Source organism: Epibacterium sp. MM17-32 (assembly GCF_022348205.1).
GTDB lineage: Bacteria > Pseudomonadota > Alphaproteobacteria > Rhodobacterales > Rhodobacteraceae > Epibacterium.
This window is the reverse complement of record NZ_JAKRFC010000001.1, coordinates 340092-394819: the sequence shown is the minus strand read 5'-3', so window position 1 is coordinate 394819 and position 54728 is coordinate 340092. Positions and strand designations below refer to the sequence as shown.

The window sequence follows — 54728 nt, the reverse complement described above, 5'->3', positions numbered from 1 at the left end:
ACACGCGGGGCAGCAGCGCGGAATGAGCGTCAGCTGGAACAGCGATACTCCACCGGACACGATGACACTGTCCGGGCGCGATTGGGTGCGTGCCTTGCGTCGCGGCGTGCCGCTGGCGGTGCTGATCTTTGGCGGGCTGGTGCTGATGCTGTTGATCCGGCTGGTCGAACGCCCGCTGTGCGGCCTGCATCGGCCAGTCAGCCCCGCAATCACGATGTTTGTCTGCCGCAACGCCTTTCGCATCCTCGGTCTGTCCTTCAAGGCGACAGGCGCCCCGATGTCGCAGCCCGGGATCGTGGTGGCAAACCATACCTCCTGGCTCGACATATTTGCACTCAACGCCACCAAGCGGATCTATTTCGTGTCGAAATCCGAGGTCGCCGCATGGCCCGGGATCGGCTGGCTGGCACGGGCCACCGGCACAGTGTTCATTGAGCGCGACCGGTCACAGGCCAGCGCGCAGAAAACCCTTTTTGCCAAGCGGCTGAAAGCCGGGCACAAGCTGCTGTTCTTCCCGGAAGGGACCTCCACCGACGGCTTGCAGGTGCTGCCCTTCAAGACCACGCTGTTTGCCTCTCTGTTTGACGCGGATCTGCGGGATCGGCTCCATGTGCAGCCGGTTTCGGTGGTCTTTCACGCCCCCGATGGCGCTGATCCGCGTTACTACGGCTGGTGGGGGGATATGGATTTTGGCCCGCATGTGTTGAAAGTTCTCGCCACGCGCGCCCCCGGGCGGGTGGAACTGCGTTATCACAGCCCGCTGGCGGTGCGCGACTTTGCGGATCGCAAGTCGCTGGCCCGGGCCTGTTGCGACATCGTGCGGGCCGGACATCAGGCCCTGCGCAAGGATGTGCTGGAACAGCCTTGATGCCGCGCTTTTGCGCTTGCGCTGCTGGCCAAGCTGGCTTATACGCGCGCCATCGAACCCGCAGGCGGGGTTTGGCCTGTACAGGGGAGACATCCCTGACAGACCGCCGGTTGGAGGCATCCGCTTCTGAACCCCCGCCGAGGATTAAACCGGAAAGGATAGAATAGCATGGCTCTTCCCGAGTTCTCCATGCGTCAGCTGCTGGAAGCTGGCGTTCACTTTGGTCACCAGACTCAGCGCTGGAACCCGCGCATGTCGCCCTTCATCTACGGCGCGCGCAACGGCATCCACATCATGGACCTCACCCAGACCGTTCCGATGCTGGATCAGGCGCTGAACGCGATCCGTGAAACCGTTGCCAAGGGTGGCCGCGTTCTCTTCGTCGGCACCAAGCGTCAGGCCGCAGCGCCGATCGCCGAAGCCGCAGAGAAATCCGCGCAGTACTACATGAACCACCGCTGGCTCGGCGGCACGCTGACCAACTGGAAAACCGTGTCCCAGTCGATCAACCGTCTGAAAGAGATCGACGAGCGCATGGCAGCCGGCGCCGAAGGCCTGACCAAGAAAGAGCGCCTGGGCATGGAACGCGACCAGCAGAAGCTGCAAGCCTCGCTCGGCGGCATCCGCGACATGGGCGGCATCCCGGATCTTCTCTTCGTCATCGACGTGAAGAAAGAAGCCCTGGCGATCGCCGAAGCCAACAAGCTGGGCATCCCGGTTGTGGCCATCGTCGACACCAACTGCTCCCCGGAAGGTGTGGACTACATCATCCCCGGCAACGATGACGCGGCGCGTGCGATCTCGCTCTACTGCGATCTCGTATCCCGTGCGGCGCTGGACGGCATGTCCGCTCAGCTTGGCGCGGCCGGTGTTGACCTTGGTGCACTGGAAGAAGCACCGGTCGAAGAAGCCGTCGCGGAAGAGGCCGCCGAGGCCTGATCCGACAGCCTGTCATCGATTTGACATGCGGGGCAGGGTAGACCTGCCCCAAACCGCATTTGACTTGAGGAGAGCCTAAGATGGCAATCACTGCAGCAATGGTGAAAGAACTGCGCGAATCCACCGGCGCAGGCATGATGGACGCGAAAAAAGCACTGGTCGAGAACGACGGCGACATGGAAGCTGCCGTTGACTGGCTGCGCACCAAGGGCCTCGCCAAAGCGGCCAAGAAATCCGGCCGTACCGCCGCAGAAGGCCTGGTGGCCGTGGTCGTCGACGGCGGCAAAGGTGTTGCTGTCGAGGTGAACTCCGAAACCGACTTCGTCGCGAAAAACGGCGAGTTCCAGGAGATGGTCGCCGGCATCGCCAAGGCAGCCCTCTCGGTGGACACCGTCGAAGCGCTGGCCGAAGCCGATCTGGGCGGCAAATCCATTGCCAACACCCTGACCGACAAGATCGCCACCATCGGCGAGAACATGACCCTGCGTCGCATGGCGAAGCTGGAAGGTGAAACCGTCGTGTCCTATGTGCACAACGCAGCCACCGACGGCATGGGCAAAATCGGCGTTCTGGTCGCACTGACCGGCGGCGACGAAGCCATCGGCAAGCAGGTTGCGATGCACATCGCAGCCGTGAACCCGGCGGCCCTGTCCGAGGCGGACATGGACCCGGCCATCGTCGAGAAAGAGCGTCAGGTTCAGATCGACATCGCCCGCGAATCCGGCAAGCCGGAGCAGGTCATCGAAAAGATGATCGACGGTCGCATGAAGAAATTCGTCGCCGAATCCACCCTGCTGAACCAGCAGTTCGTGGTGAACCCGGACCTGACCGTGGAAGCCGCAGCCAAGGAAGCGGGCGCCACCATCACCGGCTTCATCCGCGTTGAGGTTGGCGAAGGCATCGAAGTCGAAAAAGAAGACTTCGCAGCCGAAGTGGCCAAAGCCGCTCAGGGCTAAGCCCGGCTCCACTGCCAAGATCTTGCCCCCGGTGCCTCTGCGCGCCGGGGGTTTTTCGTTTTGGGCGTTCATCAGAAGCCCAAGCCACGGGCAGAGCGGCACGCAACAATGCCCGCTAAGCGCGGGGGCCGTCCTGGTGACGTGTGATGTTTGATGTTTGATGTGTGGAATATCTCCGGTCGTTGGCATGGAACAATACACACCAACGACCGGACAGGTCGGAGAGCCCTGTAATTTCAAGGATCGTTTCCCGTAGTTCCCAGGCTAAGCCACCACTCACGGAACGCCTAGATTATGTCGTTTTAACGCATAAGGCGAAAGTCTTGATTTCCTTACCTCTTCGCGTGTGTACTTCAGGGAAGGATCAACAAAACGTCGTAAAAATGTTGCCTCTGGCAGATCGGTTCCGGATCGGGTGACGGGGCGAATCCTCAGGTCACGACGGCATACATCTGATTGTGCAGCGCCGCCTTCAGCACCGCCTGCGCCGTGGTCTCCACGCAGAGGGATTCGCGCGCCAGCCGCAGGTGTTTTTCGATGGTTGCGGGTGTCAGCCCCATCAGGATCGCGATGTCCTGCGTGGTCTTGCCATCGCCCACCCATTGCAGAACCTCGCGCTGCCGTTTGGTCAGCCCCCGATTGGGCGCATGATAGGGCAGGGTGAGGATTTTCAGATGCGCAACATTGTTCATCAGCAGGATGTCCTGCCCATGCGCCTCCCAGATTTCATCAACCGCATCCTGGGTCAGATCCCGCCGCGCGGTCAGGGCGATCGCGCCTTTGAACCGCTGCGTGGCCGAGTTGAAACTGATGGTATAGCCGGCCTTCACGCCCATCCGCTGATTGAAGTCGTAAACGGCCTGGGTTTTGGGATCCAGTTGCCCGGCACGCGCCATGTCATGGGCGCGGCGCCAGCTGGCAAAGCCCTCGTTGGTGAGCGCCCAGTCCAGCATTGGCGCATCGGCATAGAGCCCCTCGGCAAGGAACCCGTTGAGATACTCCGGGCTGTGATTGCTCAGGATCACAAAATCGTCCGGATCGCCGAGCGACGTCGCGGTCTTGAACAGGGTATAGCCGTAGATCAGCCGGTCAAACCCGTAGCGGCCCATCTGGTTGACATGGGCATGCCACAGCTCCTCCATGGTCTTGAACTGGGTCAGACGGTGGAGATAGTTGCTCAGCGTCATGACACTTCCCGGCTGGCATGGTGCTGCAGCAAGGCGTCGATCGCCATCAGATAGCCAAAGGCGCCAAAGCCGCAGATCTGCCCCAGCGCCGCGCGCCCGATGTAGGAGGTATGGCGAAACGTCTCGCGCGCATGAATGTTGGACAGGTGAACTTCGACCGTGGGCACCTCGACAGAGTAGATGGCATCCATCAGCGCGATCGAACTGTGGGTATAGGCCCCGGCGTTCAGAACGATGCCGTCATATTTGCCCTTGGCCGCATGGATCTGGTCGAGCAGGTCCCCTTCGTGATTCGACTGGTAGCAGGCGACCTCCAGACCGGCTTGTTCCCCATGCTGGCGACAGGCATCTTCGACCATCGCCAACGTCTGTGACCCGTAGACCTCCGGCTGCCGGGTGCCCAGCAGGTTCAGGTTCGGGCCATTGAGGATCAATACGCTCTTCATCATCTGTCCTTTCTAGATCACGCCGGGGCGCTTGCCTGATCCGGAAGACAGGCCTGGCGTTCCGGCGGTGCGACACCACACATAGCCTGAGTTTTTCGGGGCGTCGCGGTGAAAAACCAGTCTCTTACCCCAGTCATGCGCGCATTGTCGGTGAGGTCAAGATCAGTGCGCTACGTGAAAAACAAATGCAGACCAAACATCTACCCGAGGCGGAGGCCGGCCTCGGCGCTGGTCAGGGCAGGGCGTTGGCCTCCGCCACAGCCTGCATCCCGGGTGAAACAGCTACAATTGCGCACGTATTGCCTGAGGCTGGTAATAGATTGGCAAACCTCCCGTCAGAGACTCGCACCCGTGAACCGCGGGTGACGTGCGCCTGTGGTCCTGAGACATCACTGGGGGTGAATATGGCACAAGAGGAATGGCTCAACCGGCGGCCGCATGGGGATGGCGTGTTGGAGTTGCAACTGGGCCATGCGCCTGAGAACCGGCTGACGGTCGCGTTCCTGCGCGACTTTCAGACCGAGATCATGGCCCTGTCCCGGGATGACAGCGTTCGCGCGCTGCTGCTGACAAGCCCGTTCAAGGATTTCTGCACCGGTTTGCCGCTTGACGACGCAGCAGGCGCAGAGCGTCCAGACGCGGAACTGAACGCCGCCTTTCTGGCGCTCTACGCAAGTCCAAAGCCGGTGGTGACGGCCTGTGCCGGGCTCTGTTCCGGTGCCGGCATGTTCTTTGTTCTGGCCAGCGACGTCCGGGTCGCCCACGCACGGGCCGGGTTCGAACTGTCGCAGGTCCAGCAGGGCCAGGGGTATCCGGCGGCGCTTATGGAAATTGCCCGCGCATCTCTGGACACCAATACCCAGCGGCGTCTGATGCTGACCGGGCAACGCCTGGGTCCGATCGCCGCGCGCAATGCGCAGATCATCGAAATCATCGCCGATGATCTGGAGGATCTGCACGGCTATGCCCTGAAAGAGGCGCGCAAATGTGCAAGCTTGCCTCCGGCCACATACGCCGAGATCAAGCGCGACCTGCGCCGGGACACCATCGCCGGGATCGAAACGCGTCTGGACGAGAGCATGTCGACACCGGACACAGAAAAACGTCTGGCGGGCTAGGGGCCAGACCCAGCTGCGGAGGCGGCCGTGTCAGAAGGCACCCGCCAGCGCAACGGCACGTCAGGATTACTGCCGCATGCCAACATCGGTACATTTTCAGGAAAGGGATAAGTGGCGCACCTGATAGGATTCGAACCTATGGCCTCTGCCTTCGGAGGGCAGCGCTCTATCCAGCTGAGCTACAGGTGCGTCTGTCTGCGCGATATACGCGGCTGCTGTACCCTCTGCAATGGAAAAAACACCCGATCCGGCAATTCCTTGTGCTGAATTGGTGCGCGGCATGGGGGCGGTGGAACCAGCGTTAGAAACGCGAATGGGCGCGCTGTGGCAGAACAGCGCGCAAACCAGATCGGGGACAGGCGACAGGCGTGTGTTAGCCGCGCCAGGTGCGGACGACGCCGCAGTCCATGTGAACGAAGTTCGAGCCGTAGTAGCGACCCACACCGCCAGCCTTGCAAGCCTGTGCGGCCTGCGCCATCTGCCCAACCGACCGCGACGCGAGACGCAGATCTGCGGCCTGGCCCTTCATGTGCAAGGAGTTCTTGGCAACACCACGCGAGCGGCTGCGCAGCATCGCGTTGGTCTGCGGGCTGCGGTAACCGGACAACAACAGGTAGGGCTCGTTCACCTCCAGGAGGTTGTGCGAGGCCGCCATGATGTCGATGGTGCGCAGATCCATGGACTTGACCTGATCGGTCCGCCAATCGCGCATGAAGTGGTTGATCTCCTTGACCGCATCTTTGATGTATTTGCCATCAATCCAGTAGACCATGTCGAGGCGTTCGCCTGTGCGACCGGAATACATGCGGATGCGGCGGATATCGCCACCTCCGCGGAGGAAGCCTGCTGCCTGGGAGTAGGTGGGGGCGGATGCGACAGTGGTTGCCGCAAATGCCTTCAAGAGTGCTCGACGGGTAAACCCGGTATTTTTTTCTGCCATTGTGATGAGCGTTGTCCCATACGCTTTTGTTTTCACACTGCCCGATATTTGTCGGGAATTTACGCGTTTTGATACGCACAGGCTGTATGGCACAGCGAGAATCGCCTGCCAAGACGGGATTGATCTGTGGCCGGAAAGCACCGGATTTTCGGCAAAATCCCGCGCAGAAGGGGAGGGGCGGGGCGTTTTTCCCCCTCCTGCCGGGGAACAAAACGCCGCTATTGCGGTTTACGGGCACCATTGCGGCCTCAACCACACGGCTGATGCAAATGTGAATGGACTTGCAAGGGGGTCGTTTACCTACAGTCGGTTAGGGTCTATCTGAAACCCTTGCGTTATATCTTGGAGTGTATTGAGAATGTCGCGGCCTTGCGCACCAAAACTTTCGTCCTTTCTCAAAGCGGGGCTGATGGCCTCCGCGTTGGCCGTGTCGCCCCTTTGGGCCAGTGTCTCCCAGGCCTCCACTGCCGGCTTTCGACAGGCGGTTGCGGAAATGGCGTGGGAAGATGCCGATGTCTCCGCGTTCTACCGCGAGAACGGCTTTGAACCGATCTGGACCGCCGACACAGAGGACGCCCGGGCCCGGCGTCAGGCCTTGATGCAGGCGCTTGACGAGGCCGCGCAGCACGGGCTGCCCGATATGGCGCCGCGCGTGGTCGAGTTGACCGAACAGATGCGCGCCGTGCGCTCCACCCGCGATCTGGGCGCTGTCGAAGTTGCGCTGAGCCGCGCGCTTGTGGACTATGCCACCGACCTGCAGACCGGCCTGATCGATACGCCGTCCCGCATTGACGACGGCATCGTGCGCAAGAAACACAAGATCGACATGACGGCGCTCCTGCGGGGCATCTCCGAACAGCGGCCGCATGCCTTCCTGCAAAGCCTGGTGCCCGCTTCGGCGCAATACCGGGCGCTGCTGCGCGAGAAACTGCGCCTCGAAGCGCTGCTGGCCGCGGGCGGCTGGGGCGCGTCGGTTCCGGTCCGCAAGATGGAGCCGGGCGACACCGGGGCAGGTGTTGTGGCGCTCCGGGACCGGCTTGTGTCTATGGGATACATGGATCCGACCGCCAGCGCCGCCTATGACTTTGATCTGGAGGACGCCGTGCGCCGGTTCCAGGCCGAGCACGGGCTTGAAGTGGACGGCATCGCCGGCGAGGGCACGCTGAAGGAGCTGAATCGTCCAGTCAGCGATCGGATCAAATCGGTGATGGTCGCGATGGAGCGCGAACGCTGGCTGACGCCGGAGCGTGGCGACCGCCACATCCTCGTGAACCAGACGGATTTCACCGCCAAGATCATCGACAATGGCGAGGTAACCTTTGTCACCCGCTCGGTGATTGGCCGCAACAGCTACGACCGCCGCTCGCCGGAGTTTTCCGACGAGATGGAACATATGGTCATCAATCCGAGCTGGTATGTGCCACGTTCGATCGTGACCAAGGAATATCTGCCAAAGCTGAAGAACAACCCGAACGCCCATAGCTATATCGAAATCACCGACAGCCGGGGCCGGGTGGTGAACCGCAACAATGTGGATTTCACCCAGTTCACCGCGCGCAGCTTTCCCTTTGCCATGCGTCAACCGCCCAGCAGCCGCAACGCGCTGGGGCTGGTGAAGTTCATGTTCCCCAACAAGTACAACATCTACCTGCATGACACTCCGCAAAAGAGCCTGTTTGGGCGCGAGGTGCGCGCCTTTTCGCACGGCTGCATCCGGCTGCAGAAACCTTTCGAATTCGCCTACGCGCTGCTGGCGCGGCAAACCTCTGATCCGAAACAGTATTTCCACAGCATTCTGAACAGTGGCCGCGAAACCAAGGTAGAGCTTGAGCAGAACGTGCCGGTGCATATCATCTATCGCACCGCCTTTGTCTCCGAGGAGGGGCGCGCCGAGTTCCGCCGCGACGTCTACGGGCGTGACGCAAAGATCTGGTCGGCACTGGAACAGGCAGGGGTGGCACTCCCCGGCGTTCAAGGCTAAGTCTCGGGCCAAGGATCCGGTTCAGGAGGGATGGCCCGATGTTCACCATTCGTGAAATTGCCAATGCACTTGGCGCTGAGGCGGCTGGTGCACTCGATCTGACGGTCACCCATGCGGCAGAGCCGCAGGACGCCAAACCGGATGCGCTCGCCATGGCCATGGCGCCGAAATATGCCGATGCGCTGGCGCTCGGCAGTGCTCGTGCTGCGCTGCTCTGGGACGGGGCAGACTGGCAGGGCATGGGGCTGGAGGCGGCGATCTTTGCCACCCGCCCGCGCCTGGCGATGGGTGGCGTGACGCGAATGCTCGACCCGGGTCAGGGAGAACAGCCCGGTATCCACCCCTCCGCCGTGATTGATCCGACAGCGCAGATCGGCGCCGATGTCAGCATCGGTCCGCTCTGCGTGGTGGGGCCGAATGCACGGATCGGCGAAGGATCGCTGATTGGCGCGCATTGCTTCATCGGGGCCGATGTGACCATCGGCGCGCAGGCGCATCTGCGGGAAATGGTGTCGATCGGGGCGCGTGTGACCATCGGTGATCGGTTCCGCGCCCAGCCCGGCGCCCGGATCGCGTCGGATGGGTTTTCCTATGTCACCCCAGAGACCTCCGGCGTCGAAAACGCCCGCAAAACACTGGGAGACCAGGGCGAGACCGATGCGCAATCCTGGGTCCGCATACATTCGCTGGGCGCCGTAAGGATCGGAAATGACGTGGAAATCGGCGCCAACTGCACCATCGACAACGGCACCATCCGCGACACCGTGATCGGCAATGGCACCAAGCTCGACAACCAGGTACACATTGGCCACAACTGCCGCATCGGCAATGATTGCCTGCTGTGCGGCCAGACCGGGCTGTCGGGATCTGTCGACATCGGCAACAATGTGGTGCTTGGTGGCCAATGCGGAGTTGCCGACAATCTTTTTGTCGGCGACCGGGTCATCGCCGGGGGCGGCACCAAGATCCTGTCCAATGTCCCCGCGGGCCGCGTGATGATGGGATACCCGGCGGTCAAGATGGACACGCACACCGAAATCTATAAGGCACAACGCCGCCTGCCGCGGCTGATGCGCGAACTGGATGCGCTGAAAAAGGCTGTTTTCAAATAGCAAAGCAGTCAGTAAACCTCTGCCAAACTTATCTTCCGCAGGAGCCCCTTCATGAGCACGCAGGACAAGGTCATTGCAATCATCGCGGAACAGGCGGTGCTGGACCCCTCGGATGTCACTCTCGACAGCACGCTGGAAGATCTCGGGATCGACAGCCTTGGCCTGGTTGAGAGCATCTTTGCGATCGAAGAGGAATTCGACATCACGATCCCCTTCAACGCCAATGAACCTGAACAGAGCGATTTCGATATTTCAAATGTTGCTGCCATCGTGACCGGCATCGACAAGCTGATCGCCGAAAAGGGCTGATCGCGCCGGACGTGGCGGGACAAGAGGATTTGCGATGAAACGCGTTGTGATTACCGGCGCTGGAACCATTAATGCGCTGGGGCATTCCGTCGCCGAGACCCTGACCTCGATGCGCGAGGGGCGTTGTGGCATCGGCGAACTGGAGTTTCGCGACGTAGATCGTCTGGCCATCAAGATCGGCGGCCAAGTCCGTGATTTCGAAGCAGAAGGCCGGTTCAACCGCCAGCAGATGGTGCTCTATGACCGGTTCACCCAATTCACATTGGTGGCGGCGGGCCAGGCCATCCGGCAATCGGGACTCGAGTTTACCGGCGACCTCGCCGCGCGCTCCGGTGTGGTGCTTGGCACGGCGGGCGGCGGCGTTTCGACCTGGGACGACAACTATCGGTCGGTCTACGAGGACGGCAAGAACCGCGTGCATCCCTTTGTGGTTCCCAAACTCATGAACAACGCGGCCGCGAGCCACGTGTCGATGGAGTATAACCTGAAGGGGCCGAGCTTTACGGTCTCCACCGCCTGCGCCTCCTCCAATCATGCCATGGCCCAGGCGTTCCAGATGGTGCGCAGCGGCATGAGCCCGGCGATGATCACCGGCGGGTCCGAATCCATGCTGTGCTTTGGCGGCGTCAAAGCCTGGGAAGGGTTGCGGGTCATGTCCAAGGATGCCTGCCGCCCCTTCAGCGCCAATCGCAACGGCATGGTCCAGGGCGAAGGTGCCGGGATCTTTGTGTTCGAGGAATATGAACACGCCCGCGCCCGCGGGGCGGAGATCCTCTGCGAAATCGCCGGCTATGCCATGAGTTCCGATGCCGCCGACATTGTCATGCCCAGCAAGCAGGGCGCGGCGCGTGCGATTTCCGGTGCGCTGCGGGATGCACGGATCAACGCCGATGAGGTCGGCTATATCAACGCCCATGGCACCGGCACAGCCGCCAATGACAAGACCGAATGCGCCGCCGTTGCGGACGTGTTTGGGCCGCATGCCGATAACCTTATGATTTCGTCGACAAAATCAATGCATGGGCATCTGATTGGCGGCACCGGCGCGGTGGAGCTTCTGGCCTGCATCATGGCGTTGCGGGATGGCGTGGTTGCGCCGACCATCGGTTACGAGGAGCCGGATCCCGAATGCGCCCTGGACGTGGTTCCAAATGAGGCGCGCGAGGCCAAGGTTGACGTGGCGTTGTCGAACGCCTTTGCCTTTGGCGGGCTGAACGCGGTGCTTGCGCTGAAACGCGTCTGAGCCATCAGAACACGCCAAAGAAAAACGCCCGCCTGATGCGTCAGGCGGGCGTTTTCACATTCAGACTATGCGCGGTTATTGCTTGACCACGTCCACGGCGTTGAAGCCGGCGGTGAAGCCGTTCAGCGACATCGGTACCGACACCGTGGTATCCGGCGAGGGCGCCGGGCGCAGGCTGAAGATCGCCTCGTTGCCCTGTTTGAACGCGTTGATGTCTGCTTCGGTCAGGCCGATCTGCGCCACGCAGCCGGCGGAATTGCAGAACGAGAAGTTGTAGCGCTTGCCGGGGGCGCCATCGACCGAGACCGTCAGGCCGGCCGGCAGCAGCGTTTCCAGCGGCGCAATCACCGTGGCACCTGCAACCGCGAGACCGCCACCGGATTGATCGATGCGGAACAGCGAAACCTCGGCCACCGGGCCGCCTTCCTCATCCAGCAGCACCTGGAGCAGCGAGCAGGGGTCTTCGCCGGAGTCGGTGCGCACGCAGGCGAGGTCCCAATCTCCGAATTTCTCTTTCGAATAGCGCTGCCCCACCCGAAGCGCCGCATCCGCGGGCGTGCCCAGATCCAGCAGCTGGTCTGCAGTGGCTGCGGGTGCCTCTGCATCTTGCTCTGCGGTGTCCGCAGTCTGATCGGCTGTGTCCTGATCCGTCGTCTCTTGCGCTGCCAGCGGCGAGGCCGCGAGGAGAAGTGCAAGAGAGACCGAGCTGAGGGATTTCAACATGAATGCCTCTTCTGTTTGAAACTGTCTTCGCCATGTAACATGACCACCTGCATGTGTCAGGGGAATAACGCCTGTTTCGCTTGCAAATACCTGAAATCCGCCGATGTTCGCGCGCGCCGTGGGGCGAGCGGGGCAACGAGGCGCACCAAAACGCGACAGAACGACGAAAAAGGGGGCCGAAGCCCCCTTTTACGTACACATCTCCCCGTCGGACTGGCCGACTTAGTTATTAATCAGAACGTTACGAGCGAAATCCTCATCGGTCAACATGCAATGAGAAAAAAATCGCGTATCTTCGCCAGCGCGCCATTTTGCGCTTGTATTGCGAAAGCCCTGTGACAGGGGCGGCGATTTCAGGAAGATCAACTGGGGGCCCGCCAATAGCACCGATCGGGGGAACTGGCTGTCGCGATGCGCCCCGCAAAAAAATGGCCGTGCACTAAGGCACGGCCAGTCTGACAGGGAGGAAATGTCCGTCAGTTCAACCGCATTCGAACCAACGGGCAAGTTCACGCTGGCACATAAAGGTTAACATTGTATTTTTGTTCCATAACCGGCTTTAGGAGTTCTGACCGAATGCCAGAGGAATTGTTTATTGGAGGGGGTGGTGCAGACTATGGCGACGCGCAGCACCTGCAACTTCGTTACGCCAATCGGCACGGGTTGATCGCCGGGGCCACCGGCACCGGGAAAACCGTTACGCTTCAAATTCTTGCAGAGAGTTTCTCGAACCAGGGCGTGCCTGTCATCCTGGCCGATGTCAAAGGCGACCTGTCGGGACTGACCAAAGCCGGCAGCGCATCGGCAGAGCTGCACGACGCGTTTGTTAAAAGAGCGCAAAAAATTGGATTTACCGCGTTTGACTATCACGACGTGCCCGTGACCTTTTGGGATCTGTTCGGGCAGCAGGGTCATCCGGTGCGCACGACGATCGCCGAAATGGGTCCGCTGCTGCTGGGGCGACTGCTGGAACTGAGCGACGCGCAGGAGGGAATCCTGAATATCGCCTTTCGCCTCGCCGATGAACAGGGGCTGCCGCTTCTGGATCTGAAGGATCTGCAAGCCCTGCTGGTCTGGGTCGGGGAAAACCGGGACGCGCTGTCGCTGCGCTATGGCAATGTCTCCACCGCCTCGATCGGCGCCATCCAGCGGCGGTTGCTTGTGCTGGAAAATCAGGGCGGCGCCGACATGTTTGGCGAACCGGCGCTGGACCTGCGCGACCTGATGCGCCGGGACGACACCGGGCGCGGGATGGTCAATATCCTCGCCGCTGACAAGCTGATGGCGGCGCCGAAGCTCTATGCCACCTTCCTGCTGTGGCTGCTGAGCGAATTATTTGAAACCCTGCCGGAGGTGGGCGATCCCGACAAACCGGAGCTGGTGTTTTTCTTCGACGAAGCACATCTGTTGTTTGAAGACGCGCCCAAGGCGCTGGTCGACAAGGTGGAGCAGGTGGCGCGGCTGATCCGCTCCAAGGGGGTTGGGGTCTATTTCGTGACCCAGTCGCCGGATGACATTCCCGAAGATATCCTCGGGCAGCTCGGCAACCGAATTCAGCATGCGTTGCGGGCTTTTACCGCGCGCGACCGCAAGAAGCTGAAACTGGCCGCCGAGACCTATCGCGAGAACCCGCGGTTCTCGACCGAGGATGCCATCCGCGATGTTGGCGTTGGCGAGGCGGTTACCTCGCTGCTGGAGAAAAAGGCGGTGCCGGGAATCGTCGAGCGCACGCTGATCCGCCCGCCCTCCAGCCAGTTGGGGCCAATCACACCGGCGGAACGGGCAGAGGTTCTGCGCCACTCCCCCATGTCGGGGAAATATGACGCCCCGGTTGATCGAAACTCGGCCTATGAAATTCTGATGGCGCGCGCCAGTACCGCTGCAACAGAGGCCGCCGATGCAGAAGACCAGGCCGAGCACGCGCCCGATCCGATGGTGCGGGAATTCAATGCAGCGCGGCGCTACAGCGGCAGCCGGGTGGGGCGGTCCTCTGCCCGCCGGATCGGGGGCGCCGACACGATCGCCTCTGCCATGTCGGAGGCGGTCATCAAGGAGTTGAAGGGCACAACCGGCCGCCGCATCGTGCGCGGCATTCTGGGAGGATTGTTCAAGGGGCGCTGAGACACTGCCATCCCCGAAGAAAAACGCCGCCCCGATGAGGCGGCGTTTTTTTTTACTTTTCAGGGATCAAGCCGCGTGGGCTAAACCTCAGCACCAGGAGCAGAACCAGCCCCATGGTAAACAGACGCATATGCGCCGCACTTTCCAGCAGATGCGCGCGCAGGCCGCTGTCCTCCGCCATGCCCGCGGTGACAACTTCGATCAGCAGCACGCCGAGGGGTTCGACCTTGATCCAGAGGAACCAGACCAGCAGCCCGCCCAGCACCGCGCCGAAATTGTTGCCGGAGCCGCCCACGATCACCATCACCCAGATCAGGAAGGTAAATCGCAGCGGGTTGTAGGTCCCGGGGGTCAGCTGACTGTCGAGCGTGGTCATCATCGCACCGGCCACACCGCAAATGGCAGAGCCGAGGATGAAGATCTGCAAATGACGCCGGGTGACATGTTTGCCCATGGCGTTTGCGGCCGTCTCATTGTCGCGGATCGCGCGCATCATCCGGCCCCACGGGCTCTTGAGCGCCATCTGCGCCATCCACAACAGCACCAGCAGTACAACGGTGAACAGCAGCGCATAGCCCAGCTTGACGTAGAGCGTGGAGGCGGTGGTGGCGTCAAAGCCCCAGGACGCCGCCCGTTCGACAAAGGCGGGATCGTTTTGCAGATCGACCTCATAAGGCAGCGGCCGGGGCAGGCCGACCACGTTCTTGACGCCGCGCGACAGCCAATCCTCGTTCTTGAGCACCGCAAGGATGATCTCGGCAATGCCGAGGGTGGCGATCGCCAGATAGTCAGAGCGCAACCCGAGCGCGGTCTTGCCGATCACCCAGGCCGCGCCCGCAGCCAGGAGACCGCCAACCGGCCAGGCCAGAAGCACCGGCAGTCCGAGGCCACCGATATTGCCCTCCAGCGCGGGGTTGATGTCCTCGATCGCCTCGACACCCGGATCAAGCATGGCGCGGTAGATGACAAATCCCAGGATGAGAATGGCCAGCATCGCCAACGTCCGCACCCGCCCGGCCGGCAGTTTCTGATAGGCGACGATGGTGGCGGCAATGGTCGCCGCACCGAGGATCAACGCGATCACGATCCGCTGACCGCCAGCCTCCCAGGCCCCCGGCGTTGCCGGCATCGAGGTCAGCACCACGGCCAGACCACCAAGCGCGGTGAAGCCCATGATGCCGACGTTGAACAGCCCGGCAAACCCCCATTGCAGGTTTACACCAAGCGCCATGATCGCCGAGATCAGACCCATGTTGAGAATGGTCAGCGACGAATTCCACGACCCCGAGAACACGCCTGCGGCGGTGGTGGTTCCTTCGAGCACCAGCAACACGCCCACGGCAACAAACAGAAGCGTATGTTTCATCGTATCGTTCATACCGCTTTCCCCTTGAAGATGCCGGTGGGTTTGAACAGGAGCACGATCACCAGGATCGCGAAGGACACCGCAAATTTGTAGTCGGTGCTCAGCAGCTGCGCGAGCCCGTCAGGCTCCAGGCTTTCCGGCAGGACATAGCCCGCAACCTTTTTCCAGGCGTAGGTGATCATCACCTCGCTCATGGCGATGACAAAACCGCCGGCGATCGCGCCCAGCGGATTGCCAAGCCCCCCGACGATCGCAGCCGCAAAGATGGGCAGCAACAGCTGGAAATAGGTGAACGGTTTGAATGACTTATCAAGACCATAAAGCGTACCGGCAATGGTGGCCAGCGCTGCCACGATCAGCCAGGTGATCATCACAACACGCTCCGGGTTGATGCCGGACAACAGCGCCAGATCCTCATTGTCGGAATAGGCGCGCATGGATTTGCCGGTGCGGGTCTTGTTCAGGAACCAGAACAACAGCGCCACAACGATGATCGCGGTCACCAGGGTGATCCCCTGCGAGGTCTTGATCGCCAGTCCTTCGTCGAGGCCGGTCATCTGCTTGAAGGTGCGGGCCTTGATGATGAAACGCTCACCATCCGAGAACCGCTGATCGCCGGGGCCGATGATGAAACGCACCAGGCCGTTCATCATGAACATCACGCCCAGCGAGACCATCACGAAGACCACAGGTTTTGCCTTCTGCTGGCGATAGAAGCGGAACACGGCACGGTCGGTGCCGACCACAAGCGCCATGGTGATGGCGATGCCAAAGGGCAGGGCCAGCAAGGCCGTCGGCAGCGGACCTGCTGAGATCCCCATCGACTGGAACCACCAGGTAAAGAGGATCGTCACCATGGTGCCAAAGGCCATGGTATCGCCATGGGCAAAGTTCGAAAACCGCAGGATGCCGTAGATCAGCGTCACGCCAAGCGCGCCAAGCGCCAGCTGGCTGCCATAGGCGATGCCGGGAACAAGCACGAAGTTTGAAAGCGCCACGAAGGCGTTGAGGAAATCCATCTCTTAGCCTCCCAGAAACGATTGGCGCACTTCGTCGTCGGCAAGCAGCTCCTTGCCGGTGCCGGTATGTGCATTGCGGCCCTGAACCAGGACATAGCCTTTGTCCGCGATTTCAAGCGCTTGCTTGGCGTTCTGCTCCACCATCAGGATCGGCAGCCCGGTGCGGGCCACCTCGATGATGCGGTCGAACAGCTCATCCATGACGATCGGCGAGACGCCCGCGGTGGGCTCATCCAGCATCAACACCTTGGGCTTGGTCATCAGCGCGCGGCCCACGGCCACCTGCTGACGTTGCCCGCCCGACAGCTCTCCGGCGGCCTGAAACCGCTTTTCCTTGAGGATCGGGAACAGGTGATAGACCTGCTCCATCGTGTCGGAGAAATCATCGGTGCGGATGAAGGCCCCCATCTCGAGGTTCTCCTCCACCGTCATCGAGGTGAAGATATTGCTGGTCTGCGGCACAAAGCCCATGCCCTTGACAACCCGGTCCTGCGGGCTGAGGCTGGTGATGTCTTCGCCCCCCAGGCGCACCGCACCGGAGCGCACGCTCAGCATTCCGAACACGGCCTTCATGGCGGTGGATTTACCGGCACCGTTGGGGCCGACGATCACGGCGATTTCGCCGGGGTTCACGGCGATGGTGCAGTCATGCAGGATGTCCGGCCCCTTGCCGTAGCCCCCCGTCATGCTGTCACCAATCAGAAAGGGTTCGCTCATGCGTCCGCCCCTTGCAATTTGTCTTTGTTTTTCAGACCGGTACCGAGATATGCTTCGATCACGTGCTCATTGGCCTTGATCTCGTCCAGGGTGCCTTCGGCCAGTTTCTTGCCCTCGGCCATGACGATCACCGGGTCACACAGACGGCCGATGAATTCCATGTCATGTTCGATCACCACGAAGGTGTAGCCGCGTTCCTCGTTGAGGCGCTTGATGGCGTCGGCGATGGTATAGAGCAGCGTCCGGTTCACGCCCGCGCCCACCTCGTCGAGGAACACGATCTTGGCGTCGACCATCATGGTACGGCCCAGCTCCAGGAGCTTTTTCTGACCGCCGGAGATTTCGCCCGCCTTCAGGTCCGCGATATGGCCGATGGTGAGGAACTCCAGCACCTCATCCGCCTTGGCGCGCAGGGCGCGTTCCTCTTCGGCGATGCGCTTGCGGCCGAACCAGGTGTTCCACAGCGTCTCTCCCGATTGATTGCCCGGAACCATCATCAGGTTCTCGCGGCAGGTCATCGAGGAGAACTCATGCGCGATCTGGAAGGTGCGCAGCAATCCCTTGTGGAACAACTCATGCGGTGGCAGGCCCGTGATGTCCTCACCATCCATCAGGACGCGGCCTGACGTGGGTGGAAGAACACCTGCCACAACGTTGAAAAGAGTGGTTTTTCCCGCACCGTTTGGTCCGATCAAACCGGTAATGGAGCCCTTGGCGATTTCCAGCGAAGCGCCGTCCACCGCGTGGAACCCGCCGAAGTGCTTGTGCAAATCCTCGACGACGATCATGTCATTTCATCCCCTGCCGCGTGTTTTTGCGGCCCCTTTTAATTTGGAACAGCCCGGGGCGCTTGCGGCTCCCGGGCTGATCAGATGTCGATGTCAGTTCGTGAAACGGATCAGCGGAACTTTACCGTCACGTTCTTGCCGTCCTGAACTTCGATCTCGCGGTAGGAGCCTGCGCTCTCGCCCGGTCCGATCAGTTCAACGCCGGTGGCGCCCTCATAATCGATGTCACCGCCATTGGCGAGGATTTCGAGCGCCTTGCCCAGATCGCCGGGGTTGATCTTTTCACCGGGGGCGTTGGCGACTTCCATCACCTTGGCGCCGTATTCAGCCGGATCAACGGATCCTGCCGCCTGCATCGCCAGCATGAAAAGTGCAGCCGCATCATAGCTTTCCGCGGAATAGGCGGAGGTGCCGTCAAAGCCCGCGTCAGAAGCCATCTTGGCGTAGATTTCCGCGCCTTCGCTGTCGGAGCCGGCGATCTGGCCGAAGGAGCCATCAAGGTCCGATCCAACGTTGGTGGGCAGCGAATCGCCGATCATGCCACCGGGCAGGCCGAAGGTGTCGAAAGCACCGGTGTCGAGCGCGCCCTGGATGATGCCCAGACCGCCCTGGTCGAGGTAGCCGGCCACCACGAGGATGTCGCCACCGGCCGAGGCCAGCGCCGCAACTTCGGCGGAGTAGTCGCCCTTGCCGTCTTCATGCGCGGTCACGATGGTGACTTCGCCGCCAACTTCCTCAAAGGAGGACTGGATGGCATCGGCGAGACCCTTGCCGTAGTCGTTGTTGGTATAGGTCAGGGCAATGGAGTCGATGTCACGATCCTGCAGGATCGCTGCCATCACCTGACCTTCGCGCGCATCGGAGGGCGCGGTGCGGAAGAACAGGCCGTTGTCCTCCATGGTCGACAGGCCCGGCGAGGTCGCGGAGGGCGAAATCAGCACCATGCCATTTGGAATCGCGACGTTCTGCAGGATCGCGCCGGTCACGCCGGAGCAGTCGCCACCGATAATGCCATGGGCGCCGTCGGCCAGCAGTTTCTCGCCATTGGCGGTGGCCAGACCGTTGTCGATACAACCGGTGTCGGCACGCATCGGGGTCACCTTGGCAGCATCCAGCAGCTTGCCGGAGTCGGTCACTTCGGCCATGGCCAGTTCAGCGCCCGCGCCCATGGCCGGAGCCAGGGATTCAATCGGACCGGTAAAGCCCAGCAGGACGCCCAGTTTGACTTCCTTCGCGTGGCCATCTGCAAACGCGGTGCCTGCGCTCAGCGCAATGGCCGCAGACGCGGTCAGCAGTTTTTTCATTTGAAAACTCCCTTGTTGGAACAATGTTGTTCGTCAGGAACCCTATGCAAGCCCCGCGGGAAAGGGAAGAGTGTTCAGCATTGCTTTTTGTGACTCGGCGATGTGGGCGCTAACACCCCTCCCCAAAAGGAGAAAGCCGATGATATACCGCCTCGCCCTGATCTTCTGCCTCAGCCTCGGCTCCGCCCTTGCGACCCCGCCGGAGGCCGCTGCGATGGACAGCCGCCAGGGGCAGCTGACCGTGGAAAAGATGGTCGACGGGCTGGATGTGCCCTGGGGGTTCACGTTCCTGGATGATGACGCGCTGCTGGTGACCGAACGGGACGGTCGCCTGTGGTACGTGAAAGAGGGCCGCAAACAGACGGTGAGCGGTGTCCCGACGGTCGCTGCCGACGGGCAGGGCGGCTTGCTCGATGTGGTGGCGGCGCGGGATTTCGACCGGAGCCGGCGGATCTATCTCACCTATGCAAAACCCCAGGGCAGAGGCGCCGGCACCGCGGTTGCCCGGGCGGCATTGTCGCCGGACAATCGCCAGCTCACAGATGTTACGGTCATTTTCGAAGCAAAACCCGGCGCGCGCGGCGGTCGACACTTTGGCGCGCGGCTGGTCGAAGCGCGCGATGGCAGCCTGTTTGTCTCGCTCGGCGAACGCGGCGACCGACCCAGTGCCCAGGACCTGGGCCGCGAGCAGGGCTCGGTTATCCGCATCCTGCCGGATGGCCGCATCCCGGGCGACAACCCCTTTGTCGGCGTGCAGGACGCGCGCCCCGCGATCTGGTCCTACGGTCACCGCAACCCGCAGGGGCTGGCCATGGACGCACAGGGGCGGCTGTGGGGCGTGGAGCATGGCGCCAAGGGCGGTGACGAGGTCAACCTGATCGAGAAGGGCACCAACTACGGCTGGCCGGTGATCTCTTACGGGACACATTACTCCGGGCGCAAGATCGGCGAGGGCACCCGGACCCCGGGCATGGCACAGCCGGAATGGTACTGGGATCCCTCGATCGCGCCGTCCGGTCTGATGATCTACTCCGGGAAACTCTGGCCAGAATGGCAAGGCGACCTGTTTGTCGGATCCTTGAAGTTTGACTATATATCAAGACTGTCCGGCACGCCGTTAAAAGAGGTCGAGCAGTTGAAGTCGCCACAGACGGGGCGGGTCCGGGACCTGCGGGAGGCCCCGGACGGCAGCATCTGGTTTGCATCGGAATATGACGGCGCGCTCTACCGGCTGCGCCCGCAGTGATCGTCAGGTGATCTGCCGCGCGCCTTTGCTGCCACGCTCGCGATAGGGCGTGGTGTCGTAATGCGCGCGGTAGCATTTGGAGAAATGCGACGGCGAGGCAAAGCCGCAGGCCAGCGCCACGTTGATCACGCTCATGTCGGTCTGCATCAGAAGGTTGCGCGCCTTCTGGAGACGCAGCTCCATGTAGTACCGCTTGGGGCTGCGGTTCAGATAGCGGCGGAACAGCCGCTCAAGCTGGCGGGTCGACATGCCGACATCCTCCGCCAGGATCGACGGGCTGATCGGTTCCTCGATGTTTTTTTCCATCATCTGGATCACCATCGACAGTTTCGGATGGCGCACCCCGATCCGCGTCGGGATCGACAGACGCTGGGTGTCCTGATCGGTGCGGATGGAGGAATAGATCAGCTGATCCGCCACCATATTGGCCAGCTCCTCGCCATGATCCTCGGCGATGATCTTCAGCATCAGGTCGATCGAGGAGGTGCCGCCGGCAGTGGACATGCGATTGCCGTCGATGACAAAGACCGATTTGGTCAGATCGACCTCTTCGAACTCTTCGGCAAAACTGTCGGAATTCTCCCAGTGGATGGTGGCGCGCTTGCCGTCCAGCAACCCGGCCTTTGCCAGCGTGTAGGACGCGGTGCAGAGCCCGCCGATGGTCAGCCCCTTGCGCGATTCCCGCCGCAGCCAGGACAACACGCGTTTGGTCGTGGCTTTCTGCACCTCGATCCCACCGCAGAGCATGATGGTGTCATCGCGCTGCAATTCATTGAGATCGCTGTCCACCTGGAACACCGTCCCGGCGGAGCAGGTCACCGTCTCGCCGCCCTCGCCAAGAAGCCGCCAGGAATAGAGTTCCTGACCGGCCATGCGATTGGCGATCCGCAGCGATTCCATCGCGGCGGAGAAACACAGAAGCGTGAACTGGTCCAACAGGACAAACGTAAACCGGCGGTGTTTGCCACCCGAGGTCAGCTCAGGGAGCGTCTCTGGTTTTGTTTGCATGGCTCGGGTCCTTACAAATCGGGTCTTTTCGACAGGTGCTGGGAAAGCCGCGCGACGCGACGTCGCGAATTCAAAAACCCTGCTCACAGGATAGCAGCCGGGTCAAGATGTTGAAATTCTAAACTGGCCACTGTTAGCGCTCTTCTGTATACGCTTCTTTCGTAATACCGGGTTCCAAAGTCATTTTCGGAGTATAGGCCATGAGCAATTGGCAAAAAACGAACTGGCGCAGCAAACCGCGGGTCCAGATGCCGGAGTATACGGATCAGGATGCGCTGCATGCCGTCGAAGCGCAGCTGGGGAAATATCCGCCGCTGGTTTTTGCCGGCGAAGCGCGCCGTCTGAAAGCCCAGTTGGGCGCCGCCGGTCGTGGTGAGGCCTTTCTCCTGCAAGGCGGCGATTGCGCCGAGAGCTTTGAGCAATTCAGCGCCGATGGCATCCGCGACACCTTCAAGGTGATGCTCCAGATGGCAATGGTGCTGACCTATGGTGCCAAGGTCCCGGTGGTCAAAGTGGGGCGCATGGCCGGTCAATTCGCCAAACCGCGCTCCGCGCCGACCGAGACTGTGGATGGCGTCGAACTGCCCAGCTATCGCGGTGACATCATCAACGAGCTGGCGTTCACGCCCGATGCCCGGATTCCCGACCCCAAGAAAATGCTTCAGGCCTATACCCAGGCAGCGGCAACCCTGAACCTGATCCGGGCCTTCTCCACCGGCGGTTACGCCGATGTGCATCAGGTCCACGCCTGGACCCTGGGCTTTACCGAAGGCGAAAAGGCCGAGGCCTATCGCGACATGGCCAACCGGATCACCGACACGCTCGACTTCATGAAAGCGGCGGGCGTCACCAAGGACACCGCGCATACCCTGCAAACGGTGGAATTCTACACCAGCCACGAGGGGCTGCTGCTGGAATACGAAGAGGCGCTGACGCGGATGGATTCGACGTCCGGCAAATGGCTCGCCGGGTCGGGTCACATGATCTGGATCGGCGACCGCACCCGCCAGCCGGATGGCGCGCATGTGGAGTTCTGCCGCGGGGTGCTGAACCCGATCGGCCTCAAGTGCGGCCCCACCACCACTGCCGAGGATCTCAAGGTCCTGATGCAGAAGCTCAATCCGGACAACGAAGAGGGCAAGCTGACCCTGATCGCACGTTTTGGCGCGGGCAAGGCGGGCGAACACCTGCCGCGTCTGGTCAAGGCGGTGAAGGAAGAGGGGGCCAATGTCACCTGGGTCTGTGACCCGATGCATGGCAACACCATCAAATCCGCCACCGGCTACAAGACCCGGCCGTTTGATTCGGTGCTGCGCGAGGTGCGCGACTTCTTTGGCGTGCATCAGGCCGAGGGCACGGTGCCCGGCGGTGTGCACTTCGAGATGACCGGCCAGGACGTGACCGAATGCACCGGTGGCGTGCGGGATGTGACCGAGGAAGACCTCAGTGATCGTTACCACACCGCCTGTGATCCGCGCCTGAATGCGGATCAATCGCTGGAGCTGGCCTTCCTTGTGGCCGAGGAACTGTCGCGCCTGCGCGATCCGGGGGAGACCCGCGCGGTCATCTGACCCGACGCCTTCCGGTTTCCGGAGACATGCAACCTGAGACGCGACGGCCCGCATCATATGCGGGCCGTTTTTCTGTGCTGCGCCCGGTTGCGCCGGAACGCGGCAAAAAAGAACGCCCGGGGCGTTCTGCGCCCGGGCGTCAATGCTTCAACGTCTATGTCCAGTAGGTTGAAACTTAAGCAACTTCGTCGATATTTCGACTAGAATTTTAACGATCAGTCCCGCGAAACCACAAGACGCAGGTGCGGCGCGTCTTTCTTGAGCTTGCCACCGCGCGGCGGGCGCGACACCAGTTTCTCCGCATCGGTCGTCGAGACGGTTTCCAGCGTCGCAGGTCCCTTGCGGCCAGCGTCCTCCTGACCCATTGGGCGGGTGGCTTTCAGCACATCGCTGTTTTCGCGGCGCGCCCGATCCAGCAGAGAGCGCGCCTCTTCCATCAGGCTGGTGGATTTGCGCTCAAATCCCGGGCGGGGTTCAGCAAACCCGTCGGTCTCCGACGATGTCTTTGCCGACAGGTCGCGGCGTGGCAGATCTTCGAGCCCCGGGGCGGTGACGCGCGGCGTCGCCTTGAACGCGGGGCTGGCTGTCGCGGCGTCGGACTTGCCGATCTTGCGAATTTCGTAATCCTCGACCAGGAAGCGCTGCGAGACCCGGCTTGCCCCACCGTCAGAGACCAGAACGCCCAGCGCGCGGCTGACATCGCCCAGATCGCTGCGCAGGGGCAGCAGGATCATCCGTGCGGTACGGCTGCCGCGCAGGCGGGTCGCTTCGGTTTTCAGGTCGAATTCCAGGATCGACGGATCGTCGAACATATGTTCCAGCGCGGCGCTCAGGGTCTTGCGGGCATCGGCGGTAAAGAAGGCGGTCAGAGGCATGCCCCGCACTTCCATTCCGGCCAGTTCGTTGACCTTCTGCCCGGCCAGGCGAAAGCGGGCGATCCCCGGTGCGACGCGCTCCAGGATGAAGGTCTGGCTGAGGATGTTCTCCAGGCCACGCGGATCAACCTGCGAACGGCTGGGAATGTCATCGCCACGGCGCAGAGCGGTCCAATAGGCCTCGGCCTGACGCAGCGGCGACACGTTCGAGCGTGTGCGAAAGCGATCCATAGCTACCACCTTGTTCAACCCCGTCTTGTTGTCTGCGCCGTCTTGACCGCGAAAAATCATTTTCTTGTCCTCTGCATCCGGTTCCGACATCGAAACTTGGCAGGAGGCCCATGCCCAAGTGTTAACGCCGAAGTGGTTACCCTGGAGTTAACATGACACAATCTGACTAAAGTTTGGACCAATAGTTTAAGCAATGGTTAACACTTTGGTATAGGCAGCCTCTGCCTTGGCAGTGTCGCGCAATACGCCTGACCATTGACCCCGCCCTGTGCCCCTGTATGCAGGATACAGGAGGGTCGCAGATGACATTGCATTCGATGACGGGATTTGCCTCCGGGCAGGGCGCAGAGGGCGCATATACATGGGTCTGGGAAATCAGATCGGTCAATGCCAAGGGGCTGGACGTGCGCGCACGGGTGCCGGATTGGCTGGAAGGTCTTGAAAACGAAATAAAAACCCGCGCCTCCAAAAAACTCGGCCGGGGCAATGTGACCGTTGGTCTGCGCCTCAGCCGCGCCGAGGATGGCAAGGGGCAGATGCAGATCAACACAGCTGCGATGGAGACCATGCTGGCCGCCATTGCCGCGACGCAGGCGCAGGCCGCGCAGGTCGGATTGCAGCTCGCGCCGGTGCGCGCCACCGATATCCTTCAGATGCGCGGCGTGCTGGAACAGGCCACCGCCGAGCAGGATTCCGAACAGCTGGTGCAGCGGCTCCTATCCGAATTCGACTCACTTCTGGCCGACTTTGTTAACATGCGCGCGGCCGAGGGCGCCGCTTTGCTGGCTGTGTTGACGAGTCAGATCGACCGGATAGACGCCTTGCGCGAGGAGGCCGCCCAGCGCGCCGATGACCGTCAGGCGCAGATCGCAGAGACGCTCAAGAGCAATCTTGCCCGTGTCCTGTCCAACAGCGAGGGCGCAGACCCTGATCGCGTCGCGCAGGAACTGGCGCTGATCGCGGTGAAGGCCGACGTCACCGAAGAGCTTGACCGGCTTGCGGCGCATGTGGCGGCCGCGCGCAAACTGATCGGGCAGGGCGGTCCGGTGGGGCGCAAGCTCGACTTTCTGATGCAGGAATTCAACCGCGAGGCCAACACGCTCTGTTCAAAGGCGCAGAACGCGGCCTTGACCGAGGTGGGATTGGAACTCAAAACCGTGATCGACCAGATGCGCGAGCAGGTTCAAAACATAGAATAAGGAGAGCACCCTCATCATGGCACACTCAAAAGCACAGCGACGGGGTCTTCTCATTATCCTGTCGTCTCCCTCCGGCGCGGGGAAATCGACATTGGCCAAGCGGCTGCGGGCCTGGGACAGCGACATCAGCTTTTCGGTATCGGCCACCACACGGCAACCGCGCCCCGGCGAGGTCGACGGGCAAGATTATCACTTTGTCTCGGTGGATTCGTTCAAGCATGACGTGGCCGATGGCGAGATGCTGGAACATGCCCACGTGTTCGGCAATTTCTACGGCTCACCCAAGGGGCCGGTGCAGAAGGCCATCAATGAAGGCCGCGATGTGCTGTTCGACATCGACTGGCAGGGCGCGCAGCAGATCACCAATTCGGATCTGGGCAAACACACGCTGTCGATCTTCCTGTTGCCGCCCTCCATCACCGAGCTGCGTCGCCGCCTGGAAAGTCGGGGACAGGATGATGCCGAGACCATCCAGCGCCGCATGCAAAAGAGCTGGGACGAGATCTCGCACTGGGGCTCCTACGATCATGTGCTGATCAACGAGGACCTTGATGAGACCGAAGAGGCACTGAAGACGATCATCACGGCCACCCGCCTGCGCCGCATTCAACAGCCTGCGCTGATCGAACACGCCCGCACCCTGCAACAGGAATTCGAGGATCTGTCATGAGCATCTATGCGCTTGGCGAACACCGCCCGCACATCCACGCCGATACATGGGTGGCCCCGGATGCCAATCTGATTGGCAAGGTGGTGCTGGAAGAGGGGGCCTCGGTCTGGTTCGGCGTCACCATCCGCGCCGATCACGAGGAGATCCGCATCGGGCGGGGCTCCAACGTGCAGGAAAACGTGGTCATGCATATCGACGCAGGCTATCCGCTGACCATCGGCGAAAACTGCACCATCGGCCATAAGGTCATGCTGCATGGTTGTACCATCGGCGAGAACTCCCTGATCGGGATGGGGGCGACCATCCTGAACGGCGCCAAGATCGGTAAGAATTGTCTGATCGGGGCGGGCGCGCTGATTACGGAGAACAAGGAAATCCCTGATAATTCTCTGGTCATGGGCGCTCCGGGCAAGGTGGTGCGCGAGGTCGATGCCGAACTCGCCGCAAAGCTGACCGCCAGCGCCGTGCACTATCAGGAAAACATGCGACGTTTCAAAGCGGAGCTGAAGGAGATTTGACCGTGAAGAATTCCCGCCCCTCTGTTATGCGCCCGCATGGTCTGCCCGACAGTGCCAGCCATCCTGTTGTGACTCCGCTCAGCCCCTCGGTGGTCTATGCGTCCGAAACCCCGGATGCGCTGGACGATCAATATGAGGGCCGCGTGCATGGCTATACCTATTCCCGTGAGGGGCATCCAAACGCCGATGTGATCGCGCGCCGGCTTGATGACATGGAGGGCGCCACCGGAGGCGTTGTGACAGGCTCCGGCATGGCGGCAGTCTCCGCCGTGCTCATGGGGTTGTTGCAGACAGGTGATCATGTCATCGGTGGCGATCAGCTTTATGGGCGTTCGCTGCGGCTGATGAAGGAAGATCTGCCGCGTCTGGGGATCAACACGTCTCTGGCCAATCCCGGCGACGTCGATGCAATCCGCGCCGCGATCCGCCCCGAGACCAAGCTCATTCTGGTGGAGGCGGTGTCGAACCCAACGCTTGCGGTGGCGGACATCGACGGGATTGCCGCGCTGTGCCGGGACCACGGCATCCTGCTGGCGGTCGATAACACCTTCACCACGCCCCGCGCGTTCAAACCGTTTGAGCATGGCGCAGACATTGTCATCCACTCCGTCACCAAGCTGCTCGCCGGGCACTCCGACGTGATGCTGGGCTATGTGGTGGCCAAGGACCCCGCGCTCAATGATCGGATGCGGGTGTTTTCGGTCACCACCGGCATGACGCCGAGCCCGTTTGATTGCTGGTTGGCAGAGCGGGGGCTGTTGTCCTTTGATCTGCGTTTTGACCGAGCCGAGGCCACGGCCGCGCGTCTGGCGGATCACATCGCTGGGCTGCCGGGGGTGAAGCGCGTCATTTACCCGACGCGCCAGGACCACCCGGATCATGCCCGCGCGCAGGCGCTGCTCAAGGGCAGGGGCTGCAATATGGTAAGCTTTGAGCTGGATGGCGGGCGCGAGGCTGCGAACGCGTTTACCCGCGGCGCCGAAGGGCTGTCCTTTGCGCCAACCCTCGGGGATGTGGGCACCACGCTCTCGCACCCGGCTTCCTCGTCACACCGCGCCCTCACCCCGGAAAATCGCGCAGCACTTGGCCTGCATGAGGGGTTCTTTCGCGTGTCGGTCGGGCTGGAAGACCCGGACACGCTCTGCGCGATCTTTGAGGCCGCAATCAACTCTGCCATGTCATAGTTACATTCAAACCCTAAGAAGGCCGTCACGACGCAAGGATGAGGCAAAAAATCATGTCGCAAGAGCTGATCGACGGGCTGCTGGCCGCGTTTCCGATGCCTGCCGTTCTGATCGATCAGACCGAACGTTTGATCGCGGCCAATGTCGAAGGCGCAACCCTGCTTGGCCCGCAGGTGATCGGGCGCCATTTTGCCACCATCCTGCGGCAACCCAATGTGACCTCGGCGATCGAGTCCTGCCTGCTTGATCGTCAGCCACGCACCGCGCGCCACCTGTCCAATGATGGCGCGCAGGACACCACCTTTGAGGTCACCCTGCGCTATGTGCCGGGGGTGGGCGCGGTCAAGGGCGGGGCGGTGCTGTTGTGTTTCGACGACATCACCGACCGGGAGCAGGCCAGTCAGATGCGGCGCGATTTTGTCGCCAACGTCAGCCATGAGCTGCGCACGCCGCTGACGGCACTGATGGGGTTCATCGAGACCCTGCGCGGGGCCGCGCGGGACGATGCCGACGCGCGCGACCGGTTCCTCAATATCATGGAGGGCGAAGCCAGCCGGATGAATCGCCTGGTGGGGGACCTGCTGTCGCTGAACCGGGTGGAAAGCGAGGAACGCGTCCGCCCGAAAGAGCGGATCGATCTGGTCAGCTATCTGAACTCCACCATCAAATCGCTTGGCCCGCTGGCGGAATCCGGCGGCACCGCGCTGACGCTAGATGCGCCGGATGCGCCGGTGGAGATCCCCGCCGATCCTGATCAGATTCAGCAGGTGTTCACCAACCTGATCGAGAATGCGCTGAAATACGGGGGCGAGACGGTCACCGTCTCCCTCAGCGCGCTGGACCGCGATCCGGCCCTGCGTTGCCCGGCCGTGCGGGTGCAGGTGACGGATGATGGCCCGGGCATCGATCCGGTGCATCTGCCGCGCCTCACCGAACGGTTCTACCGCGCCGACAACCACCGGTCGCGGGAGCTGGGCGGCACCGGCCTCGGGCTGGCGATCGTCAAGCATATCATCAACCGCCACCGGGGACGGCTGCGGGTGGAAAGCGACCTCGGCAAGGGCGCAACCTTCACCGTGATCCTGCCGCGATAAGCGCTGCACGACCCGAAAACCTGCATTCTGTGACAACATGTTAACGGCCGGCACCTGCGGAATCCCCGCTCGTGCCGGCCGTAGGCCATGTAAAACAGCCTGCCTTGCGAACTGTTTCAGTTTTTTTCTCTTCCGGGCGCCGGTTGTCATACAGCTGTTACACAGCTGTCACAAAAGCCACACCTGCGCCTTCTAGGAGGGGCGCAAGATCATCTTGGGGGTGATCGTAAACTTCTTAAACTCATGGAGACGTAAATGTCCTTTGTGAAACTGACCGCATCGACCCTGGCCATCGCCGCCGTGTCGGCCACCGCAGCTGCTGCTCGTGACCAGGTGCAGATCGCTGGCTCCTCCACCGTTCTGCCTTACGCGTCGATCGTGGCGGAAGTGTTCGGCGAGAACACCGACTTCCCGACCCCGGTCGTGGAATCCGGCGGTTCCTCCGCTGGCCTGAAGCGCTTCTGCGAGGGCGTTGGCGAAAACACCATCGACGTTGCAAACGCATCCCGCAAGATCCGCGAAAAAGAGATCAAGGCCTGTGCCGACAACGGCGTGACCGACATCATCGAAGTGCGCATCGGCTATGACGGCATCGTGTTTGCCTCCCAGCAGTCCGGCCCCGACTTCGCCGCGTTTGAACCGGCCGACATCTACAACGCCATCGGTGCAACCGTCGTGAAAGACGGCGAGCTGGTCGCCAACCCGCACCAGAACTGGTCCGAGTTCAACAGCGATCTGCCCGATGCGGAAATCGCCATGTTCATCCCCGGCACCAAGCACGGCACCCGCGAAGTCTTCGAAGAGAAAGTCCTGCTGCAGGGCTGTGAAGACACCGGCGCCGTTGCCGCCATGGAAGAAAAAGGCATGGACGAAGACGCCATCGAAGACGCGTGCTTCGACGTGCGTCAGGACGGCAAGTCCGTGGACATCGACGGTGACTACACCGAGACCCTGGCGCGTATCGACGCCAACACCAACGGCATCGGCGTGTTCGGCCTGGCGTTCTACGAGAACAACACCGACAAGCTGAAAGTGGCGACCATGTCCGGCGTGACCCCGTCCACCGAGACCATCTCCACCGGCGAATACCCCGTGTCCCGCCCGCTGTTCTTCTACGTGAAGAAAGCCCACATCGGCGTGATCCCGGGCCTGCAGGAATACGCACAGTTCTTCGTGGCTGACGAGATCGCAGGCCCCTCCGGCCCGCTCGCCAACTACGGTCTGGTTTCGGATCCGGAACTGGCCAAAACCCAGGACGCCGTCGCCAACGCGACCACCATGGGCTCCGGCAGCTAAATCCGGCCCTAGGCCAAATGTTGGGGGCGGTGTCTAGCGCCGCCCCCATTCCCTTTCTGGACGTTTTACCGACAACATGACCTCGGGGGTTACGATGCCACTTTTCTGGCTGATCTTGATCGTGCTCGTGATCGCGGCGGTGGGCTATATGCTCGGCCGATCGCGGGCGCTGGCCAATGCGGGGGGCGACAGCAGAGAGCTGCACTCGCTGCCGTCCTATTACGGCTGGAACGTGGCGCTCAAAGCCATGGTGCCCACCTTCGGGCTTTTGATCGTCTGGCTTCTGGCGCAACCGCTCTATGTCAACTCGGTGATCTCCGGCATGATCCCCGACAGTGCCATCGACGACGGCTCCTCGCGCGGGCTGGTGATGGCAGAGGTACGCCGGGCGGCGACCGGGCTCGACAATGCGGTCGCGCAGGGGCTGATGGACGAGGACTTCGCCCGCAACGCCCGCGCCGATTTCACCGATGTGACCCAGCGCCTCAAGGATGCCGGGCAGATCGTGACAGCCGAGGTGACCCAGACCGTGCTGCGCGCCGCACAGCGTTACCGGATCGTCAATTCCACCGGCTATCTGATCATGTCGATCGCGGCGATCGTGGTTGCGCTGGCGGGCACGCTGTTCGCCCTGCGTGAAACCCGCGCCCTGTTCCGCGCCCGCAACGTGGTTGAATTCGGCATCCACGCGCTGCTGGTGGCGGCTGCCTCGATCGCCATCCTGACCACGGTGGGCATCGTGCTGTCGCTGGTGTTCAACACCTGGGAGTTCTTCCGCCTCTATCCGGCAAGCGACTTCTTCTTCGGCCTCAACTGGGCGCCGAGCTTCTCTGGCCGCGGCGGGTCGTCCGACCTGGGTGTGCTGCCGCTGCTGTGGGGCACCTTCTACATCTCCATCGTGGCGCTGGCCGTGGCGGTGCCGATCGGCCTCTTTGCCGCGATCTACCTGTCGGAATACGCCAGCCCCCGGGTCCGTTCCGTGGCCAAGCCGCTGCTGGAGATCCTCGCCGGTATCCCGACCATCGTCTACGGTCTGTTTGCCTTGCTCACCGTTGGTCCGCTGCTGCTGAAGGTTTTTGGCGATGACGGGCTCGGCTGGATGCAGGCCGGCACCGCCGTGATGACCGCCGGTCTGGTGATGGGCATCATGCTCATTCCCTTTGTGTCCTCGCTGTCCGACGACATCATCAACGCGGTGCCGCAGGCGATGCGCGACGGCTCTTACGGGCTCGGTGCGACGCAATCGGAAACCATCCGCCAGGTGGTGATCCCGGCAGCACTGCCCGGCATCGTCGGCGCCATCCTGCTGGCGGCCTCGCGCGCCATTGGCGAGACCATGATCGTGGTGCTTGGGGCAGGGGCCGCGGCCCGGCTCAGCCTCAACCCCTTTGAGGCGATGACCACTGTCACCGCCAAGATCGTCAGCCAGCTGACCGGCGACGCCGACTTTGCCAGCCCCGAGGCGCTGGTCGCCTTCGCCCTCGGCATGACCCTCTTCGTGCTGACGCTGGGTCTCAACATCATCGCCCTCTACATCGTCCGCAAATACCGGGAGCAGTACGAATGACCGACGCAAGCATGGACAACCCGACCCCTGCACGCTCCAGGTCGCTGAGCCAGACCGACCCCAACACGCGCCGTCGCAATGCCGCAGAGAGACGTTTTCGCGCCTACGGCATGGCCGCGATCCTGGTCGGCCTGTTCTTCCTGACGGTGCTGTTCGTGTCGATCGTCCGCTCCGGCCTGCCGGCCTTTACCCGGACGGTGGTGACGGTGGACTTCACCCTCACCCAGGAGCAGATGGACGCCGCCGAAAGCGAATTGTTCAAGACCAAGGCCTATTCGAACCTGTTCATCGCCTCCCTCCAGGAGCAGCTGCAACAGCGCGGCATGACCGTGGAATTCGACGAGGCGGCGATCGAGCGCCTGCTCGGCAAGGTGGGCGGCACCTTGCGGGCCCACTACCAGGCGAACCCGGATGACCTGAGCCAACCGGTGGCCTTTGAACTTGCGGCCTCCAGCCGGGTCGACGGCTACTTCAAGGGCCGGGTGCAACGCGAAACCCTGCAAGACAGCCGCTTCCTGCAATTGAGCGACCTCGATCTGGTCGATGCGCTGGAAGAGGCGGGCATCATCAAGCAGGCCTTCAGCTGGGCCTTTATCACGGGCGCCGACTCGGGCGTGGACAACCCCGGCGGGGCCGGGATCGGCGCCTCGGTTGTCGGCTCCTTCTTCATGATGCTGGTTGTTCTGGTGCTGTCGCTGCCGATCGGCGTTGCCGCGTCGATCTATCTGGAAGAGTTTGCACCGCAGAACCGCTTTACCGACCTGATCGAGGTGAACATCTCCAACCTCGCGGCGGTGCCGTCGATCGTGTTTGGTATCCTCGGCCTTGCGGTGTTCATCCAGTTCATGCATCTGCCGCAATCCGCGCCGCTGGTGGGGGGGCTGGTGCTGTCGCTGATGACGCTGCCGACCATCATCATCTCCACCCGCGCGTCGCTGAAGGCGGTGCCGCCGTCGATCCGTGACGCGGCCCTCGGCGTGGGCGCCTCCAAGATGCAGGCGGTGTTCCATCACGTGCTGCCGCTGGCCGCACCGGGTATCCTGACCGGCACCATCATCGGCCTCGCCCAGGCGCTTGGGGAAACCGCACCGCTGTTGCTGATCGGCATGGTCGGCTTTGTGGCCCGCGGCTATCCCGAAGGCTTTGTCGAAGGCTTCACCGAGCCGAACTCGGCCATGCCGGCCCAGATCTACACCTGGGCGGCGCGCGCGGATGTCAGCTTTTACGAGAAGGCCTGGGGTGGCATCATCATCCTGCTTGCCTTCCTCTTGACCATGAACATCATCGCCATCATCCTACGCCGTCGCTTCGAGCGTCGCTGGTAAGGGGAGTATTTCAAATGAACGACATGACAGCAGTGGATAAGACCGTGGAAACTCAACGTACCAAGATCGCCGCGCAAAACGTCAACGTCTATTACGGCGACAGCCACGCCATCAAGGACGTCAACGTGGAAATCGAAGACAAGACCGTGACCGCCTTTATCGGCCCGTCCGGCTGCGGCAAGTCGACCTTTCTGCGGTGCCTGAACCGGATGAACGACACCATCGACATCTGCCGGGTGACCGGGGATATCCTGCTCGAAGGCGAAGACATCTACGCCAAGAGCGTCGACCCGGTGCAGCTGCGGGCGCAGGTGGGGATGGTGTTCCAGAAACCGAACCCGTTCCCCAAATCGATCTATGACAACGTCGCATATGGTCCGCGTATCCACGGGATGGCCAAATCCAAATCCGACCTGGACGACATCGTCGAGAAATCCCTGCGCCGCGGCGCCATCTGGGATGAGGTCAAGGACCGTCTTCATGCGCCCGGCACCGGTCTGTCCGGTGGTCAGCAACAGCGTCTGTGCATCGCCCGCGCCGTTGCCACCGAACCCGAGGTGCTGCTGATGGACGAGCCGTGCTCCGCACTGGACCCGATCGCCACCGCACAGGTGGAGGAGCTGATCGACGAGCTGCGCGAGAACTACTCGGTCGTGATCGTGACCCACTCGATGCAACAGGCGGCGCGCGTCAGCCAGAAGACCGCCTTCTTCCACCTCGGCAACCTGGTGGAATTCGGTCCCACCGGTCAGATCTTTACCAACCCCGAAGATCCGCGCACCGAAAGCTACATCACCGGCCGTATCGGCTAAGGCAGAGAGACAGTCTCATGGAAGAACAACATATCGCATCCGCCTTTGACCGGGATCTCGAAGCGATTCAGGCCCGGATCATGAAGATGGGTGGCCTCGTGGAGGCTGCCATCATGGAAGCCGCCCGGGCCCTGGAAACCCGTGACGAGGAGCTGGCCGCCCAGGTGGTCAAAGCCGACGCCGCCATCGACGGTCTGGAAGAGTTGATCAACGAAGACGCCGCGCGCGTGATCGCCATTCGCGCCCCAGCGGCGGTGGACCTGCGCGTGGTGCTCAGCGTCATGAAGATCTCCGGCCATCTCGAACGCATCGGCGACTATGCCAAGAACATGGCAAAGCGCACTGGCGTGCTGGCCCAGAGCCCGGCCGTGGCCGACAGCGCCGCCGCCCTGCGTCGCATGGCCCGCGAAGTGGAACTGATGCTGAAGGATGCGCTGGACAGCTATATCCAGCGTGACGTGGAACTGGCCCAGGATGTCATCGACCGCGACCGCGATGTCGATCAGATGTACAATGCGCTGTTTCGCGAATTCCTCACCCATATGATGGAAGATCCGCGCAACATCACCTCCTGCATGCATCTGCATTTCATCGCCAAGAACATCGAACGCATGGGTGACCACGTGACCGCCATGGCAGAGCAGGTGGTCTATCTCGTGACCGGCAACAAGCCGGAAGAAGAGCGCGCGAAGGCGGACACCACCTCTATTTCGACCCAGGAGGTCTAAGCCATGGCAGTCGATCAGCCCACAGTTCTGGTCGTCGAAGACGAACTGGCACAGCGCGAGGTGCTGGCCTACAATCTGGAGGCCGACGGCTTTCGGGTGATCAAGGCGGAAAACGGTGAGGAAGCCCTGCTTCTGGTCGAGGAAGACATGCCCGACATCATCGTTCTGGACTGGATGATGCCCAATCTGACCGGGATCGAAGTCTGTCGCCGCCTGAAGACCCGCAACGAGACCCGCGGGATTCCGATCATCATGCTGTCGGCCCGCTCCGAGGAGGTCGACAAGGTGCGCGGCCTGGAAACCGGCGCCGATGATTATGTGGTCAAACCCTATTCGGTGATCGAACTGATGGCCCGGGTGCGCACCCAGCTGCGGCGGGGGCGCCCCGCCACCGTCGGCATGCGGCTGGAATTCGACGACATCATCCTGGATGCCGAAACCCACAAGGTCAGCCGTGCCGAACAGCCGTTGAAACTGGGCCCGACCGAGTTTCGCCTGCTGTCCACCTTCATGGAGAAACCGGGCCGGGTCTGGAGCCGGGAACAGCTCTTGGATCGGGTCTGGGGCCGCGACATCTATGTGGATACCCGGACTGTGGACGTCCACATCGGTCGGCTGCGCAAGGCCCTGACCCAGCACGGCGGTGAGGACCCGGTCCGCACGGTGCGCGGTGCGGGCTATGCCCTTGGATGATCTTCATCCGCCAGAGACCTGAAAGATAACATATTTTCTGGCTTTTAAACCTAGCGGGGCAGGGGGTCTTCGGGCTGCGCCTGCCCTGCAAGCCATTCGCGGAACTGCAACAGCCCCGGGTGGCGCGCTCTGGTGATCGGCCACACCAGATAATAGGCGCCACCGATGTCTTCGGCCTTGGGGTGCAAAGCCACAAGCCGGCCGGTGGCAAGATCCTGCTCCACCAGATAATCCGGCATCAGGGCGGCCCCGAGCCCGTGCAGCGCCGCCTGATTGATGGTGGAGAACTGGTCATGGAGCGTCCCGGTGAGGGCGGCCTCGGTCTCCACCCCATGGCGCGCGAACCAATCGGCCCAGGCCCGTGGCCGGGTCTGGATATGCAACAGCGGCAGGTTCAGCAGATCCGCCGGTTCTGTCACCTGCCTCCGCCGCAGCAACTCTGGCGCGCAGACCGGCAGGAGCTGTTCGTGCTTCAACAGCAGCGCCTGCGTTCCGGGCCAATCCGCCTGACCAAAATGGATCGCAGCATCAAAGGCTTCGGTGGCGAAGTTGAAGGGCGCCAGACGGGTGGACATATTGATGGTCACATCCGGATGGCGCCGCGAGAATTCCGGCAACCGGGGCATCAGCCATCGCATGCCAAAGGCCGGCAGGATCGCAAGGTTCAGACTGCCCGCCAGCGGTGCGGACTGCACCTGAAGCGTGGCATTTGCAATCCGGTCCAGCGCATGCCGCAGCTCATCCGCATAGGCGGCGGCATCGGGCGTCAGGGTCAAGGCCTTTCCGTCCCGAACCACCAGATCTACCCCCAGCTGACGTTCCAGCGCCTGCAACTGGCGACTGACCGCGCCTTGCGTCAAAGACAGCTCTGTGGCCGCCGCAGAGGCGCTGCCGAGACGGTCGAGCGCTTCCAGCGCACGCAACGAAGCAATGGAAGGCAAGAAGCGGCGAGGCACAGACATGTATGATCTTTTGTCATAGATGATTGCCAAAGTCTCGCTGTTTTTCGTCGCGGCGCGCGCTTAAGATGTCGTCAACATTTTATTGGAGGTCCCGATGCTGGATGAAAAACCGACCCTGCGCGCAAAAGATGCCCCCGACCTTGGCCAGTTCAGCTGGGAGGATCCGCTGCGTCTGAGCGATCAGCTGACCGAAGATGAACGCATGATCGAAGCGTCCGCTCGGGCCTACGCACAGGAAAAACTGCAAAGCCGCGTGACCGAGGCCTATGAGACCGAACAGACCGACCCTGAGATCTTCCGCGAGATGGGCGAGATGGGTCTGCTCGGCACCACCATCCCGGAGGAATATGGCGGCCTCGGTGGTGGTTACGTGTCCTACGGGCTGGTAGCGCGCGAAGTGGAACGCGTCGACAGCGGCTATCGCTCGATGATGTCGGTGCAAAGCTCGCTGGTGATGTATCCGATCTACGCCTATGGCAGCGAAGAGCAGCGGCAGAAATACCTCCCGAAGCTGGCGTCTGGCGAGTGGATCGGCTGTTTTGGCCTGACCGAACCCGATGCGGGCTCGGACCCGGCGGGCATGAAAACCCGCGCCGAGAAAACCGAAGGCGGTTACCGCCTGACGGGGTCCAAGATGTGGATCTCCAACGCGCCGATCGCGGATGTTTTTGTGGTCTGGGCCAAGTCCGAAGCGCATGGCGGCAAGATCCGCGGGTTTGTATTGGATAAGGGCACCAAAGGGTTGTCGGCCCCCAAGATCCGGCAGAAGATGTCGCTGCGCGCCTCCATCACCGGCGAGATTGTCCTGGATGGTGTCGAGGTTGGCGAAGAGGCGCTGCTGCCGCATGTCGAAGGTCTGAAAGGTCCGTTTGGCTGCCTGAACCGAGCGCGATACGGCATCAGCTGGGGCGTCATGGGCGCGGCCGAAGCCTGCTGGCATGCCGCCCGTCAATACGGCCTTGATCGTCACCAGTTTGGTCGCCCTCTGGCAAACACGCAGCTGTTCCAGCTGAAACTGGCCAATATGCAGACGGAGATCGCCCTTGGTTTGCAAGCCTCGCTGCGGGTGGGGCGCCTGATGGATGAGGCCAATGCCGCGCCGGAGATGATCTCTATCGTGAAGCGCAACAACTGCGGCAAGGCGCTGGAAATCGCACGCCACGCGCGCGACATGCATGGCGGCAACGGCATCAGCCTGGAGTTCCAAGTGATCCGCCACATGATGAACCTTGAGACGGTGAACACCTATGAGGGCACCCATGATGTGCATGCGCTGATCCTCGGGCGCGCGCAGACCGGCTTGCAGGCGTTTTTCTAAACCTTAACGCTGCGCATTACTGCAAAACCGCCCGTGCATTTATGCAAGGGCGGTTATTTTGCGGGGATTCCTCTGCGCCGATCACCGACACCGGAGGCGCGGCATGGCGCCTGTGGTATGTACCCCTTAAGCTTCTGATTAACGCCTGGCGATGAAACACTTAGCAGCACGACAGGAGCTGTTAAGCTTTCTAAAGCGCGAGCGACAGGCTTTGCAAAAACGACTGACTTGGCTCAGCCAGAAGACCACCAAAGGCGCACATACGCAAATATCGTTTTCAGCGCTGCTTTGGCCACCCGTCTGGCAGATCCGCAAGGAGACACGCAGGCCAAGCCACAATCTCAAATGCAGAACACTTAACACCCCTTGCATTTTCACCACTTCGCAGGGCGATCCACCCGGCGCGCACCCTCAAGAATTCAGAACCCGACCCAATCTGCGCGCCTCCACGGCACCCCCATCAGCATGCCGGTGCTACGTCCGTCGGCAGTGACACAACAAGCGGGCAGGGGCGAGGGAAGGCCTCAAGACCACGACAGCAGCGCCGCCCAGGTTCCGGCTCTTGAGTTTCGTCAGATCCATGCATGTAACGCATAGAAGCGAGGCCAGGGAGGTCCAGTTCCCAAAACTGAGATTATTTCTGAATTTTTCACCCCTGCAAAAATGCTGGTTGCATCTAAACTAAGCACTCATCACTCTGAGGGAAGACAGGTGGCGAAACTACGGTGATCAACCTGGCATCTAGCCGTCGCGCGCTTTTGGGCCTGATGGGGCGAGCCACAGAGGGCAGATCCTGCAGCAGCACACCACTCCTTGGATGATCAGGAAAAGCATGCGCATGTGCTTTGACTGTAGAATTAACTTGTAGCGGCATTCCCCGCATATTATCGGCACAACGACCGATTTCCGTTTTAATCAGGGAGAGAACTTATGGTCCTAAAACAAACACTTCTCGCATCCGCTGCAACCGTGGCACTGGGCTTTTCCGGCGCGGCCTCCGCAGCCGAACAGCAGTTTATCACCATCGGGACCGGCGGTGTGACAGGCGTGTACTACCCCACGGGCGGTGCGATCTGCCGACTGGTCAACAAAGACCGCAAGGAACACGGCATTCGCTGCTCTGTGGAATCCACCGGCGGCTCTGTCTATAACACCCGCACCATCCGCCAGGGCGAACTGGAATTCGGCGTGGTTCAATCCGACGTCCAGAAAGCCGGCCTTGAAGGCACCGGCGCATTTGAATCCGATGGCGCATTCGAGGGTCTGCGGGCGCTGTTCTCCGTGCACCCGGAACCGATGCACCTGATGGCCCGCGCCGACGCTGACATCGCATCGGTCGCAGACCTCAAGGGCAAAAAGGTCAATATTGCAAACCCCGGCTCCGGCACCCGCGTGCTGGCGGAAACCCTGATGCAGTATTCCGGCCTGACCAAGGATGATTTTGCCCTCGCCGCAGAGCTGAAGTCCTCCGAGCAATCCGCTGCGCTGTGTGACGGCAAGATCGACGCAACGATCTGGGCCGCCGGTCTGCCCAATGGGTCCAGCCAGGAGGCCACCTCCTCCTGTGACGTGAAGATTATCCCCTTGGATGGTGAGAACATTGAAACTCTTCTGTCCGAGAACTCCGCCTATGCGGCCGCGACCATTCCCGGCGGCATGTATCCCGGCAATGCGGATGACATTCCGTCCTGGGGCCCTAAGGCAACCTTCGTGACCTCTGCTGACGTTGCGGATGAGGTGGTCTATGCCGTGGTGAGCGCGGTGTTCGAAAACTTCGACGACTTCAAGAAACTGCACCCGGCCTTCGCGCGCCTGAGCGAAGAGGAAATGGTCAACGATGCCCTGTCGGCAGACCTGCATCCGGGCGCGCTGAAATACTATCAAGAGCGCGGCTGGAAGTGATCTCATCACTTCTGATGTGAAATCAAAGGCTTTCGCCCCTGACCTCAGGTGGCGGAAGCCCTTTTTCGTTAAAAGCAAGAGTGCATAGCAAACCGGGTGGGGACACGATGACGGAAAACCAAAGCGCCGCGGATCAGGACGACCGCACGCTGGATGACTTTGTAGCAGACAGCGACACGGGCGGGCGATTGCCCAAGGACAGGTTCGGGCGGAACGCGCTGTGGTACATTCCGCTTGTCTGGTCGCTATACCAGCTCTGGATCGCCTCTCCGCTGCCGTTCATTCTCGGCGTTGGGGTCTGGAATGACACGCAAACACGGGCCATTCACCTCGGTTTTGCGGTTTTGCTGGCCTTCATTGCCTTCCCCGGACTGAAATCCAGCCCGCGCCATCACATCCCGATCACAACCTGGGCCATTGCTGCGGTGGGGGCGCTCAGTGCGTCCTATCTGTTCTATGCCTATGCCGGGGTGGCGGCGAGATCCGGCGCCCCGAACCAGACCGACGTCATCGTGTCGGTGATCGGCCTGGTCCTGCTGCTGGAAGCGGCCCGACGCAGCCTCGGTTTTCCCCTTATGGGCGTGGCGCTGTTCTTCCTCGCCTATGTCTTCTTCGGCTCGTCTCCGTGGTTGCCTGAAGTGGTGCAGTGGAAGGGCGCATCCATCAACAAGGCGATGAGCCACATGTGGCTCACCACCGAGGGCGTGTTTGGTGTCGCGCTTGGTGTTTCTTCCGGTTTTGTCTTTCTTTTTGTTCTGTTCGGCGCGCTTCTTAATCAGGCCGGGGCAGGGAACTACTTTCTGAAACTGGCCTTTGCAGCCCTGGGTCACCTGCGTGGTGGCCCGGCAAAGGCCGCCGTGATCGGGTCTGCTGCGACCGGGCTGATCTCCGGCTCATCCATCGCAAATGTGGTTACGACAGGCACCTTCACCATCCCGCTGATGAAACGTGTGGGCTTTCCGGCGACCAAGGCCGGTGCGATCGAAGTGTCCTCCTCGATCAATGGCGTGCTGACACCGCCGGTGATGGGGGCCGTGGCCTTCCTGATGACCGAATATGTCGGCATCCCCTATGTCGAGGTCGTGAAGACCGCCATCATCCCGGCGGCGATCTCCTACATTGCGCTGGTCTACATCGTGCATCTCGAAGCGCTGAAAATGGGCATGACCGGGAGCAGCCGCATGAACCCGGTTAAGTTCTTCTTGGGTGCGATCTTCACCATTGCCATCTCCATCGTGATCGGCGGCGGAACACTCTGGCTCTGCGGGGTGATCGTCAATGCGCTGGAAGGCGTCGCCGGCGGGGCCACCACATGGCTGATCGTGCTCATCATGGCCGTGCTCTATGTTCTAGCCTTGCGTGTCGCCGCCGCAGAGGAGGACCTGGAGCTGAGCATCGAGTCGATGCAGGATCTGCCGCCCGCGCGTGAGATCTTCAAGACCGGTATCCACTATATCATGCCGATCCTCTTGCTGATGTATCTCCTGATGATCGAACGGAAATCTCCGGGGCTGTCAGCGTTCTGGTCCTCGGTCGCGATGCTGGTCATCCTGGCGACGCAAAACCCGATCAAGGCCATGTTCCGCGGCCAGGATCATGCCATATCCGAGTTCAAACAGGGTGTTGCAGACATCTTTGAAGGTTTGATCATTGGTGCGCGCAACATGATCGGTCTGGCCTGCGCCATGGGTGTGGCCGGCATTATCGTCGGCGCGGTGACCCTGACCGGTATCGGGCAGGTGATGGCGGAATTCGTCGAGTTCCTCTCCGGCGGCAACGTGCTGGCGATGCTGTTCTTTGTCGCGCTGATTTCCATCGTGCTGGGGATGGGCCTGCCGACCACTGCAAACTACATCGTCGTCAGTTCCTTGATGGCGGGTGTTGTGGTCGAACTCGGCGCGCAGAACGGCCTGATCGTGCCGCTGGTCGCGGTCCATATGTTCGTGTTCTATTTCGGCATCATGGCGGATGTAACGCCGCCGGTGGGGCTGGCCAGCTTTGCCGCCGCCGCGATTTCCAAAGGCGATCCGCTGCGCACCGGTTTTCAGGCGTTTTTCTACTCCATCCGGACTGCGCTGCTGCCGTTCCTGTTCATCTTCAACACCGATCTGCTGCTGATTGATGTGGGACCGGTGCAGGCGATCTTTGTGTTCCTTGTGGCGATGATCGCGATGCTGCTGTTCGCGGCTTCGACGATGAATTATTTCCTCGTGAAATCAAAGATCTGGGAGAGTGCGCTGCTGTTGCTTGTGGCGTTTACGCTGTTCCGCCCAGGGTTTTTCCTGGACCAGATCCAGCCGGCGTTCGAGACACGTCCGGGCTCGGCGGTCTTTCAGATGGCCGAGAGGGTCGAAGATGGAGGAACCTTGCGCGTGCGCCTCAAGGGGGAAAGCCTCGAAGGCGATATGGTCGATGCCCGCTTCCTGCTTCCACTTGGCCCCAAAGGGGCTGATGGACGAACCCGGCTTTATGACGGAGCAGGCATCGAGTTTCGCGAGGAAAGTGATAGGATCTATGTGGACAGTCTGAACTTTGGCGGTCCAGCAGAACAACTCGGCATCGACTTCGACTGGGAACTCGTTGAAATGGAAGTTGAATCGGACCGCTTGCCCAAAGAAGTCTTCTATATTCCGGCGTTCCTGGTCCTGGCATTCATCGTGGCGCTACAGCTTGGCCGGAAACGCAAAGAGGAAGGAATGGCCCAATGACCAAACATATACTCTGTGCGGTGGACCTGACGCATATGGACACCGAGGCGACGCTCTTGCAACGGGCTGCCGAGCTTGCGACGTTCTACGGGGCCACGCTGAGCGTGGTCACCGTGGTGCCGGACTATGGCATGAGCATCGTCGGATCGTTCTTCAAGGAGGGCACGATGAAGGCGGCGGTGAAGGAAGCGGACAAGCAGTTGCATGCCTTTGTGAAGACCCATGTTCCGGACATGAAGAACGTCCAGCATATCGTTGAAGTCGGGGCAAACGTCTATGAGATGATCCTCGACGCGATCAAACGCGCTGACGCAGACCTGGTGGTCATGGGCGCGCATAAGCCGGAGCTGATGGACCGGTTGCAAGGTCCAAATTCTGCAAGGGTGGCACGGTATGCCAAATGTTCGGTGCTGATCGTTCGGGACTGACATCCAGCGGGTCAGAAAAGGAAAAGCGCGCTCCAAATCAGGGCGCGCTTTTTTCGTATGAGGAAGTCTTATAATCAGTAATATGAATGCGTAATTTTGCCAGTAAAATAAGGGGAGTAGGGTAGCGGATGACAGGTGTCTCGAAAGCACCTGTGAGAGCCCCGAAGGGATTAGACCAAGCCATATTGGCCTAACTCCGCAGAAACCTTATAGACGCGCCGCCAACTTGCGTAAAGAGGCAATGGCAAAGGCAAAGTATATTAGCGACTTCGAGCGCGATGTTATGCGCATCGGACACGCCAAGGGCTACAAAGCCCCGCAAATTGCACGCTTCCTGCGGCGCGGGAAGATGGTTGTTTACAACCACATCAAGGCCATGGACGAAGCGGGCACACTGGAGGATCTGCCTTTGTGCTTTGTGGTCGATGAGATCGCCGCCGCCATTGGAAAGGCGAACGGCCAATGACCAGCAAGAGAGCGCCGAAATGGCAGCGCAAAGGCTACCGGAACGAGGATGAATATCGCGCCGCGTGCTCTGCCACCAGAAAGACCCGCCGCGCCGCAATGGCAGCGACCAAGGCGGGATACACAACCGCGCGGATCTTGGAAAAGATGTGGGATGAGGCGGATTTTGACAAACCCGTTGTCACGATCACCAAGGAGCAGCTTATGGCAAAGTGCGGCTGCTGCCTGAGATCAGTAAAACGCGCCCTCATCGAGCTGCGAAAGGAAGGCAGCATTAAACCGATCAAGGGCTGGGAGGGTGGCAGGGCCAAGCCCACAACGTGGCGGCTATGCGTACCAGGCAGCAACACGACACCCGCAGATGAGCAAATTGAGCTGATGGAAGAAAAGCGAGATCGAGACGCCGCATGGAGGTTCCTGAAAGGAAAGTTTGGACCGTTGAAGGCTCTCGAAATACTAGGGGAACCCGGCGAGTGATCGCGACGGGTACCTTTCGCCTCGACAGCATTTAAAGGGGGCACATTATGGACACTAAAGGGGGTACATTTTCGCACCTAAAGGGGGTACATTATGCGCCCCCCCTCCATAGGTTCCACAGGAACCACCACGCCAGTTCTTGCGAACTGACGATAGAAGGAGCCGCCTAGTCGGCGGCAGGAGGATAGGTGGTGCCCCACACGACCGGAGGTGAAAGCCCAATTCAGCCAATCGCGACCGGGATCGGCTGGAGCCAGTGTCGGAGGCTGAATAGGGCTGCGCCATAGTGGCGCGGCAAGGTCAGAGTTTCGAGGGCGCTTCGCGCCCGCTTAGAATTGAGGAAGGTGGAATTTTCGGCCCTGATCGCTTGATTGCGACCGGGGCCGCTCTTTTGCGAACGGGGGCGGAACGGGGGGCAAACGGGGGAGGAACAACGCATGCGAAGAACGCAATTATTGGAGGTTTGACGGGCAGGGGAGACATATCAAAAGTTGATTTTTTGGCGGTCCTCTGGCTGAATAGTTGCATTCGCAACAGTTGCAGAAGGGACGAACATGCAGCCGATGAAAAAACGGGCCGAGGATCTACACCGTCGCGCCCAAGAGCTGCGCGCCGCCGGTGCCGTGGCTCAGATGACGAAGGGGCCGCAGCTGGTCGAAGAGACCGGGGCCTTTATGGTCGAGCTAGCGGCGCGCCTGGACGCGATCACGCCATTTCTCGATGAGGGGGCCGCGTCATGATCGCAGCGCCTCAATGGCATGATCGCCAGATCAGAAAGCAGCTGGTTCGGTCCCAAAACGAAGCGATCAGGAAGAAGCGGCTGGAAGCGCTGAAGAAACGGATCGCCGAAGGCAAAAAGAAGGGCAAGGCATGAGCTACAATGGACAATTTCAAGTTGCGCCGCAGACCACACTTGCGCTGGCATCCTGTGAGTGCTGCGGGGGGTCGGTGCAGATCCGGGCGAACAAGAACGGCGGCGCTTACTACTACTGCGGCCACGCCGATGACCAAGGGTTGCAGTGCTGCCATTCGCAACGCTGGGGACAGCGCGTCAGCTTCGTGCTGCGCAAGGCTTATCGGGAGGGTGGAGAGCAGCCTTTGAAGGTTCGGCTTCCGCTCAAGCTCGGTACCGGCAAGGCACCTGCTGTCGCCAACGCGGACAACGCTCCGCCCGCCAATGAAAACACAGCGCCGCCAGAGCGGCTCAAACAGAGCCACGGAGGGCTTTTCGGATGACCAACGCCGCAGAATTTGAAATTGACAGCCTAGAGGGGCTAGAAACCGGCTCTCCTGACGATCCCGGCGGGTCTGGGGCGGAGCATATGCAGTCTTTCCGCGCGCCGGACCTTGAGGCCGAAGGCGGCGGAGCTGATGACGTGGTGCATCTGGACGCCGAGACCGGGGAACCGCTGGACGCCATGGCCGAGGTCGAACAGATCTCGAAAGAGGCGTTTTTCGTCGCCTTCCGGCACAGCTTTGGATTGCCGGGGATGTTCTCCGCGCAGTGGAAGCCGCTCGCGATCCAGCCGGACGAAACCGAAATTGCCCGCGATGCGTCCGACGCGATTTATGAGCTGCTCGAAATCTATTTTCCGTCCGCTCTGTCGCCGCAGTCGGAAATGTTTGCCCGCTTGTCACGCGCCGCGCCGTTTATCCTGGCAAAAGTGATGATTGTTCGAATGATCCTGGAAGAACGCCGCCGCGCCGCAGTCGCCGCGAAACAGCAGCGCCGCGAGGGGATCGAACAGCCAGCGCAGGACACGCCGCAACCCGCCAACAGCGACCAGCCCCCGGCAGGTGCAGGGCCGCTTGATTGGATGGGACAGGAGCAAGCGGCATGAGCGCAACCAGCAACGCAGGCCGGATTGGCGTCTGGGGTCGGTCTGGATCGGGGAAATCATCCTACGTAAAGCGCATGCTCAAGGGCCGGTCCCGGCTGGTGGTCTTTGATCCGCTGGCCGAGTACGGCGAGGCACTACGTATAGATACGGTCGAACACCGCGCCAGAAACAGCTTGGACCAAGTGCGGCAGGCGATGGTTGCCAACTGGCAGGGGTTCCGCGTTGCATACGTGCCACCGGCGGGCCGGGAGGCGGCGGCGCTGTCGGCGCTGTGCAAGTTGCTGATGGCGGCGCAACAGCCATTTAAGGACGGAAAGCGCGGAGCCAAAATGTTGACGCTGGTTGTCGAGGAAATGAACCTCAGTTTTCCGGTGGCCGGTGGCGCTCAGAAATGCCCCGGCTTTGCCGATGTGTGCAGCCGGGGGCGGCACTACGGGATTGAAATCATCGGCGTCAGTCAACGGATCGCCGAGGTCGCGACCCGGTTTCGCAACAACTGCACCGAAACCGTTGTGTTGGCCCAGAAGGGGCCTCGCGACCTGGACGCCGCTGCGGCCGAGCTAGGTGGCGACAAGGGCGCGGTTAAGGGGCTGGCAAATCTGGAATACATCCACGAGCGCCATGGCGTCCTTAATCGCGGCAAAATCGTCTTTCCGAAAAGAAAAGTACGGCGATAGTTAGGAGGGAAACAACCAGGAGCGATTCTCAATGAATATCCGCCTAACTCTCTCTTTCGCAGCAATTCTGTTCGGTAGCGCTTCGTTTGGCCAAGTGCTGCCCTACAAGCTCTCTGATGGACGGCACGAATACAGCGTAGAGAAGAACAAAAACGGCGCGATTTTACGATCTGCGGGTGTCACTCTCTATCTCGGAAAAGACTGCGACGCATACAGCCCCGAATTTGGACAGGGCCGATGGGCCTGGGCAAATGCCGGGTTCGGAGTTTCCTTCCCTTCAAGTGGCAAGTTTCTTTCCTTTGAACGGCAGGAAACACCTGTTGAAGAGAGGAACTTTGGACAGTGTCAGGAGTGAAGCCTCTACCTATACGTAGGGCCTGAAACCCCGAAAATTCGCTACGTATAGGTTATCTATACCTAGATTTTACAGACCCCAACTCTCCCCCCTAGAGCTGATCCCGTGGAAGTTACACGGGGTAAATCATCATGAAGGGCAGCGACCTTCTAAGCGCGTTTGCAGTGACGGTTGCAGGGGGCCTCGCGGTCTTCCTGATCCGCCGCCACCTTGAAGGCGACCCCGTTTCAATCGGTGGCCTCATTCCGAGCGCCGAAGAAGAAGCAGAAGGGGAAGTCTATGCTTAAGAAACAGGACGTGAAGAGCGTCGGTCTGGTGACGGTTGGCGTCATGCTGGCCGGGTTCGTAATGTACCAGCTTCGTGACGTGAGCGTGATCGCTCAGGCACGCGCTGGCTACGACATGTAATCGGGGGCGCACATGACACGCACCCTCAAGAAAATGCCGACGCCGCTGGGCATCGGGCCGGGTCAAACCGCGTCCGTAAGCCTGCCGCTGGGCCTGACCTATGAGCGGCTTTATATCCGCATGAACGTGGATGGCACGCCGCGCGATGTGCCTGCCGCTGACTGGGGAACCTACATCGACGAAATCCGCCTGATGGTGGACGGTGAGAGCAAAATCCAGATCACCGCCGCAGACCTGGTCAAACTCAACCAGTATTACGGCCAGACGCTGGTTGCCGGTGTGCTGCCGCTGTTCCTGTCCCGCCCGTGGATGCGGACCATCAACGGCGAGGATCAAACCGGCTACGGCACCGCCGGGGGCATGGCAGCGTTTACGCTGGAAATGGACCTGAAAACCGGGATCACCATCAACAGCCTGACGGTTTCCGCCGTGCAGTCGCCGGGGCGCGCTTTCGGGCCGCACCTGCGCATTCAGCGGTACATCCACAATCAGGGCGTGACCGGCGAGGCCGAAATCGCAGACATCGTGCGCGGTGGCTATGCGATGCTTGGTCTGCACGTCGCGACCAGTGCGATTACCACGGTGGAAGTGCACGCGGATAACCGCAAGGTGCACGAGTCGGACAAGCCCCTGCGTGCAGCCCATTACGGGGTGATCGAACGCGCCCCGCAGACCGGCTTCACGCACATCGACTTTTGCACGGAAAACCGTCTCGCCGAGGCCATGCCCATGGCCTTGCAGGACTTCCGCCTGAAGCTCGATTTCACCGCGACCGGCAACCACTCGATCTATGCGGAGAGCGTCCAAGGCGCTGTCTGATCGGGCAAGAGCGGGGGGCTATCCCCCCGCGCATCAGGAGGAAACAAAGTGTCGATTTCGGACTACTTTTCCAAAAAATACGGGTCGAGCGCAGGCGGTAACACCTATTCGTGGGGCAGCAAATACGGTTCCACGGACATTTATCGCCCAAGTATCGGATCGCTCGATTTGGGCGTCCCTGTGATGGAAGCACCGCGCGGCAGCGTGACCGGCTCCATTGATGGCAGCTCGCCTTCCGTGGACTGGCTCAAGGGCCTGACCAGCGTTGTGTTGAACAACATGGGGTCGAAAGGTGATGGCGGCGGTGGCGGCGCGCAGGTCGTGCCTGTCGCTTATGGCTCCGGCGGCAATGGCGGCGGCATGAGCTGGGGCGTGATTGCCCTGGGCGCGGTTGCGGTCGGCGCTGTGATCTACGCGGCGTCGGGCAAGTAATGGCTGCGGGCGGACCTTTGCCACCGCTCTCCCTGTCCTCTGGTCCGGCAGTGTCCGAGGCCGGGGGATCGGGCGGGCAGTCAACAACCGGGGCCTTTCACTTCAAGAGCGCGGCGGCAGAGACGTGGCAGGAAGTGGCGCGGCAGGCGTTGCCCTGGGCAATCGGGGGATTGGTCGTTTGGCTTGCACTCCGAAAGTGACCTTTGGCGCGGCGCGGTGGTCGCGGCGCGTCGAGCGGGTTTTGGCCCGCGTGCCGGGATCTGCCGAGTTTATGGCGGATTGGCGCGATGGCGTCACCAGTGGCCGCTTGGCTCTGTGGTCGGTTCAGATCGACGGAGAGCCGCTAGGGGGGCTTGTGTGGGATGTCGAGGCCGATGGGGCGCTGACGGTGCTTGCGATGGCCTGTGACGGCTCACCCGGCGCGGCTGTGGCGTCTGAGGTGGCGCGGGTCTTCGAGGGGATGGCCAAGCTGACCGGCGCACGGCGTTTGCGCTTCTGGACCCGGCGTCCCGGCCTGCGCCGCGTGATGGAGGGGCAGGGGTACATAAACCGCGAAACCCGGCCCGGGCCGATGTGGAAACTCGAAAAGGACATGCGCCATGGGCAGCAGTAGCAGCAGCAGCAACCAGACACAGAACGTGACCGAAGATCGCCGCGTTGCGACCGATGCAGGCAGTATCGGCGTTTCCGCGACGGGCGATGTTTCGGTGAATGTGGTGGCGGATGAGGCGTTCGAGCTGGGGGAGCAAGCGCTTGCCTTTGGGGAGGAGGCGCTTTGGACCGGCGGCGATGCATTGGACCGCGCGGCGGAGCTGGTTGAGGGCGCTTTGCATGCCCAGGACGAACACACGGCGCGGGTTACAAACACCCTCTCCACCGCGCTCAAAACCACGCAACAGATGGCAAAAACTGAGGAAGGGCAGATTTCCGAGCTGATCGTCAAGATCGGCATTCCGGCGGCTGCTTTGGCCTTCATCGCTTCAAAGGTGCTGAAATGAACAACAAAGCCCCGCAATATCAGGCAAACACGTGGACGGTTCCCGCTGGGGGCCGGTTGGAGGTGGCGCGTCAGGCCGAGTTTCTGATTTGCCTTGAAGCAACGGCACCCTTCAAAATCGCGTTCGACAACGGCACCGAAACCAACTTTGAACAGGGCCTGACGTTCACCGTCAAAAACCAGTTCAACCGGATTCGGATCTATAATCCGCACGCCCAGGACATCAGCGTCCGGCTGGGCTTTGGCCGGGGCGATGTGACTGACGCACGCCTTGTTGTTTCGGGGTCGGTCGAGGTCGAGACCACCGCGCCGAGCGTCATCGACACAATCGACGTTTTCACGGTCGGAGCTGGCGCATCCGCTCTTGTCGACGGGGCGGATCTGCGACGTCAGGAGCTGGCGGTGCGCAACCTGTCCGATACGGACGACGTTTGGTTGCGCGGCGATGCAATGACCACGGCAGGCGGTCTTTTGTTGAAAGCGTCCGAGGGCGCTTTGCTCACCGCTTCGGCGGCGGTCTATGCCTACAACCCAAACGGTGCGGGCGTCGATCTGTCGGCCCTCTCTATCCGTAAGGAGGTCTGAGAATGTCGCAGCTTATTTTGGTTGGGCCGCGCGGCCCGCAAGGCATTCCGGGCGATGACGGGCAGGATGGCGCACCGGGCGCACCGGGCGCAGACGGACACAATTTCGGCAGCGGCAATGCAATTTCGACCTATGCCGCCAATGCCGATCACGTCGGAGATATTTATTATCACGACAACGGCAACGTATACCGAGTTGATGCTGTCGATACCTACACCATTATCGGAGAATGGCAGGGACAAACCGGAGACAAAGGCGACAAGGGCGATCCGGGTAACGATGGTTCGCCTGGACTGGTCTCGCGGCCTTCCTCCTATGGTGCGTCGGAAGTCGGCACGCCTGCATCAAATGACACCGCATTCGCCAACATGGCGGCGGCGGTCGGTGTGGGGCTGGTGGATCTTGAGGGCAAGAGCTGGCCGGTGACTGCGGTGCCAAACCTGCCCGGTGCACGCAACGGCTTTTGGCGCGTTACGAACTTCGATGGGACCGCGACCGTCGACCTCCCGGCGCCGGGTACGATTGACCGGCGCAGCGTCATCATCGAGGGCGGGCGCACCGCGCTGGGGTGGCCGCAGGGAACCCCTAACGCTTACAACGGCGTGGCGCACGTGGGCTATATGGCCGCGACAGGTCACGATCCGGGCTCTATGGATTGGTCGGAGGTCGTTTTGACCGAAAAGGGCCGCAATGCTGCGCGGTTCCGCTCTGGACAAGAACTTGGAATGACCGGCGAAATAGAGGTATTCGGCGCGACCATCCTGCCACCAGTGGATGCGACCGAAGGTCCGAAACGGGTCGCGCTGGCGTCCGATGGCACGATTTTGAACTTTCTGTACCGCGACCTTCCAGAATACAGTCAGGACACAGCAGGCGGCGCACTGGTGCAGGCAGAGGCTGCATGGCAAGTCGCGACTTTCGGCGGCGCCAGTTTGGGCGCACGGCTGCGCACTACCGTAAATAGCGCATATAGCGTGACGACAAGCGGCCTGCCGACGCTGGTCACATCCCCGAGCGTTTATGGGTCGAATGACGGTGAAAACGGCAACGTTTACTTCGGCTTCCATGGGCTGACCGGGTTCGCGAGGCCATGCATTGGCTTTGCAAATGGTACGCCGAAAGATGGTGACGGGACAATTGCTTGGGTCGGCAACATCGGCAATCTGAATGCCGGGGTTGAACCGTCTGTATGCTGGTACAAAAACGGTGGAAGCTCTCGCCTCTGCGGCTTCATCCGCTCTCAAGGCAGCTCCTATCCAATTCGGTTTTGGTCCATCGACGAGGCCGGGATTGACCAAGCGCGCATTGAGAGCGCGGCCATTCAGGATTGCCCGTTCGGGAACGATTTTGCGACTTATAGCCCGATCAACTGCAAAATGCGGCCGCGCCGGAAAGGTGTTGTCTCCGGCTGGTTGCCCACGTGGGAAACCATCGACGGGGACCAAACCGACGAGCTGCATTTCGTGTTCACCGGGCGGCGCACGATTGACGGTGGCCCCGGCGATGTGTGGCTCTATTGGGGCCGCGTAGCGCGCGGATCGGGTCACTTCGACAACATCTGGGATCGCGCGCAGATCATCCCGATCAAGCGGCTCTATTTCGCAAACAGCAACATCAACGACACCAGCAACCAAGTCGGGACGCCGGATCTGTGCTGGATCGACGCAAACACGCTGCTGTTGACCTTCACAAACGAACGTCCGGCGGTCGCTGCGGACTATGACGAAAGTTACCTTGAGTGCATGACGATCAGCCTCCGCGATACCTACGCGGACGCCGCAGATCGTGTGCTTTGGGATGATGGGGCAGAAGCCATGGCCGATGTGGTCAAGGCACCCGAATTTGTTGCTTATTGAGGGGGCAGAAGATGGGAAGTCGTGGAGCTTTGGCCGTTCTGGGCGCGGGTGTGGTGGTGGCCACATATGCAGCGTGGCGCGAGACCAAACAGAAGGACGCCGAACAGCAGGCAATCATTCAGCCGGCGGTCTATCAGACCGGCGGAGCAAAGGCCAAACTGGCCGCGATGCAGGGCAGCGGTGGCGGGCAGGGTGGCGACCTGAAATCGGCCCTTGTCGGCTGGGGCGTGGACACCCTGTTTGGCGCGATCGAACGCGGCGGCTGGCTGGGCGGCGGCAAGAGCAGCCCCGGCGTCGGCGGCGGGTGGGATATTGACCGCGTCCCGGGATCTGCAAACACCAACAGCCCGCCCGCATCCAGCGGCGGCAAGGGACTTGGCGGCTTGCTGGATCTGATCGGCAGCGTCGAGGCTCCGAAGGGCTACGATCAGGTTTACGGCGGGACGAAACTCGCACCGCCCAAGCCGATCACGTCCATGACGGTTGCCGAGGTTCTGGATTGGCAGGATCGCAGCGTTGCCGCTGGCAGCGCATCCAGTGCCGCGGGCAAGTACCAGGTTATCCGCGGGACGCTCCGCGATGAGGTGCGCAACGGCACCGTGTCGATGAATGATCGCTTCACGCCCGCCGTGCAGGACAAGATTGCAGTCTCGCGCATGAACTACCGGGGCCTCGGGGCGTATCAGGCGGGGCTTATTGACGAAACCGAGTTCGGGCAGCGCTTGTCGATGGAATGGGCCTCTTTGCCCGCGCTGACGACTGATCGCAAAGGGCGCACGGCCAAGGGTCAGAGCTATTATGCGGGTGACGGTCTGAACAAGTCGCACGTCGCGCCAAAGACCATTCTCGACCACATCAAGGGGCTGTTCTGATGGTTGCGCCGTTGATTTGGGGCGGCATCGCCCTGGGCAGTCTCTACCTTGGCGGCAAGGCCATTAGCGATGCAGGGCAAGCCGCTGAAAGTGCGACAAAACTTGCCAAGTGGAGCGTTGCAGGTGGTGCGCTTTATGTGAGCTATCGCGCCCTGAAAGCCGGGGGGGTTCTCAAGTGATTACCCCGGAAATCGTGCAAACGGTGCTTGCGGTCGTGACCGTCGGCGGCGTGGGCGGGATCTGGTTCAGGCTTGGCGGCGTCCTGCGCGGTCAAGCTGAACAGGAAAAAGACATTGCGCGTCTGGATGAGCGCGTGACGTACCTCGAAAAGAGCTTTTGGAAAGGAGCATAACCATGTTGAAAACACTCATCATTTCGAAGTTTGCGGGTCCGATGATCCGTCACGGCGCGACCGTCCTGGGCGGCTGGCTGATGGCCGAAGGGATCGCGGATGAAGCGACCGCGCAACAAATTGTTGGCGGGCTGACCGCAGCGGGCGGCGTCGGTCTGTCGTATCTGGAAAAGATCATTCGCCTTTGATTTCAGATCATTAGGCGACGGAGTGAAACGCCGCGACTTGGTAGGTCGCGGCGTTTTTCTTTATATACTGCTCGATGCTGACCAGGCGCGCCGGCCGGCGCAGCTCGATCAGGGGTTGAAAGTATATAAAAAATCCTCCATGAAAGAACTCATCAGGGACGAGACAGGGAAAGGGCAATTTGGTGTCGTCGAGGGAAAGTCGCATAATCAGTATTATGTAAAAATTTTATGCTGTGACATGCGCAAACGGCATGTCACAGCACCTATTTCCTACGCGAATAGCTCGTGCGCGAGCTCAAGGGCGTCGACCAGTCGATCCACTTCGGCCCGCGTGTTGTACATCCCAAACGACGCGCGACAGGTCGCCGTCACACCCAGATGATCCATGAGCGGTCCGGCACAGTGGTGACCGGCACGCACCGCGACGCCTTTCTTGTCGAGGATCGTCGAAATGTCATGTGCATGCGCTGCACCTTCGAGCGTGAGGCTGAAAATCGCCGCCTTCCCAGGAGCATGCCCCTGGACGTTCAACCAGTTGAGCCCCTGGAAACGTGCCGTCGCATAGTCGCGAAGATCGGCCTCATGCGCCGCAATCTGTGACATGCCGATATCCATCAGATACTCTAGCGCCACACCAAAGCCGATGGTCTGGACGATCCCGGGCGTCCCCGCCTCGAATTTCATCGGCGGATCATTGTAGATCACGCGATCCCTGGAGACCTCCTTGATCATATCGCCACCACCGATGAATGGCCGCATCTCGGCCATGCGCTCCGGTCGGATATAGATCGCACCCGAAGCCGACGGCCCATAGAGCTTATGTCCGGTGATCGCATAGAAATCGCACCCGAGATCCTGCACATCAACGGGCATGTGCACCGCGCCCTGAGATCCATCCACCAGCACTGGCACGCCTTTGTCATGGGCTCCGGACGTGATGGTTTTTACATCAACAACGGTCCCCAAAACATTGGAACACTGGGTGATTGCGATCAGTTTTGTTCGCGGCGTAATAGCATCCAGCACCTTCTGCGGATCAAGGCTGCCGTCGGCGTCGGTTTCAACCCATTTCAGGACAACCCCCTGACGCTCGCGCAGGAAATGCCAGGGAACGATATTGGCGTGATGCTCCATCACAGACAGGATGATCTCATCGCCCGCCTGAAGTTGCGGCATGGCCCAGCCATAGGCCACGAGATTGATGCCTTCGGTGGTGCCGGAATTCAGGACAATATGGTCCTCATGCGCGGCATTCAGGAACCGCGCGATCGTGCCGCGCACGCCTTCGTATTTCTCTGTCGCGAGGTTAGACAGATAATGCAAGCCACGGTGAACATTGGAATATTCCTCCGCATAGGCTTTGGTCACGGCGTCGATCACGCAGCTCGGCTTTTGCGCCGATGCGCCGTTGTCGAGATAGGTCAGCGGCTTGCCGTTCACCTCTCGCGAGAGGATCGGGAAGTCGGCTCTGATTTTTTCGACATCATACATTGGACGTCTCCAGGATTGTGGGAGCAAACAGCCCCATCAGGATCAGCACGGCAGTCATCGCGCCAAGGCCGGCCATAAAGATCACACCGAACGATTTTCCGAGCGCGTTGAGACCAAGGCCCTCGTTGGTGAAGTGGGCCAACACATAGATCCCATAGATGGCAGCGACCAGGTTCAATATCGCCGCAACAGGCGGAACGATAAATACAAGAACGATTGCAATGGCTTGCACAGCGATATTCACAAATCGCAACCACACCAGCAGGGCAAAGAACGGCACAAATGCCGCCTGCCCGCCCATCCATCTGCCAATGGTCACGGAACAGATGGCATAGCCCAACTGCAACACCACCAGAAAGCCACCAAAGAGTGCCGGGCTGAGGTTGGGAAACAAGGCGTTTGATGGCAGGCCGAGCAGCTGGGCCTGCAACGCATAGAGAA

The 54728-nt window shown here is 61.1% G+C and carries 61 protein-coding genes and 1 tRNA gene (2 of these 62 cut by a window edge); 47 read left to right on the top strand and 15 right to left on the bottom strand.

Going from position 1 to position 54728, the window contains the following annotated elements; genetic code table 11:
• The 4 genes from MHM88_RS01885 to tsf form a co-directional block, all read left to right on the top strand.
• Positions 1–26, top strand: the 3' end of a protein-coding gene (locus MHM88_RS01885; protein WP_239359426.1) for a GNAT family N-acetyltransferase. The gene continues 736 nt to the left of window position 1, outside the view; 26 of the gene's 762 nt are visible here — the last part of the coding sequence; the start codon falls outside the window, past its left edge; it ends in the stop codon at positions 24–26.
• The gene (locus MHM88_RS01880; protein ID WP_239359425.1) at positions 23–868 is read left to right on the top strand and encodes a 1-acyl-sn-glycerol-3-phosphate acyltransferase; all 846 of its coding nucleotides are present in this window, start codon (positions 23–25) and stop codon (positions 866–868) included. The genes MHM88_RS01885 and MHM88_RS01880 overlap by 4 nt, the downstream gene beginning before the upstream one ends.
• Positions 869–1036: 168 nt before the next feature.
• Positions 1037–1807: a 30S ribosomal protein S2 gene (gene rpsB / locus MHM88_RS01875; protein ID WP_239320137.1), complete on the top strand. Its 771-nt coding sequence runs from the start codon at positions 1037–1039 to the stop codon at positions 1805–1807.
• 80 nt (positions 1808–1887) lie between these two features.
• Positions 1888–2763 (top strand): translation elongation factor Ts, encoded by an 876-nt coding sequence (tsf, locus tag MHM88_RS01870; protein WP_239359424.1) that lies wholly within the window; start codon positions 1888–1890, stop codon positions 2761–2763.
• A gap of 431 nt (positions 2764–3194) precedes the next feature.
• On the opposite strand, the gene MHM88_RS01865 is transcribed toward tsf, so the two are convergent.
• Entirely contained in the window at positions 3195–3950 is a 756-nt protein-coding gene (locus tag MHM88_RS01865; protein WP_239359423.1) for an autoinducer binding domain-containing protein, read from the bottom strand.
• Positions 3947–4396: a type II 3-dehydroquinate dehydratase gene (gene aroQ / locus MHM88_RS01860; RefSeq protein ID WP_239359793.1), complete on the bottom strand. Its 450-nt coding sequence runs from the start codon at positions 4394–4396 to the stop codon at positions 3947–3949. Before aroQ ends, MHM88_RS01865 begins: the two co-directional genes overlap by 4 nt.
• A 404-nt stretch (positions 4397–4800) precedes the next feature.
• Here aroQ and MHM88_RS01855 point away from each other — a divergent pair, with 404 nt between their 5' ends.
• A complete protein-coding gene (locus tag MHM88_RS01855; RefSeq protein WP_239359422.1) occupies positions 4801–5514 on the top strand; it encodes an enoyl-CoA hydratase/isomerase family protein in 714 nt (237 codons plus the stop codon).
• A 112-nt stretch (positions 5515–5626) separates the two neighbouring features.
• Here MHM88_RS01855 and MHM88_RS01850 read toward each other — a convergent pair.
• Positions 5627–5703, bottom strand: a tRNA-Arg gene (locus tag MHM88_RS01850).
• 184 nt (positions 5704–5887) lie between these two features.
• On the bottom strand, positions 5888–6454 hold the full coding sequence (locus tag MHM88_RS01845; protein ID WP_239320152.1) for a DUF882 domain-containing protein: 567 nt from the start codon (positions 6452–6454) through the stop codon (positions 5888–5890).
• Positions 6455–6812: 358 nt separating this feature from the next.
• On the opposite strand from MHM88_RS01845, the gene MHM88_RS01840 reads away from it, so the two are divergent.
• Genes MHM88_RS01840 through MHM88_RS01825 form a run of 4 tightly spaced genes read left to right on the top strand, consistent with a single transcriptional unit; the run spans position 6813 to position 11099 of the window.
• Complete coding sequence (locus MHM88_RS01840; protein WP_370645677.1) at positions 6813–8435, top strand: murein L,D-transpeptidase; 1623 nt, start codon at positions 6813–6815, stop codon at positions 8433–8435.
• 38 nt (positions 8436–8473) lie between these two features.
• Positions 8474–9547, top strand: coding sequence for a UDP-3-O-(3-hydroxymyristoyl)glucosamine N-acyltransferase (gene lpxD / locus MHM88_RS01835; RefSeq protein WP_239320158.1), 1074 nt, complete (start codon positions 8474–8476; stop codon positions 9545–9547).
• A gap of 51 nt (positions 9548–9598) precedes the next feature.
• Entirely contained in the window at positions 9599–9856 is a 258-nt protein-coding gene (locus MHM88_RS01830) for an acyl carrier protein (protein WP_239320161.1), read from the top strand.
• A gap of 34 nt (positions 9857–9890) precedes the next feature.
• Positions 9891–11099, top strand: a complete 1209-nt coding sequence (locus tag MHM88_RS01825; RefSeq protein ID WP_239320162.1) for a beta-ketoacyl synthase — start codon at positions 9891–9893, stop codon at positions 11097–11099.
• 75 nt (positions 11100–11174) lie between these two features.
• Here the strand turns inward: MHM88_RS01825 and MHM88_RS01820 are convergent, their stop codons facing one another.
• Entirely contained in the window at positions 11175–11822 is a 648-nt protein-coding gene (locus MHM88_RS01820; protein WP_239359421.1) for an invasion associated locus B family protein, read from the bottom strand.
• A 576-nt stretch (positions 11823–12398) separates the two neighbouring features.
• Here MHM88_RS01820 and MHM88_RS01815 point away from each other — a divergent pair.
• Positions 12399–13943, top strand: coding sequence for a helicase HerA-like domain-containing protein (locus MHM88_RS01815; protein ID WP_239359419.1), 1545 nt, complete (start codon positions 12399–12401; stop codon positions 13941–13943).
• A 52-nt stretch (positions 13944–13995) separates the two neighbouring features.
• Here MHM88_RS01815 and MHM88_RS01810 read toward each other — a convergent pair whose 3' ends face one another.
• From MHM88_RS01810 to MHM88_RS01790, 5 genes are all read right to left on the bottom strand, one after another.
• Positions 13996–15321 (bottom strand): branched-chain amino acid ABC transporter permease, encoded by a 1326-nt coding sequence (locus tag MHM88_RS01810; RefSeq protein WP_239359417.1) that lies wholly within the window; start codon positions 15319–15321, stop codon positions 13996–13998.
• A complete protein-coding gene (locus tag MHM88_RS01805; protein WP_239320169.1) occupies positions 15318–16328 on the bottom strand; it encodes a branched-chain amino acid ABC transporter permease in 1011 nt (336 codons plus the stop codon). The genes MHM88_RS01810 and MHM88_RS01805 overlap by 4 nt, the downstream gene beginning before the upstream one ends.
• 3 nt (positions 16329–16331) lie before the next feature.
• Complete coding sequence (locus tag MHM88_RS01800; protein ID WP_239320170.1) at positions 16332–17045, bottom strand: ABC transporter ATP-binding protein; 714 nt, start codon at positions 17043–17045, stop codon at positions 16332–16334.
• Positions 17042–17833 carry an ABC transporter ATP-binding protein gene (locus MHM88_RS01795; protein WP_239320172.1) on the bottom strand — a complete coding sequence of 264 codons (792 nt, stop codon included), beginning with the start codon at positions 17831–17833 and terminating at the stop codon, positions 17042–17044. The genes MHM88_RS01800 and MHM88_RS01795 overlap by 4 nt, the downstream gene beginning before the upstream one ends.
• Before the next feature lie 110 nt (positions 17834–17943).
• Positions 17944–19137, bottom strand: coding sequence for an ABC transporter substrate-binding protein (locus MHM88_RS01790; protein ID WP_239320175.1), 1194 nt, complete (start codon positions 19135–19137; stop codon positions 17944–17946).
• A 139-nt stretch (positions 19138–19276) separates the two neighbouring features.
• On the opposite strand from MHM88_RS01790, the gene MHM88_RS01785 reads away from it, so the two are divergent.
• On the top strand, positions 19277–20383 hold the full coding sequence (locus MHM88_RS01785) for a PQQ-dependent sugar dehydrogenase (protein ID WP_239359415.1): 1107 nt from the start codon (positions 19277–19279) through the stop codon (positions 20381–20383).
• A gap of 3 nt (positions 20384–20386) precedes the next feature.
• On the opposite strand, the gene MHM88_RS01780 is transcribed toward MHM88_RS01785, so the two are convergent.
• Entirely contained in the window at positions 20387–21391 is a 1005-nt protein-coding gene (locus tag MHM88_RS01780; RefSeq protein ID WP_239320179.1) for a GlxA family transcriptional regulator, read from the bottom strand.
• Between the two features lie 200 nt (positions 21392–21591).
• Between MHM88_RS01780 and MHM88_RS01775 the strand changes: the two genes are divergently transcribed.
• Positions 21592–22962 carry a class II 3-deoxy-7-phosphoheptulonate synthase gene (locus MHM88_RS01775; protein WP_239320181.1) on the top strand — a complete coding sequence of 457 codons (1371 nt, stop codon included), beginning with the start codon at positions 21592–21594 and terminating at the stop codon, positions 22960–22962.
• A gap of 215 nt (positions 22963–23177) precedes the next feature.
• Here the strand turns inward: MHM88_RS01775 and MHM88_RS01770 are convergent, their stop codons facing one another.
• Positions 23178–24128 (bottom strand): PAS domain-containing protein, encoded by a 951-nt coding sequence (locus MHM88_RS01770; RefSeq protein WP_239359413.1) that lies wholly within the window; start codon positions 24126–24128, stop codon positions 23178–23180.
• 242 nt (positions 24129–24370) lie between these two features.
• On the opposite strand from MHM88_RS01770, the gene MHM88_RS01765 reads away from it, so the two are divergent.
• The 11 genes from MHM88_RS01765 to phoB all read left to right on the top strand — a co-directional run bounded on the left by MHM88_RS01765 (position 24371) and on the right by phoB (position 35154).
• Positions 24371–25267: a YicC/YloC family endoribonuclease gene (locus MHM88_RS01765; RefSeq protein ID WP_239359411.1), complete on the top strand. Its 897-nt coding sequence runs from the start codon at positions 24371–24373 to the stop codon at positions 25265–25267.
• Between the two features lie 16 nt (positions 25268–25283).
• A complete protein-coding gene (gene gmk, locus MHM88_RS01760) occupies positions 25284–25937 on the top strand; it encodes a guanylate kinase (protein WP_239359409.1) in 654 nt (217 codons plus the stop codon).
• Positions 25934–26455 (top strand): gamma carbonic anhydrase family protein, encoded by a 522-nt coding sequence (locus MHM88_RS01755; RefSeq protein WP_239359407.1) that lies wholly within the window; start codon positions 25934–25936, stop codon positions 26453–26455. Before gmk ends, MHM88_RS01755 begins: the two co-directional genes overlap by 4 nt.
• Before the next feature lie 26 nt (positions 26456–26481).
• Positions 26482–27639 (top strand): PLP-dependent aspartate aminotransferase family protein, encoded by a 1158-nt coding sequence (locus MHM88_RS01750; protein WP_255734235.1) that lies wholly within the window; start codon positions 26482–26484, stop codon positions 27637–27639.
• Between the two features lie 53 nt (positions 27640–27692).
• Positions 27693–28733: an ATP-binding protein gene (locus tag MHM88_RS01745; RefSeq protein WP_239320192.1), complete on the top strand. Its 1041-nt coding sequence runs from the start codon at positions 27693–27695 to the stop codon at positions 28731–28733.
• 255 nt (positions 28734–28988) lie between these two features.
• On the top strand, positions 28989–30029 hold the full coding sequence (locus tag MHM88_RS01740; protein WP_239320195.1) for a substrate-binding domain-containing protein: 1041 nt from the start codon (positions 28989–28991) through the stop codon (positions 30027–30029).
• A gap of 94 nt (positions 30030–30123) precedes the next feature.
• Positions 30124–31596, top strand: a complete 1473-nt coding sequence (pstC, locus tag MHM88_RS01735) for a phosphate ABC transporter permease subunit PstC (RefSeq protein ID WP_239320198.1) — start codon at positions 30124–30126, stop codon at positions 31594–31596.
• A complete protein-coding gene (gene pstA / locus MHM88_RS01730) occupies positions 31593–32921 on the top strand; it encodes a phosphate ABC transporter permease PstA (protein ID WP_239359403.1) in 1329 nt (442 codons plus the stop codon). Before pstC ends, pstA begins: the two co-directional genes overlap by 4 nt.
• 14 nt (positions 32922–32935) lie before the next feature.
• On the top strand, positions 32936–33733 hold the full coding sequence (gene pstB / locus MHM88_RS01725; protein WP_239320203.1) for a phosphate ABC transporter ATP-binding protein PstB: 798 nt from the start codon (positions 32936–32938) through the stop codon (positions 33731–33733).
• Between the two features lie 17 nt (positions 33734–33750).
• Positions 33751–34461 (top strand): phosphate signaling complex protein PhoU, encoded by a 711-nt coding sequence (phoU, locus tag MHM88_RS01720; protein ID WP_239359401.1) that lies wholly within the window; start codon positions 33751–33753, stop codon positions 34459–34461.
• 3 nt (positions 34462–34464) lie between these two features.
• Positions 34465–35154: a phosphate regulon transcriptional regulator PhoB gene (gene phoB / locus MHM88_RS01715; RefSeq protein WP_239359390.1), complete on the top strand. Its 690-nt coding sequence runs from the start codon at positions 34465–34467 to the stop codon at positions 35152–35154.
• Between the two features lie 50 nt (positions 35155–35204).
• On the opposite strand, the gene MHM88_RS01710 is transcribed toward phoB, so the two are convergent.
• On the bottom strand, positions 35205–36116 hold the full coding sequence (locus tag MHM88_RS01710; RefSeq protein WP_239320209.1) for a LysR family transcriptional regulator: 912 nt from the start codon (positions 36114–36116) through the stop codon (positions 35205–35207).
• A 94-nt stretch (positions 36117–36210) separates the two neighbouring features.
• Here MHM88_RS01710 and MHM88_RS01705 point away from each other — a divergent pair, with 94 nt between their 5' ends.
• The 24 genes from MHM88_RS01705 to MHM88_RS01595 all read left to right on the top strand — a co-directional run bounded on the left by MHM88_RS01705 (position 36211) and on the right by MHM88_RS01595 (position 52796).
• Positions 36211–37434, top strand: coding sequence for an acyl-CoA dehydrogenase (locus tag MHM88_RS01705; RefSeq protein WP_239320211.1), 1224 nt, complete (start codon positions 36211–36213; stop codon positions 37432–37434).
• Between the two features lie 930 nt (positions 37435–38364).
• Positions 38365–39336 carry a TAXI family TRAP transporter solute-binding subunit gene (locus MHM88_RS01700; RefSeq protein ID WP_239359385.1) on the top strand — a complete coding sequence of 324 codons (972 nt, stop codon included), beginning with the start codon at positions 38365–38367 and terminating at the stop codon, positions 39334–39336.
• A 107-nt stretch (positions 39337–39443) separates the two neighbouring features.
• Complete coding sequence (locus tag MHM88_RS01695; protein ID WP_239359381.1) at positions 39444–42044, top strand: TRAP transporter permease; 2601 nt, start codon at positions 39444–39446, stop codon at positions 42042–42044.
• Positions 42041–42472, top strand: coding sequence for a universal stress protein (locus MHM88_RS01690; protein ID WP_239359380.1), 432 nt, complete (start codon positions 42041–42043; stop codon positions 42470–42472). Before MHM88_RS01695 ends, MHM88_RS01690 begins: the two co-directional genes overlap by 4 nt.
• A 241-nt stretch (positions 42473–42713) precedes the next feature.
• Positions 42714–42938, top strand: a complete 225-nt coding sequence (locus MHM88_RS01685) for a hypothetical protein (RefSeq protein ID WP_239359379.1) — start codon at positions 42714–42716, stop codon at positions 42936–42938.
• A complete protein-coding gene (locus MHM88_RS01680; RefSeq protein WP_239359377.1) occupies positions 42935–43414 on the top strand; it encodes a hypothetical protein in 480 nt (159 codons plus the stop codon). The genes MHM88_RS01685 and MHM88_RS01680 overlap by 4 nt, the downstream gene beginning before the upstream one ends.
• A gap of 554 nt (positions 43415–43968) precedes the next feature.
• On the top strand, positions 43969–44154 hold the full coding sequence (locus MHM88_RS01675) for a hypothetical protein (RefSeq protein WP_239359375.1): 186 nt from the start codon (positions 43969–43971) through the stop codon (positions 44152–44154).
• Positions 44151–44288 (top strand): hypothetical protein, encoded by a 138-nt coding sequence (locus tag MHM88_RS01670; protein ID WP_239359373.1) that lies wholly within the window; start codon positions 44151–44153, stop codon positions 44286–44288. Before MHM88_RS01675 ends, MHM88_RS01670 begins: the two co-directional genes overlap by 4 nt.
• Entirely contained in the window at positions 44285–44650 is a 366-nt protein-coding gene (locus tag MHM88_RS01665; RefSeq protein WP_239359371.1) for a zinc ribbon domain-containing protein, read from the top strand. The genes MHM88_RS01670 and MHM88_RS01665 overlap by 4 nt, the downstream gene beginning before the upstream one ends.
• Positions 44647–45255 (top strand): hypothetical protein, encoded by a 609-nt coding sequence (locus MHM88_RS01660; protein WP_239359369.1) that lies wholly within the window; start codon positions 44647–44649, stop codon positions 45253–45255. The genes MHM88_RS01665 and MHM88_RS01660 overlap by 4 nt, the downstream gene beginning before the upstream one ends.
• Positions 45252–45932: a zonular occludens toxin domain-containing protein gene (locus tag MHM88_RS01655; RefSeq protein WP_239359367.1), complete on the top strand. Its 681-nt coding sequence runs from the start codon at positions 45252–45254 to the stop codon at positions 45930–45932. Before MHM88_RS01660 ends, MHM88_RS01655 begins: the two co-directional genes overlap by 4 nt.
• A gap of 31 nt (positions 45933–45963) precedes the next feature.
• The gene (locus MHM88_RS01650) at positions 45964–46287 is read left to right on the top strand and encodes a hypothetical protein (protein WP_239359356.1); all 324 of its coding nucleotides are present in this window, start codon (positions 45964–45966) and stop codon (positions 46285–46287) included.
• A 131-nt stretch (positions 46288–46418) separates the two neighbouring features.
• Positions 46419–46574 (top strand): hypothetical protein, encoded by a 156-nt coding sequence (locus MHM88_RS01645; RefSeq protein WP_239359354.1) that lies wholly within the window; start codon positions 46419–46421, stop codon positions 46572–46574.
• Positions 46567–46695, top strand: a complete 129-nt coding sequence (locus MHM88_RS23085) for a hypothetical protein (RefSeq protein WP_255729313.1) — start codon at positions 46567–46569, stop codon at positions 46693–46695. The genes MHM88_RS01645 and MHM88_RS23085 overlap by 8 nt, the downstream gene beginning before the upstream one ends.
• A 12-nt stretch (positions 46696–46707) precedes the next feature.
• A complete protein-coding gene (locus MHM88_RS01640; RefSeq protein WP_239359352.1) occupies positions 46708–47514 on the top strand; it encodes a major capsid protein P2 in 807 nt (268 codons plus the stop codon).
• Between the two features lie 48 nt (positions 47515–47562).
• A complete protein-coding gene (locus tag MHM88_RS01635; protein ID WP_239359348.1) occupies positions 47563–47946 on the top strand; it encodes a hypothetical protein in 384 nt (127 codons plus the stop codon).
• A 178-nt stretch (positions 47947–48124) separates the two neighbouring features.
• Positions 48125–48559 carry a hypothetical protein gene (locus MHM88_RS01630; RefSeq protein WP_239359346.1) on the top strand — a complete coding sequence of 145 codons (435 nt, stop codon included), beginning with the start codon at positions 48125–48127 and terminating at the stop codon, positions 48557–48559.
• On the top strand, positions 48546–48944 hold the full coding sequence (locus MHM88_RS01625) for a hypothetical protein (protein ID WP_239320240.1): 399 nt from the start codon (positions 48546–48548) through the stop codon (positions 48942–48944). Before MHM88_RS01630 ends, MHM88_RS01625 begins: the two co-directional genes overlap by 14 nt.
• Positions 48941–49528, top strand: a complete 588-nt coding sequence (locus MHM88_RS01620; RefSeq protein ID WP_239320242.1) for a hypothetical protein — start codon at positions 48941–48943, stop codon at positions 49526–49528. Before MHM88_RS01625 ends, MHM88_RS01620 begins: the two co-directional genes overlap by 4 nt.
• 2 nt (positions 49529–49530) lie before the next feature.
• Positions 49531–51384 carry a collagen-like protein gene (locus MHM88_RS01615; protein ID WP_239359344.1) on the top strand — a complete coding sequence of 618 codons (1854 nt, stop codon included), beginning with the start codon at positions 49531–49533 and terminating at the stop codon, positions 51382–51384.
• 11 nt (positions 51385–51395) lie between these two features.
• Positions 51396–52256 carry a hypothetical protein gene (locus MHM88_RS01610; protein ID WP_239359342.1) on the top strand — a complete coding sequence of 287 codons (861 nt, stop codon included), beginning with the start codon at positions 51396–51398 and terminating at the stop codon, positions 52254–52256.
• Positions 52256–52435, top strand: a complete 180-nt coding sequence (locus MHM88_RS01605; protein ID WP_239359340.1) for a hypothetical protein — start codon at positions 52256–52258, stop codon at positions 52433–52435. Before MHM88_RS01610 ends, MHM88_RS01605 begins: the two co-directional genes overlap by 1 nt.
• Positions 52432–52608 carry a hypothetical protein gene (locus MHM88_RS01600; RefSeq protein ID WP_239320251.1) on the top strand — a complete coding sequence of 59 codons (177 nt, stop codon included), beginning with the start codon at positions 52432–52434 and terminating at the stop codon, positions 52606–52608. The genes MHM88_RS01605 and MHM88_RS01600 overlap by 4 nt, the downstream gene beginning before the upstream one ends.
• Before the next feature lie 2 nt (positions 52609–52610).
• Positions 52611–52796: a hypothetical protein gene (locus MHM88_RS01595; RefSeq protein ID WP_239320254.1), complete on the top strand. Its 186-nt coding sequence runs from the start codon at positions 52611–52613 to the stop codon at positions 52794–52796.
• A gap of 270 nt (positions 52797–53066) precedes the next feature.
• Here MHM88_RS01595 and MHM88_RS01590 read toward each other — a convergent pair whose 3' ends face one another.
• On the bottom strand, positions 53067–54287 hold the full coding sequence (locus MHM88_RS01590; RefSeq protein ID WP_239359338.1) for a cysteine desulfurase: 1221 nt from the start codon (positions 54285–54287) through the stop codon (positions 53067–53069).
• Positions 54280–54728: the 3' portion of a YIP1 family protein gene (locus tag MHM88_RS01585; RefSeq protein ID WP_239359336.1), read on the bottom strand. Its footprint extends 133 nt past the window's final position; 449 of the gene's 582 nt are visible here — the last part of the coding sequence; the start codon falls outside the window, past its right edge — the gene reads right to left on this strand; its stop codon occupies positions 54280–54282. Before MHM88_RS01585 ends, MHM88_RS01590 begins: the two co-directional genes overlap by 8 nt.

Bases quoted from the DNA above. Each gene is read 5' to 3' on its own strand.
- MHM88_RS01880 (WP_239359425.1), top strand. From the start codon at position 23: ATGAGCGTCAGCTGGAACAGCGATACTCCACCGGACACGATGACACTG.
- rpsB (WP_239320137.1), top strand. From the start codon at position 1,037: ATGGCTCTTCCCGAGTTCTCCATGCGTCAGCTGCTGGAAGCTGGCGTT.
- tsf (WP_239359424.1), top strand. From the start codon at position 1,888: ATGGCAATCACTGCAGCAATGGTGAAAGAACTGCGCGAATCCACCGGC.
- MHM88_RS01865 (WP_239359423.1), bottom strand. From the start codon at position 3,950: ATGACGCTGAGCAACTATCTCCACCGTCTGACCCAGTTCAAGACCATG.
- aroQ (WP_239359793.1), bottom strand. From the start codon at position 4,396: ATGAAGAGCGTATTGATCCTCAATGGCCCGAACCTGAACCTGCTGGGC.
- MHM88_RS01855 (WP_239359422.1), top strand. From the start codon at position 4,801: ATGGCACAAGAGGAATGGCTCAACCGGCGGCCGCATGGGGATGGCGTG.
- MHM88_RS01845 (WP_239320152.1), bottom strand. From the start codon at position 6,454: ATGGCAGAAAAAAATACCGGGTTTACCCGTCGAGCACTCTTGAAGGCA.
- MHM88_RS01840 (WP_370645677.1), top strand. From the start codon at position 6,813: ATGTCGCGGCCTTGCGCACCAAAACTTTCGTCCTTTCTCAAAGCGGGG.
- lpxD (WP_239320158.1), top strand. From the start codon at position 8,474: ATGTTCACCATTCGTGAAATTGCCAATGCACTTGGCGCTGAGGCGGCT.
- MHM88_RS01830 (WP_239320161.1), top strand. From the start codon at position 9,599: ATGAGCACGCAGGACAAGGTCATTGCAATCATCGCGGAACAGGCGGTG.
- MHM88_RS01825 (WP_239320162.1), top strand. From the start codon at position 9,891: ATGAAACGCGTTGTGATTACCGGCGCTGGAACCATTAATGCGCTGGGG.
- MHM88_RS01820 (WP_239359421.1), bottom strand. From the start codon at position 11,822: ATGTTGAAATCCCTCAGCTCGGTCTCTCTTGCACTTCTCCTCGCGGCC.
- MHM88_RS01815 (WP_239359419.1), top strand. From the start codon at position 12,399: ATGCCAGAGGAATTGTTTATTGGAGGGGGTGGTGCAGACTATGGCGAC.
- MHM88_RS01810 (WP_239359417.1), bottom strand. From the start codon at position 15,321: ATGAACGATACGATGAAACATACGCTTCTGTTTGTTGCCGTGGGCGTG.
- MHM88_RS01805 (WP_239320169.1), bottom strand. From the start codon at position 16,328: ATGGATTTCCTCAACGCCTTCGTGGCGCTTTCAAACTTCGTGCTTGTT.
- MHM88_RS01800 (WP_239320170.1), bottom strand. From the start codon at position 17,045: ATGAGCGAACCCTTTCTGATTGGTGACAGCATGACGGGGGGCTACGGC.
- MHM88_RS01795 (WP_239320172.1), bottom strand. From the start codon at position 17,833: ATGATCGTCGTCGAGGATTTGCACAAGCACTTCGGCGGGTTCCACGCG.
- MHM88_RS01790 (WP_239320175.1), bottom strand. From the start codon at position 19,137: ATGAAAAAACTGCTGACCGCGTCTGCGGCCATTGCGCTGAGCGCAGGC.
- MHM88_RS01785 (WP_239359415.1), top strand. From the start codon at position 19,277: ATGATATACCGCCTCGCCCTGATCTTCTGCCTCAGCCTCGGCTCCGCC.
- MHM88_RS01780 (WP_239320179.1), bottom strand. From the start codon at position 21,391: ATGCAAACAAAACCAGAGACGCTCCCTGAGCTGACCTCGGGTGGCAAA.
- MHM88_RS01775 (WP_239320181.1), top strand. From the start codon at position 21,592: ATGAGCAATTGGCAAAAAACGAACTGGCGCAGCAAACCGCGGGTCCAG.
- MHM88_RS01770 (WP_239359413.1), bottom strand. From the start codon at position 24,128: ATGATTTTTCGCGGTCAAGACGGCGCAGACAACAAGACGGGGTTGAAC.
- MHM88_RS01765 (WP_239359411.1), top strand. From the start codon at position 24,371: ATGACATTGCATTCGATGACGGGATTTGCCTCCGGGCAGGGCGCAGAG.
- gmk (WP_239359409.1), top strand. From the start codon at position 25,284: ATGGCACACTCAAAAGCACAGCGACGGGGTCTTCTCATTATCCTGTCG.
- MHM88_RS01755 (WP_239359407.1), top strand. From the start codon at position 25,934: ATGAGCATCTATGCGCTTGGCGAACACCGCCCGCACATCCACGCCGAT.
- MHM88_RS01750 (WP_255734235.1), top strand. From the start codon at position 26,482: ATGCGCCCGCATGGTCTGCCCGACAGTGCCAGCCATCCTGTTGTGACT.
- MHM88_RS01745 (WP_239320192.1), top strand. From the start codon at position 27,693: ATGTCGCAAGAGCTGATCGACGGGCTGCTGGCCGCGTTTCCGATGCCT.
- MHM88_RS01740 (WP_239320195.1), top strand. From the start codon at position 28,989: ATGTCCTTTGTGAAACTGACCGCATCGACCCTGGCCATCGCCGCCGTG.
- pstC (WP_239320198.1), top strand. From the start codon at position 30,124: ATGCCACTTTTCTGGCTGATCTTGATCGTGCTCGTGATCGCGGCGGTG.
- pstA (WP_239359403.1), top strand. From the start codon at position 31,593: ATGACCGACGCAAGCATGGACAACCCGACCCCTGCACGCTCCAGGTCG.
- pstB (WP_239320203.1), top strand. From the start codon at position 32,936: ATGAACGACATGACAGCAGTGGATAAGACCGTGGAAACTCAACGTACC.
- phoU (WP_239359401.1), top strand. From the start codon at position 33,751: ATGGAAGAACAACATATCGCATCCGCCTTTGACCGGGATCTCGAAGCG.
- phoB (WP_239359390.1), top strand. From the start codon at position 34,465: ATGGCAGTCGATCAGCCCACAGTTCTGGTCGTCGAAGACGAACTGGCA.
- MHM88_RS01710 (WP_239320209.1), bottom strand. From the start codon at position 36,116: ATGTCTGTGCCTCGCCGCTTCTTGCCTTCCATTGCTTCGTTGCGTGCG.
- MHM88_RS01705 (WP_239320211.1), top strand. From the start codon at position 36,211: ATGCTGGATGAAAAACCGACCCTGCGCGCAAAAGATGCCCCCGACCTT.
- MHM88_RS01700 (WP_239359385.1), top strand. From the start codon at position 38,365: ATGGTCCTAAAACAAACACTTCTCGCATCCGCTGCAACCGTGGCACTG.
- MHM88_RS01695 (WP_239359381.1), top strand. From the start codon at position 39,444: ATGACGGAAAACCAAAGCGCCGCGGATCAGGACGACCGCACGCTGGAT.
- MHM88_RS01690 (WP_239359380.1), top strand. From the start codon at position 42,041: ATGACCAAACATATACTCTGTGCGGTGGACCTGACGCATATGGACACC.
- MHM88_RS01685 (WP_239359379.1), top strand. From the start codon at position 42,714: ATGGCAAAGGCAAAGTATATTAGCGACTTCGAGCGCGATGTTATGCGC.
- MHM88_RS01680 (WP_239359377.1), top strand. From the start codon at position 42,935: ATGACCAGCAAGAGAGCGCCGAAATGGCAGCGCAAAGGCTACCGGAAC.
- MHM88_RS01675 (WP_239359375.1), top strand. From the start codon at position 43,969: ATGCAGCCGATGAAAAAACGGGCCGAGGATCTACACCGTCGCGCCCAA.
- MHM88_RS01670 (WP_239359373.1), top strand. From the start codon at position 44,151: ATGATCGCAGCGCCTCAATGGCATGATCGCCAGATCAGAAAGCAGCTG.
- MHM88_RS01665 (WP_239359371.1), top strand. From the start codon at position 44,285: ATGAGCTACAATGGACAATTTCAAGTTGCGCCGCAGACCACACTTGCG.
- MHM88_RS01660 (WP_239359369.1), top strand. From the start codon at position 44,647: ATGACCAACGCCGCAGAATTTGAAATTGACAGCCTAGAGGGGCTAGAA.
- MHM88_RS01655 (WP_239359367.1), top strand. From the start codon at position 45,252: ATGAGCGCAACCAGCAACGCAGGCCGGATTGGCGTCTGGGGTCGGTCT.
- MHM88_RS01650 (WP_239359356.1), top strand. From the start codon at position 45,964: ATGAATATCCGCCTAACTCTCTCTTTCGCAGCAATTCTGTTCGGTAGC.
- MHM88_RS01645 (WP_239359354.1), top strand. From the start codon at position 46,419: ATGAAGGGCAGCGACCTTCTAAGCGCGTTTGCAGTGACGGTTGCAGGG.
- MHM88_RS23085 (WP_255729313.1), top strand. From the start codon at position 46,567: ATGCTTAAGAAACAGGACGTGAAGAGCGTCGGTCTGGTGACGGTTGGC.
- MHM88_RS01640 (WP_239359352.1), top strand. From the start codon at position 46,708: ATGACACGCACCCTCAAGAAAATGCCGACGCCGCTGGGCATCGGGCCG.
- MHM88_RS01625 (WP_239320240.1), top strand. From the start codon at position 48,546: ATGGGCAGCAGTAGCAGCAGCAGCAACCAGACACAGAACGTGACCGAA.
- MHM88_RS01620 (WP_239320242.1), top strand. From the start codon at position 48,941: ATGAACAACAAAGCCCCGCAATATCAGGCAAACACGTGGACGGTTCCC.
- MHM88_RS01615 (WP_239359344.1), top strand. From the start codon at position 49,531: ATGTCGCAGCTTATTTTGGTTGGGCCGCGCGGCCCGCAAGGCATTCCG.
- MHM88_RS01610 (WP_239359342.1), top strand. From the start codon at position 51,396: ATGGGAAGTCGTGGAGCTTTGGCCGTTCTGGGCGCGGGTGTGGTGGTG.
- MHM88_RS01605 (WP_239359340.1), top strand. From the start codon at position 52,256: ATGGTTGCGCCGTTGATTTGGGGCGGCATCGCCCTGGGCAGTCTCTAC.
- MHM88_RS01595 (WP_239320254.1), top strand. From the start codon at position 52,611: ATGTTGAAAACACTCATCATTTCGAAGTTTGCGGGTCCGATGATCCGT.
- MHM88_RS01590 (WP_239359338.1), bottom strand. From the start codon at position 54,287: ATGTATGATGTCGAAAAAATCAGAGCCGACTTCCCGATCCTCTCGCGA.